Annotated in this window: 55 protein-coding genes and 1 pseudogene (1 of these 56 running past the window's edge); 37 read left to right on the top strand and 19 right to left on the bottom strand. The window is 66.2% G+C overall.

The window, feature by feature from the left end; translation table 11 throughout:
- From aceF to PV764_RS14840, 4 genes are all read left to right on the top strand, one after another.
- Positions 1-922 carry the 3' portion of a dihydrolipoyllysine-residue acetyltransferase gene (aceF, locus tag PV764_RS14855; protein ID WP_421116963.1) on the top strand. The gene continues 482 nt to the left of window position 1, outside the view, so 922 of the gene's 1,404 nt are visible here — the last part of the coding sequence; its start codon lies beyond the left edge, outside the window; its stop codon occupies positions 920-922.
- Positions 923-988: 66 nt separating this feature from the next.
- Entirely contained in the window at positions 989-1,201 is a 213-nt protein-coding gene (locus PV764_RS14850) for a hypothetical protein (protein ID WP_266083718.1), read from the top strand.
- A 17-nt stretch (positions 1,202-1,218) separates the two neighbouring features.
- The gene (gene lpdA / locus PV764_RS14845; RefSeq protein WP_019183627.1) at positions 1,219-3,030 is read left to right on the top strand and encodes a dihydrolipoyl dehydrogenase; all 1,812 of its coding nucleotides are present in this window, start codon (positions 1,219-1,221) and stop codon (positions 3,028-3,030) included.
- Positions 3,031-3,404: 374 nt separating this feature from the next.
- Positions 3,405-4,220, top strand: a complete 816-nt coding sequence (locus tag PV764_RS14840) for a DUF6585 family protein (protein WP_019183628.1) — start codon at positions 3,405-3,407, stop codon at positions 4,218-4,220.
- Between the two features lie 98 nt (positions 4,221-4,318).
- On the opposite strand, the gene PV764_RS14835 is transcribed toward PV764_RS14840, so the two are convergent.
- Positions 4,319-5,137 (bottom strand): hypothetical protein, encoded by an 819-nt coding sequence (locus PV764_RS14835; protein WP_019183629.1) that lies wholly within the window; start codon positions 5,135-5,137, stop codon positions 4,319-4,321.
- A 543-nt stretch (positions 5,138-5,680) separates the two neighbouring features.
- On the opposite strand from PV764_RS14835, the gene PV764_RS14830 reads away from it, so the two are divergent.
- From PV764_RS14830 to PV764_RS14790, 9 genes are all read left to right on the top strand, one after another.
- Complete coding sequence (locus PV764_RS14830) at positions 5,681-6,049, top strand: hypothetical protein (RefSeq protein ID WP_026069845.1); 369 nt, start codon at positions 5,681-5,683, stop codon at positions 6,047-6,049.
- Between the two features lie 33 nt (positions 6,050-6,082).
- Complete coding sequence (gene atpB, locus PV764_RS14825) at positions 6,083-6,877, top strand: F0F1 ATP synthase subunit A (RefSeq protein ID WP_046273137.1); 795 nt, start codon at positions 6,083-6,085, stop codon at positions 6,875-6,877.
- 66 nt (positions 6,878-6,943) lie between these two features.
- On the top strand, positions 6,944-7,246 hold the full coding sequence (gene atpE / locus PV764_RS14820) for a F0F1 ATP synthase subunit C (protein ID WP_017354883.1): 303 nt from the start codon (positions 6,944-6,946) through the stop codon (positions 7,244-7,246).
- Between the two features lie 111 nt (positions 7,247-7,357).
- Positions 7,358-7,828: a F0F1 ATP synthase subunit B gene (locus PV764_RS14815; RefSeq protein ID WP_019183632.1), complete on the top strand. Its 471-nt coding sequence runs from the start codon at positions 7,358-7,360 to the stop codon at positions 7,826-7,828.
- A gap of 3 nt (positions 7,829-7,831) precedes the next feature.
- Complete coding sequence (locus tag PV764_RS14810; protein ID WP_019183633.1) at positions 7,832-8,359, top strand: F0F1 ATP synthase subunit delta; 528 nt, start codon at positions 7,832-7,834, stop codon at positions 8,357-8,359.
- 44 nt (positions 8,360-8,403) lie between these two features.
- Entirely contained in the window at positions 8,404-9,951 is a 1,548-nt protein-coding gene (gene atpA / locus PV764_RS14805; protein ID WP_019183634.1) for a F0F1 ATP synthase subunit alpha, read from the top strand.
- A gap of 108 nt (positions 9,952-10,059) precedes the next feature.
- The gene (atpG, locus tag PV764_RS14800; protein ID WP_019183635.1) at positions 10,060-10,923 is read left to right on the top strand and encodes a F0F1 ATP synthase subunit gamma; all 864 of its coding nucleotides are present in this window, start codon (positions 10,060-10,062) and stop codon (positions 10,921-10,923) included.
- Between the two features lie 37 nt (positions 10,924-10,960).
- Positions 10,961-12,367 (top strand): F0F1 ATP synthase subunit beta, encoded by a 1,407-nt coding sequence (atpD, locus tag PV764_RS14795; RefSeq protein WP_019183636.1) that lies wholly within the window; start codon positions 10,961-10,963, stop codon positions 12,365-12,367.
- Between the two features lie 115 nt (positions 12,368-12,482).
- Positions 12,483-12,905, top strand: coding sequence for a F0F1 ATP synthase subunit epsilon (locus tag PV764_RS14790; RefSeq protein ID WP_019183637.1), 423 nt, complete (start codon positions 12,483-12,485; stop codon positions 12,903-12,905).
- Positions 12,906-12,989: 84 nt separating this feature from the next.
- On the opposite strand, the gene PV764_RS14785 is transcribed toward PV764_RS14790, so the two are convergent.
- Positions 12,990-13,373 (bottom strand): GtrA family protein, encoded by a 384-nt coding sequence (locus PV764_RS14785; RefSeq protein WP_070425992.1) that lies wholly within the window; start codon positions 13,371-13,373, stop codon positions 12,990-12,992.
- A gap of 85 nt (positions 13,374-13,458) precedes the next feature.
- Here PV764_RS14785 and glmU point away from each other — a divergent pair, with 85 nt between their 5' ends.
- On the top strand, positions 13,459-14,823 hold the full coding sequence (gene glmU, locus PV764_RS14780; protein WP_343312981.1) for a bifunctional UDP-N-acetylglucosamine diphosphorylase/glucosamine-1-phosphate N-acetyltransferase GlmU: 1,365 nt from the start codon (positions 13,459-13,461) through the stop codon (positions 14,821-14,823).
- A gap of 66 nt (positions 14,824-14,889) precedes the next feature.
- Here glmU and PV764_RS14775 read toward each other — a convergent pair whose 3' ends face one another.
- From PV764_RS14775 to PV764_RS14745, 7 genes are all read right to left on the bottom strand, one after another.
- Positions 14,890-16,257, bottom strand: a complete 1,368-nt coding sequence (locus tag PV764_RS14775) for a sensor histidine kinase (protein WP_019183640.1) — start codon at positions 16,255-16,257, stop codon at positions 14,890-14,892.
- Positions 16,254-17,594 (bottom strand): sigma-54-dependent transcriptional regulator, encoded by a 1,341-nt coding sequence (locus PV764_RS14770; protein ID WP_019183641.1) that lies wholly within the window; start codon positions 17,592-17,594, stop codon positions 16,254-16,256. The genes PV764_RS14775 and PV764_RS14770 overlap by 4 nt, the downstream gene beginning before the upstream one ends.
- A gap of 79 nt (positions 17,595-17,673) precedes the next feature.
- The gene (locus PV764_RS14765; protein WP_421116962.1) at positions 17,674-18,081 is read right to left on the bottom strand and encodes a PDZ domain-containing protein; all 408 of its coding nucleotides are present in this window, start codon (positions 18,079-18,081) and stop codon (positions 17,674-17,676) included.
- Between the two features lie 31 nt (positions 18,082-18,112).
- A complete protein-coding gene (locus tag PV764_RS14760) occupies positions 18,113-19,333 on the bottom strand; it encodes an ABC transporter permease (protein WP_046273141.1) in 1,221 nt (406 codons plus the stop codon).
- Between the two features lie 16 nt (positions 19,334-19,349).
- Positions 19,350-20,654 (bottom strand): ABC transporter permease, encoded by a 1,305-nt coding sequence (locus PV764_RS14755; RefSeq protein WP_421116960.1) that lies wholly within the window; start codon positions 20,652-20,654, stop codon positions 19,350-19,352.
- A gap of 8 nt (positions 20,655-20,662) precedes the next feature.
- A complete protein-coding gene (locus tag PV764_RS14750; protein ID WP_019183645.1) occupies positions 20,663-21,388 on the bottom strand; it encodes an ABC transporter ATP-binding protein in 726 nt (241 codons plus the stop codon).
- Positions 21,389-21,430: 42 nt separating this feature from the next.
- Positions 21,431-22,696: an efflux RND transporter periplasmic adaptor subunit gene (locus PV764_RS14745; RefSeq protein WP_019183646.1), complete on the bottom strand. Its 1,266-nt coding sequence runs from the start codon at positions 22,694-22,696 to the stop codon at positions 21,431-21,433.
- Positions 22,697-22,899: 203 nt separating this feature from the next.
- Between PV764_RS14745 and glmS the strand changes: the two genes are divergently transcribed.
- Positions 22,900-24,741: a glutamine--fructose-6-phosphate transaminase (isomerizing) gene (gene glmS, locus PV764_RS14740; protein WP_070425986.1), complete on the top strand. Its 1,842-nt coding sequence runs from the start codon at positions 22,900-22,902 to the stop codon at positions 24,739-24,741.
- Between the two features lie 465 nt (positions 24,742-25,206).
- Complete coding sequence (locus PV764_RS14735; protein WP_046273143.1) at positions 25,207-25,638, top strand: CBS domain-containing protein; 432 nt, start codon at positions 25,207-25,209, stop codon at positions 25,636-25,638.
- Between the two features lie 59 nt (positions 25,639-25,697).
- On the opposite strand, the gene PV764_RS14730 is transcribed toward PV764_RS14735, so the two are convergent.
- The 3 genes from PV764_RS14730 to PV764_RS14720 form a co-directional block, all read right to left on the bottom strand.
- Positions 25,698-27,149, bottom strand: a complete 1,452-nt coding sequence (locus PV764_RS14730; protein ID WP_421116959.1) for a UdgX family uracil-DNA binding protein — start codon at positions 27,147-27,149, stop codon at positions 25,698-25,700.
- A gap of 1 nt (position 27,150) precedes the next feature.
- Positions 27,151-28,455 carry a putative DNA modification/repair radical SAM protein gene (locus PV764_RS14725; protein WP_421116958.1) on the bottom strand — a complete coding sequence of 435 codons (1,305 nt, stop codon included), beginning with the start codon at positions 28,453-28,455 and terminating at the stop codon, positions 27,151-27,153.
- Between the two features lie 74 nt (positions 28,456-28,529).
- Positions 28,530-28,964, bottom strand: a complete 435-nt coding sequence (locus PV764_RS14720) for a VOC family protein (RefSeq protein ID WP_421116957.1) — start codon at positions 28,962-28,964, stop codon at positions 28,530-28,532.
- A gap of 181 nt (positions 28,965-29,145) precedes the next feature.
- Here PV764_RS14720 and PV764_RS14715 point away from each other — a divergent pair, with 181 nt between their 5' ends.
- On the top strand, positions 29,146-29,508 hold the full coding sequence (locus PV764_RS14715) for a hypothetical protein (RefSeq protein WP_399616839.1): 363 nt from the start codon (positions 29,146-29,148) through the stop codon (positions 29,506-29,508).
- Positions 29,509-29,556: 48 nt separating this feature from the next.
- Here the strand turns inward: PV764_RS14715 and gloA are convergent, their stop codons facing one another.
- Entirely contained in the window at positions 29,557-30,084 is a 528-nt protein-coding gene (gene gloA / locus PV764_RS14710) for a lactoylglutathione lyase (protein ID WP_019183653.1), read from the bottom strand.
- Between the two features lie 112 nt (positions 30,085-30,196).
- Between gloA and PV764_RS14705 the strand changes: the two genes are divergently transcribed.
- Both PV764_RS14705 and PV764_RS14700 read left to right on the top strand, forming a co-directional pair.
- Positions 30,197-31,309, top strand: coding sequence for a PLP-dependent cysteine synthase family protein (locus tag PV764_RS14705; protein WP_019183654.1), 1,113 nt, complete (start codon positions 30,197-30,199; stop codon positions 31,307-31,309).
- Between the two features lie 118 nt (positions 31,310-31,427).
- Entirely contained in the window at positions 31,428-33,461 is a 2,034-nt protein-coding gene (locus PV764_RS14700) for a M3 family metallopeptidase (protein ID WP_421116956.1), read from the top strand.
- A gap of 138 nt (positions 33,462-33,599) precedes the next feature.
- Here PV764_RS14700 and PV764_RS14695 read toward each other — a convergent pair whose 3' ends face one another.
- Entirely contained in the window at positions 33,600-34,400 is an 801-nt protein-coding gene (locus PV764_RS14695) for an SDR family oxidoreductase (protein WP_421116955.1), read from the bottom strand.
- Positions 34,391-34,969, bottom strand: coding sequence for a DUF1415 domain-containing protein (locus PV764_RS14690; RefSeq protein WP_026069847.1), 579 nt, complete (start codon positions 34,967-34,969; stop codon positions 34,391-34,393). Before PV764_RS14690 ends, PV764_RS14695 begins: the two co-directional genes overlap by 10 nt.
- A gap of 210 nt (positions 34,970-35,179) precedes the next feature.
- Here PV764_RS14690 and PV764_RS14685 point away from each other — a divergent pair, with 210 nt between their 5' ends.
- The 3 genes from PV764_RS14685 (at position 35,180) to PV764_RS14675 (ending at position 38,973) form a co-directional block, all read left to right on the top strand.
- A complete protein-coding gene (locus PV764_RS14685) occupies positions 35,180-36,643 on the top strand; it encodes a benzaldehyde dehydrogenase (RefSeq protein WP_200899507.1) in 1,464 nt (487 codons plus the stop codon).
- 13 nt (positions 36,644-36,656) lie between these two features.
- Positions 36,657-37,784, top strand: coding sequence for an NAD(P)-dependent alcohol dehydrogenase (locus PV764_RS14680; protein WP_019183659.1), 1,128 nt, complete (start codon positions 36,657-36,659; stop codon positions 37,782-37,784).
- A gap of 88 nt (positions 37,785-37,872) precedes the next feature.
- Positions 37,873-38,973 (top strand): helix-turn-helix domain-containing protein, encoded by a 1,101-nt coding sequence (locus PV764_RS14675; protein ID WP_421116954.1) that lies wholly within the window; start codon positions 37,873-37,875, stop codon positions 38,971-38,973.
- 204 nt (positions 38,974-39,177) lie between these two features.
- Here PV764_RS14675 and PV764_RS14670 read toward each other — a convergent pair whose 3' ends face one another.
- Positions 39,178-39,660 carry a YajQ family cyclic di-GMP-binding protein gene (locus PV764_RS14670; RefSeq protein WP_046273152.1) on the bottom strand — a complete coding sequence of 161 codons (483 nt, stop codon included), beginning with the start codon at positions 39,658-39,660 and terminating at the stop codon, positions 39,178-39,180.
- A 77-nt stretch (positions 39,661-39,737) separates the two neighbouring features.
- On the opposite strand from PV764_RS14670, the gene PV764_RS14665 reads away from it, so the two are divergent.
- From PV764_RS14665 to PV764_RS14645, 5 genes are all read left to right on the top strand, one after another.
- Positions 39,738-40,634 carry a DMT family transporter gene (locus PV764_RS14665; RefSeq protein ID WP_019183662.1) on the top strand — a complete coding sequence of 299 codons (897 nt, stop codon included), beginning with the start codon at positions 39,738-39,740 and terminating at the stop codon, positions 40,632-40,634.
- Positions 40,635-40,778: 144 nt separating this feature from the next.
- Positions 40,779-41,786: a methionine ABC transporter ATP-binding protein gene (locus PV764_RS14660; RefSeq protein ID WP_019183663.1), complete on the top strand. Its 1,008-nt coding sequence runs from the start codon at positions 40,779-40,781 to the stop codon at positions 41,784-41,786.
- Positions 41,783-42,472 (top strand): methionine ABC transporter permease, encoded by a 690-nt coding sequence (locus PV764_RS14655; protein ID WP_019183664.1) that lies wholly within the window; start codon positions 41,783-41,785, stop codon positions 42,470-42,472. The genes PV764_RS14660 and PV764_RS14655 overlap by 4 nt, the downstream gene beginning before the upstream one ends.
- 189 nt (positions 42,473-42,661) lie before the next feature.
- Complete coding sequence (locus PV764_RS14650) at positions 42,662-42,940, top strand: type II toxin-antitoxin system RelE/ParE family toxin (RefSeq protein ID WP_399616863.1); 279 nt, start codon at positions 42,662-42,664, stop codon at positions 42,938-42,940.
- Positions 42,941-42,950: 10 nt separating this feature from the next.
- Complete coding sequence (locus tag PV764_RS14645; protein WP_019183666.1) at positions 42,951-43,253, top strand: HigA family addiction module antitoxin; 303 nt, start codon at positions 42,951-42,953, stop codon at positions 43,251-43,253.
- Between the two features lie 9 nt (positions 43,254-43,262).
- Here the strand turns inward: PV764_RS14645 and PV764_RS14640 are convergent, their stop codons facing one another.
- Positions 43,263-43,874: a lipocalin family protein gene (locus PV764_RS14640; RefSeq protein WP_019183667.1), complete on the bottom strand. Its 612-nt coding sequence runs from the start codon at positions 43,872-43,874 to the stop codon at positions 43,263-43,265.
- Positions 43,875-44,079: 205 nt separating this feature from the next.
- Between PV764_RS14640 and PV764_RS14635 the strand changes: the two genes are divergently transcribed.
- Together PV764_RS14635 and PV764_RS14630 are read left to right on the top strand one after the other, a co-directional pair.
- On the top strand, positions 44,080-44,406 hold the full coding sequence (locus tag PV764_RS14635) for a hypothetical protein (RefSeq protein ID WP_046273170.1): 327 nt from the start codon (positions 44,080-44,082) through the stop codon (positions 44,404-44,406).
- A gap of 34 nt (positions 44,407-44,440) precedes the next feature.
- Positions 44,441-46,537 (top strand): prolyl oligopeptidase family serine peptidase, encoded by a 2,097-nt coding sequence (locus PV764_RS14630; RefSeq protein WP_284128751.1) that lies wholly within the window; start codon positions 44,441-44,443, stop codon positions 46,535-46,537.
- Between the two features lie 167 nt (positions 46,538-46,704).
- Here the strand turns inward: PV764_RS14630 and PV764_RS14625 are convergent, their stop codons facing one another.
- Positions 46,705-47,901, bottom strand: coding sequence for a pyridoxal phosphate-dependent aminotransferase (locus tag PV764_RS14625; RefSeq protein WP_421116953.1), 1,197 nt, complete (start codon positions 47,899-47,901; stop codon positions 46,705-46,707).
- A 111-nt stretch (positions 47,902-48,012) separates the two neighbouring features.
- Here PV764_RS14625 and PV764_RS14620 point away from each other — a divergent pair, with 111 nt between their 5' ends.
- The 7 genes from PV764_RS14620 (at position 48,013) to hslU (ending at position 55,113) form a co-directional block, all read left to right on the top strand.
- On the top strand, positions 48,013-50,130 hold the full coding sequence (locus PV764_RS14620; RefSeq protein ID WP_421116952.1) for a S9 family peptidase: 2,118 nt from the start codon (positions 48,013-48,015) through the stop codon (positions 50,128-50,130).
- A gap of 226 nt (positions 50,131-50,356) precedes the next feature.
- Positions 50,357-50,602, top strand: a complete 246-nt coding sequence (gene lptM / locus PV764_RS14615) for an LPS translocon maturation chaperone LptM (protein ID WP_019183672.1) — start codon at positions 50,357-50,359, stop codon at positions 50,600-50,602.
- Positions 50,595-51,449 carry a diaminopimelate epimerase gene (gene dapF, locus PV764_RS14610; protein WP_019183673.1) on the top strand — a complete coding sequence of 285 codons (855 nt, stop codon included), beginning with the start codon at positions 50,595-50,597 and terminating at the stop codon, positions 51,447-51,449. Before lptM ends, dapF begins: the two co-directional genes overlap by 8 nt.
- The gene (locus PV764_RS14605; RefSeq protein WP_019183674.1) at positions 51,446-52,123 is read left to right on the top strand and encodes a DUF484 family protein; all 678 of its coding nucleotides are present in this window, start codon (positions 51,446-51,448) and stop codon (positions 52,121-52,123) included. Before dapF ends, PV764_RS14605 begins: the two co-directional genes overlap by 4 nt.
- Positions 52,124-52,145: 22 nt before the next feature.
- On the top strand, positions 52,146-53,036 hold the full coding sequence (xerC, locus tag PV764_RS14600; RefSeq protein WP_421116951.1) for a tyrosine recombinase XerC: 891 nt from the start codon (positions 52,146-52,148) through the stop codon (positions 53,034-53,036).
- A 91-nt stretch (positions 53,037-53,127) separates the two neighbouring features.
- A complete protein-coding gene (gene hslV, locus PV764_RS14595) occupies positions 53,128-53,679 on the top strand; it encodes an ATP-dependent protease subunit HslV (RefSeq protein ID WP_019183676.1) in 552 nt (183 codons plus the stop codon).
- A gap of 60 nt (positions 53,680-53,739) precedes the next feature.
- Positions 53,740-55,113, top strand: coding sequence for an ATP-dependent protease ATPase subunit HslU (gene hslU / locus PV764_RS14590; protein WP_019183677.1), 1,374 nt, complete (start codon positions 53,740-53,742; stop codon positions 55,111-55,113).
- A gap of 63 nt (positions 55,114-55,176) precedes the next feature.
- On the opposite strand, the gene PV764_RS14585 is transcribed toward hslU, so the two are convergent.
- A complete protein-coding gene (locus PV764_RS14585; protein WP_019183678.1) occupies positions 55,177-55,845 on the bottom strand; it encodes a TetR family transcriptional regulator in 669 nt (222 codons plus the stop codon).
- A gap of 231 nt (positions 55,846-56,076) precedes the next feature.
- Here PV764_RS14585 and PV764_RS14580 point away from each other — a divergent pair.
- Positions 56,077-56,297, top strand: a pseudogene (locus PV764_RS14580) (efflux transporter periplasmic adaptor subunit); the annotation flags it as partial.

The raw sequence follows: 56,297 nt of genomic DNA, 5'->3' as shown, positions 1-56,297 counted from the left end.
GAAGGTGCCCTATGCCTCGCCGGCCGTGCGCGTGTTCGCCCGCGAGCTGGGCGTGGACCTGAACCAGCTGAGCGGCACCGAGAAGGGTGGCCGCATCACCAAGTCCGACGTGCAGAAGTTCGTCAAGTCGGCCCTGGCCGGCGGCGCCGCCGCCGCTGGCGGCACGGTGGCGGCCGGTGGCGGCCTGAACCTGCTGGCCTGGCCGAAGGTCGACTTCAGCAAGTTCGGTGAGGTCGAGGTCCAGCCGCTGTCGCGCATCAAGAAGATTTCGGGCGCGAACCTGGCCCGCAACTGGGCGATGATTCCGCACGTCACCCAGTTCGAGCAGGCTGACATCACCGAGCTGGAAGCCCTGCGCGTGGCCCTGAACAAGGAAAACGAGAAGGCCGGCATCAAGCTGACCATGCTCGCCTTCCTGGTCAAGGCCAGCGCCGCGGCACTGAAGAAGTTCCCGGAGTTCAACGCTTCGCTGGATGCCAGCGGCGAGAACCTGACCCTGAAGAAGTACTTCAACATCGGCTTCGCGGCCGATACGCCGAGCGGCCTGGTCGTGCCGGTGATCCGCGATGTCGACAAGAAGGGCGTGGTGCAGATCGCGCAGGAATCCGGCGAACTGGCCAAGAAGGCGCGTGATGGCAAGCTCGGCCCGGCGGACATGAGCGGTGGCTGCTTCTCGATCAGCTCGCTGGGCGGCATTGGTGGCACTGCGTTCACCCCGATCGTCAATGCACCGGAAGTGGCCATTCTGGGCGTGTCCAAGTCGTCGATCCAGCCGGTCTGGAACGGCAAGGAATTCGCCCCGAAGCTGATGCTGCCGCTGTCGCTGAGCTATGACCACCGCGTCATCGATGGCGCACTGGCCGCCCGCTTCACCACCTACCTCTCGCAGGTGCTGGCCGACATGCGGCGCGTCCTGCTGTGAAGCAGGGCCTGGTCCTGGCCGGGCTGCTGATGGCGCTGCCGATGGTGCAGCGAGCGCGGGGTGCCGGTGCTGGACGATAACGCGCGGTCCTCCACCGTGGAGGGCCAGCGTTACAGCGGCACCGGCCTGGCGTGTGGTGCGGGCCGGCGGATGATGAAACAGGTGGCGCTGCCGATCCAGGCCAGCGACACCAGGGAAAAGAAGCTCGACCGTCGCTGGAAAGATCTGGACGAGTCGCTCGAAGAACTGCAGCAACTGCTCGGCGGCAAGGCCGGCTGAGCACCAGGAGAACACGAATGGCCGCAATTGAAATCAAGGTTCCCGACATCGGCGATTACAGCGGTGTGCCGGTGATCGAACTGCTGGTCGCCGTGGGTGACACGGTGAAGAAGGACCAGGGCCTGGTCACGCTGGAATCGGACAAGGCAACGCTGGAAGTGCCCTCGTCGGCTGCTGGCGTGGTCAAGGAAATCAAGGTCAAGCTCGGCGACAACCTCTCCGAAGGCGATGTGGTACTGCTGCTGGAGGCTGAAGGTGAGGCGGCTGCACCGGCCGCGCCGGCCAAGGCCGAGGCACCCAAGGCCGACGCACCGGCCAGCAAGCCGCCGGTGACCCCCTCGCACCGCGCCCCGGCCGAACCGGCCGCGCCGCAGCCGGCGCTGTCCTCGGGCAAGCCGGCCGACATCGAGTGCAAGATGGTGGTGCTGGGCGCCGGCCCGGGCGGTTACACCGCTGCCTTCCGCTCGGCCGATCTGGGCGTGGACACCGTACTGGTGGAACGTTATGCCAGCCTCGGTGGCGTCTGCCTCAACGTGGGCTGCATCCCGTCCAAGGCGCTGCTGCACGCCGCCGCAGTGATCGATGAAGTTGCCCATGCCGGTGATTTCGGCGTCGAGTTCGGCAAGCCGACCATCACCCTGGACAAGCTGCGCAGCTACAAGGAAAAGGTGGTCACCCAGCTGACCAAGGGCCTGGCCGGCATGGCCAAGCAGCGCAAGGTACGCACCGTGCAGGGCCTGGCGAAGTTCGTCTCGGCCAACGAGCTGGAGATCGTCGGCGACGACGGCAAGACCCAGCTGCTGCGCTTCGAGCAGTGCATCATCGCCGCCGGTTCGCAGGCGGTGAAGCTGCCGAACTTCCCGTGGGACGACAAGCGCGTCATGGACTCCACCGATGCGCTGGAACTGGCCGACGTGCCGGGCAAGCTGCTGGTGGTCGGTGGCGGCATCATCGGCCTGGAAATGGCGACCGTGTACGGCGCGCTGGGCAGTGAAGTGACCGTGGTCGAGTTCATGGACCAGCTGATGCCGGGCGCCGACAAGGACCTGGTCAAGCCGCTGGCCGACCGCCTGAAGAAGCAGGGCATCGTGGTGCACCTGAAGACCAAGGCGACCGACGTCAAGGCCGACAAGGCCGGCATCACCGTGTCCTTCGAAGCCGCCGTGGAAGGCGAAAAGCCGGGTCTGGAGGCAACCACCTTCGACCGCGTGCTGGTCGCCGTGGGCCGCTCGCCGAACGGCAAGAAGATCGATGCCGAGAAGGCCGGCGTGCAGGTCACCGACCGTGGCTTCATCCCGGCGGACCGCCAGATGCGCACCAACGTGCCGCACATCTTTGCGATCGGCGACATCGTCGGCAACCCGATGCTGGCCCACAAGGCCACGCACGAGGGCAAGCTGGCCGCGGAAGTGGCCGCCGGCGAGAAGAAGGAATGGGTGGCGCGCGTGATTCCGTCGGTGGCCTACACCAACCCGGAAATCGCGTGGGTCGGCGTGACCGAAACCGAAGCCAAGGCCAAGGGCCTGAAGGTCGGCGTAGCCAAGTTCCCGTGGGCCGCCAGCGGCCGCGCGATCGGCATCGGCCGTACCGAGGGCTTCACCAAGCTGATCTTCGACGAAGAGACCCACCGCATCATCGGTGGCGCGATCGTCGGCGTGCACGCCGGTGACCTGCTGGCCGAGATCGGCCTGGCGATCGAGATGGGCGCGGAGGCCGAGGACATCGGCCACACCATCCACGCCCATCCGACGCTGAGCGAATCGGTGGCGATGGCTGCGGAGATCTACGACGGCACGATCACCGATCTGTACATGCCGAAGAAGAAGTAAGGTGCCCGCGTGCTGCGCACGAAAAACCCGGCGAAAGCCGGGTTTTTCGTTGAGGGCGGGGGTTGCCCGGGGGCCATGCTTTCACGGGTGTGTCGCATCAAGCATCACTGCGCAATCTCCGCTTGCTTTTCCATGCGCTGGTACCGGAAAGCATGGTGCGCGCTCGGCGCCCGTTCATATCACTGCGCGTAGCGCGTAAACGCGCTTTAAGCGACATGAACCGTCGCATACGCCGCGCAATTGACATCATTCGACGTCCTTCGTGTCGTCGATATCCAAGGTATTTCCGGTTCGGATGAAGCCGGGCGGTGGCAGTGATCGCGGCACTGTGCCTATTCTCTTCCGATCCCCCCTTCCATGGAGCCATTGTCGCAATGGAACATCCCGTTTCTTCGCCCACCGGCAATCTGATCAAGGTCTATCGCTACGGCCAAGGGGCCATCTACTTCCTGATGGCCTCTGGCGTGGGCACCCTGCTGCTCGCGGCATTTCTGTTTTCCGTCAGGAACAAGGCGCCTGCTGACGCGCAGTCCGCCATTCTCTGGGCCGTTGCACTGCTCGTGGCGATCGCCTGCGGCTTCTTCGCAGTGGTGCCATGGCAGAGGCGCCTGCGCGGGGCCCGTCATGAGGTGTATGAGCAAGGTCTGGCGACGGTCGTCGGCTCGCAGCGCGGCTATGTGGCGTTTGCCGAGATGGAGGATGTGTACCTCTTCAGTTCTGGTCAGACAGTGCTCACAGGGTTGATGAGCAACCTTGCCTATCGTCGAGACAGCACCGACACGTTCCACTGGTCGAACGACAGTCTCAAGCGGTTCTACGAATTCCAGGAGGTCGTACGCGAACTACATGTGCGCGAGCGACTGCCCGTCATGATCGCGGCCCTTGAGGCCGGTGAGACGGTTACCTTCAACTATGTTCCCACGGGTGAAGTTTGGAAGAAGCGGGTATCGGGCCGGTTCCTCGAGGTGTCCACCCGCCCCATCACTCTCAGTCGGGACTGCTTGCAGGTCGAGGGCCGCAGCGTGCCCACCTCTAACCTGCGCGACGTCGATGTCAGCACATGGACGGAGAAGGTCACCATCAAGGATGCAATGGGGAGCACCGTGTTCTCCACGATGGGGGTGGGCATCCTCAGCTTCGACCTCTTTCTTGAGACGGTCGCCTGGCTGGTGCAGGACGCGCAGCGCTAGTCTGCATCGAGGTCAGGCCGTGCTCGTCGGTTGGCCCAAAAAAAACGCGGCCCCCGATATCCCGGAGGCCGCGCTTGGAGAGAGGTGTTGCGAAGGGCTTAGAAGACGAAGCTGACGCCTGCCACCGGACCCTTGAACTCCTGCTTCAGACCGATCGTGCCATCGCTGCCGGTCTGATCGACGTCGAGCTTGAACCAGTCGTAGCCGGCGAACACGCCGAAGTTCTTGGTGAAGCGGTAATCGACGATCGCATTGGCGCGGCTCAGGTCGCCGTCGTAATCGTCGAAGTTGCCCCACTTGGTGTTCAGGTACTGGCCCTGGAAGGTGATCATCCACTTCTCGGACGGGGTGAAGCTCAGGCGTGCACCAACCACCGGGGCGACACCGTCGGCCTTCTCGTCCAGGAACTCGCCCTGGTACAGATCACCGACATCCGCGTAAGCCTTGGTGCTCACCTTGGCGTACTCGGCACCCAGCTGCAGGCCGAGGTCGAACTTGTCGGTGTCCACGACCGAGTAGTCGTACACCAGGCTGGCGACCTGATACTTCAGCTCACCCTTGATGAAGCTTCCGGCCGGCACGTTGGTATCGCCGAAGCTCACACCCTGGTCGAGTGTCTCGCGGCGATCCTTGTCGTACTTGAAGTAGTTGAACAGCAGGCGCTGGCGGTTGCTGATGCGGAACATGCCGTCCACGCGCGGCTCCCATTCCTTGCCACCGAGGCCGAAATCTTCGGAGAAGCCCACATCCTGGCCAGCGATGTTGGTGTTGCCGCGGATCGTGTTGTCCGAATCGATCTGCATCGCACCCAGGCGCAGGGCGAAGCGGTCATCGCCTTCGGCAGCGTGGGACGGAGCGGCGTAGGAAAGCGCGGCCAGTGCGACTGGCACGGCAAGCAGGGAGAGCATCGGGCGCATCGGGGGGTCCTTGCGGTGGTTCTAGTGATGTGGCGTCACATTGCCCACTGCGACGTCCACCATTCGTGAAGGTATGGTGGAGGCTGTGTGTACCGTTCATGCACTTTCGCTTACCGCAGGGCGGTTTGCTGGCCGGTTCCGGGGCCGGACCGCGTTACACGCGCTAGCCGCCAGCGTTGTTCGACCCGGCCGCCAGCGCCGCAGGCCGCAAAAAGAGGGTGGCCCCGGAGAGGGCTTCGGGGCCACCCTGTACTGGCCTGCGCGCGGGACGCCGACGAGGATTCAACGGCAGGCTGGTCGTTATGACCGGACCGTGCGACCAAAGTTCAATATGGTGCACCGCCGCATCGCGTGTCCCTTTGCGCAGTGGGATTGGCCCGGTGGTGGAACAGGTTCGCAAGAGCCGCCAACGGCGGGCTTACATCCGGGATGAACAGGCAGCGGTTGTCTCTCAAATTGTCCCATTGCTATAATTTGGCGGCTCGACGAGGCGCTAGCTTGCGACCTCGGCCTTTCCTACTCACAACCATGCAGGACATTCACGTGCTGAACTCCGTTGACGCGGGTCGGCGACTGATGCTGCGCGCAGCGGTTTACCCGCTCGTTGCAGTGGCTGTCCTGGCTCTGGCCCTGCTGCTGTGGGGAGGCCCGAAGGCAGCCCTGGGGGCGTTGCTCTCCGGCGTGGCGGTTTCGGCGGCCGGCTGGGTGGCTGCGCGGATGGCGCTGGGGGGTGGGGTGCAGGCCGCAGGCTCGGCGATGACCCGCCTGATTCTGGCGGTCGTGGCAAAGTGGGTGCTCGTATTCGGCGTCCTGATGGTGGGTTTCCTGGTCTTCAAGCTGCCTGCATTGGCGCTGCTGGCCGGTATCGCCGTCGGATTGATGTTCCAGGTCCTGGCTCTGGCCAGGCGCTGATCCAATTTTCATTTAACTCAAGGTTCCGGACACATGGCAGGCGAGGCGCTGACACCCACCTCCTACATCCAACATCACCTGCACAACCTGACGTTCCATATGCAGGAAGGTGGTTTCTGGGCGATTCACGTCGACACCATCGTGACTTCGGTCCTGATGGGCCTGTTGATGGTGTTCGGCTTCTGGATGGCAACCCGCAAGGCCACCGCCGGCGTCCCGGGCAAGTGGCAGGCGTTCGTCGAGATCTGCCTGGAGTTCGTTGACCGCCAGGCCAAGGACACCTACCACGGCACCAGCAAGCTGGTGACCCCGATCGCGATCACCCTGTTCTTCTGGATCCTCATGATGAATCTCATCAAGATGATCCCGGCCGACTTCATCGCCATGCCGCTGGAAGCCCTCGGCGTGCCGTACTGGAAGCCGGTCCCCACCGCCGACGTCAATGCCACCCTGGGCATGTCGATCAGCGTGTTCTTCCTGATGCTGTTCTTCGCGCTGCGTTCCAAGGGCCTGGGTGGTTTCACCAAGGAATTCCTGACCGCGCCGTTCGGCAAGTGGATGATGCCGTTCAACCTGATCCTCAACATCGTCGAGTGGCTGAGCAAGCCGATTTCGCTGGCGATGCGACTGTTCGGCAACATGTTCGGCGGCGAAATCGTCTTCCTGCTGATCTGGGTGCTGGGCGGTGCGGGTATCGCCGGTGCCATCGCAGGCGGTGCATTCGGCCTGGGCTGGATGCTGTTCCACCTGCTGGTGATTCCGCTGCAGGCGTTCATCTTCATGATGTTGTCCATCGTGTACCTGAGCCTGTCGGAAGACGCTCACTGAGTTTCGCTTCACCCTTCATCCGTTTGTTTCTAAACCCTTAGCTATTCAAAGTTCCAGGAGAAAACCATGTACTTCGCCGTCCTGACCAACCTCGCCCAAGTCCAGAGCTCCACCGTCCTCGCCGTCGGCATCATGATCGGCCTGGCCGCGCTGGGTGCCGGTCTCGGTCTGGCCATCATGGCCGGTAAGTTCCTGGAATCGGCTGCCCGTCAGCCGGAACTGATTCCGGTTCTGCAGGTCCGCATGTTCATCACCGCCGGCCTGATCGACGCCGCGTTCATCATCTCGGTCGCCGTCGGCCTGCTGCTGGCCTTCGCCAACCCGATGATCGGCGAGTTCGTTGCACGCCTGCCGCAGGTTGCTGGTTAATCCAGCAACAGCGAAACGATCAGGCGCCGTGTGCGCCTGATCGCGGATGAAGGATCGGATGCGCCGCCAAGGCGGCCCATCCACCCCGTCACCCCCGATTGAGCGAACCCCATGGATATCGGTTTTACCCTCGTTGCCCAGGGACTGGCGTTTGCCGGTCTGATCTGGATCATCGCGACCAAGATCTGGCCGCCGTTGATGAACGCCATCGAAGAGCGTCAGCAGAAGATCGCTGAAGGCCTCGCCGCTGCCGACCGCAGCCAGAAGGATCTGGCCCAGGCGCAGGAAAAGGTCAACGATGCACTGAAGGATGCGCGCACCAAGGCCAACGAGATCATCGATCAGGCCCACGCACGCGCCAACCAGATCGTTGATGCCGCCAAGAATGAAGCCATCGTCGAAGCCAACCGCCAGAAAGACCTGGCCCACGCCGAGATCGAAGCTGCCGCCAACCGTGCCCGTGAAGATCTGCGCAAGCAGGTGTCCGCCCTGGCCGTGAGCGGTGCCGAAAAGCTGCTCAAGCGCGAAATCGACGCCAACGCCCACAAGGCGCTGCTCGACGAGCTGGCCTCGGAGATCTGATCGATGAGCCAGGCCCTCACGCTTGCACGCCCGTATGCCCGCGCCGCGTTCGCGACCGCGCGCGACGAAGGCACGTTCGCGCCGTGGTCGGACGCGCTTGCGTTCTCCGCCCACGTAGCTGCCGACCCGCGCGTGGCGGCCTTGCTGTCGAACCCGGAACTGGACCGCGACGATGCCGTCGCGATGCTGGTGCCGGAATCGTCCAGCGAGACCTTCGGTCGCTTCCTGGCCATCCTGGCCGATGCGCACCGTCTGCCGCTGCTGCCGGAAATCGCCGGCATGTACGACCAGCTGCGCGCTGAAGCCGAACACGTGGTCAAGGCCACGGTGACCTCGGCCACCGAACTGTCCGGCGCCGAACTGGACGCCATCAAGGCCGCGCTGCGCAAGCGCTTCGGCCGCGAGGTGGACGTGACGACCGCGGTCGATGCGTCGCTGATCGGCGGTGCCGTGATCGACGCCGGCGATGTGGTCATCGATGGCTCGCTCAAGGGCAAGCTGTCGCGCCTGCAGACCGCGCTCGCTAACTGAATTCATTTAACGTCCGGCGTGATTGCCGGCACTAGGACTTGACGATGGCAACCACGCTCAACCCCTCCGAAATCAGCGAACTGATCAAGAACCGCATCGAGAAGGTCAAGCTGGCCGCGGAATCGCGCAACGAAGGCACCGTGACCAGCGTGTCCGACGGCATCGTGCGCATCTTCGGTCTGGCCGACGTGATGCAGGGCGAAATGATCGAACTGCCGAACAACACCTTCGCCCTGGCCCTGAACCTGGAGCGCGACTCGGTCGGCGCCGTGGTCCTGGGTGGTTATGAGCACCTGCGCGAAGGCGACGTCGCCAAGACCACCGGCCGCATCCTGGAAGTGCCGGTCGGTCCGGAAATGCTGGGCCGCGTCGTGAACGCGCTCGGTGAGCCGATCGACGGCAAGGGCCCGATCGCAGCGAAGGCCACCGCGCCGGTGGAGCGCGTTGCGCCGGGCGTGATCTGGCGCAAGTCGGTCGACCAGCCGGTGCAGACCGGTTACAAGTCCGTCGACTCGATGATCCCGATCGGTCGCGGCCAGCGCGAGCTGGTCATCGGTGACCGCCAGACCGGCAAGACCGCTCTGGCCATCGATGCGGTGATCAACCAGAAAGAAACCGGCATCAAGTGCGTGTACGTCGCGATCGGCCAGAAGGCCTCGACCGTGGCCAACATCGTGCGCAAGCTGGAAGAGAACGGCGCCCTGGCGCACACCGTGGTGGTCGCTGCGACCGCGTCCGAATCGGCCGCGATGCAGTACATCAGCGCCTACTCGGGCTGCACCATGGGCGAGTACTTCATGGACCGCGGCGAAGATGCGCTGATCGTGTACGACGATCTGTCCAAGCAGGCCGTCGCCTACCGCCAGATCTCGCTGCTGCTGAAGCGCCCGCCGGGCCGTGAAGCCTACCCGGGTGACGTGTTCTACCTGCACTCCCGCCTGCTCGAGCGCGCTGCCCGCGTGTCCGAAGAGTATGTGGAGAAGTTCACCGACGGTGCCGTCAAGGGCAAGACCGGCTCGCTCACCGCGCTGCCGATCATCGAAACCCAGGCCGGTGACGTCTCGGCCTTCGTGCCGACCAACGTGATCTCGATCACCGACGGCCAGATCTTCCTGGAAACCGATCTGTTCAACTCGGGCATCCGCCCGGCCGTGAACGCCGGTATCTCGGTGTCGCGCGTCGGTGGTGCGGCCCAGACCAAGATCATCAAGAAGCTGTCCGGCGGCATCCGTATCTCGCTGGCCCAGTACCGTGAACTGGCTGCCTTCGCGCAGTTCGCCTCGGACCTGGACGAAGCCACCCGCAAGCAGCTCGAGCGCGGTCAGCGCGTCACCGAGCTGATGAAGCAGAAGCAGTACGCCCCGATGTCCATCGCCAACCAGGCGCTGTCGATCTACGCCGTCAACGAGGGTTACCTCGACGACGTGCCGGTCAACAAGCTGCTGGCGCTGGAAGAAGGTCTGCATGCGCACTTCGCCAACACCCAGGGCGAGCTGATCAGCAAGATCAACGCGACCGGCGGCTGGGACAATGACATCGAAGCTGCCTTCAAGAAGGGCATCACCGAGTTCAAGACCACCGGCAGCTGGTAATACCGGTCCTGTAGAGCGGAGCGTTGCTCCGCTGGGCTGAAAGCAGCGGAGCAACGCTCCGCTCTACGTCAAACGCGGGGCCTGTGCCCCGCGCCACGGGAAGAAGAGATGGCAAGCGGACGCGAAATCAAAACCAAGATCAAGAGCGTGCAGAACACCCGCAAGGTGACGCGTGCGCTCGAAATGGTCTCGGCCTCCAAGATCCGCAAGGCGCAGGAGCGGATGAAGACGTCGCGTCCGTATGCGCAGGCGATGAAGCAGGTGATCGGTCACCTGGCCCAGGCCAGCACCGACTACCAGCATCCGTTCCTGGTCCAGCGTGACGAGGTCAAGCGCGTCGGTTACATCGTGGTCTCTTCCGACCGCGGTCTGGCGGGCGGCCTGAACAACAACCTGTTCCGCAAGATGCTGGGCGAAGTGCGCCAGTGGCAGGACAAGGGCGCCGAGATCGACGTGGTCACCGTCGGCCAGAAGGCCTCGACCTTCTTCCGTCGCGTCAAGGTCAACATGGTCGGCACCGTCACCCACATGGGCGATGTGCCGCACCTGGAACAGCTGATCGGCGTGATCAAGGTGATGCTCGATGCGTTCACCGAAGGCAAGGTCGACCGCGTGTACCTGGTCTACAACCGCTTCATCAACACGATGACGCAGAAGGCCAGCTTCGATCAGCTGCTGCCGTTGCCGGCGGCTGAGAAGCAGGTCGCGCATCACGACTGGGACTACCTGTACGAACCCGACGCCGCGACCGTGCTCGAGCACGTGATGACGCGTTACGTCGAGTCGCTGGTGTACCAGGCGGTGCTGGAAAACGTCGCGTCCGAGCATGCAGCCCGCATGGTCGCGATGAAGTCGGCCAGTGACAACGCGAACAAGCTGATCGGCACCCTGCAGCTCGTCTACAACAAGGCGCGCCAGGCAGCGATCACCCAGGAAATCTCCGAAATCGTCGGCGGCGCGGCAGCAGTCTGACGCGCACAGTCAAAGCACACATTAGAGGATTGCAGCAATGAGTCAGGGCAAGATCGTTCAGATCATCGGCGCCGTCGTCGACGTCGAATTCCCCCGCGAGTCGGTGCCGAAGGTGTACCACGCGCTGAAGGTGGACAACACCGAAATCACGCTGGAAGTGCAGCAGCAGCTCGGCGACGGCGTGGTCCGTTGCATCGCGCTGGGCTCCACCGATGGCCTGAAGCGCAACCTGGTCGCCACCAATACCGAACGCGCCATCTCGGTGCCGGTCGGCGCAGGCACCCTGGGCCGCATCATGGACGTGCTCGGTCGCCCGATCGACGAAGCCGGTCCGGTGGCTGCCAGTGATACCTGGGAAATCCATCGTTCGGCCCCGTCGTACGAAGACCAGTCCCCGGCTACCGAGCTGCTGGAAACCGGCATCAAGGTCATCGACCTGATGTGCCCGTTCGCCAAGGGCGGCAAGGTCGGCCTGTTCGGCGGCGCCGGCGTCGGCAAGACCGTCAACATGATGGAACTGATCAACAACATCGCCAAGGCGCACAGCGGTCTGTCCGTGTTCGCCGGCGTGGGTGAGCGTACCCGTGAGGGCAACGACTTCTACCACGAGATGAAGGACTCCAACGTCCTGGACAAGGTCGCGATGGTGTACGGCCAGATGAACGAGCCGCCGGGCAACCGTCTGCGCGTCGCCCTGACCGGCCTGACCATGGCCGAGTACTTCCGCGACGAGAAGGACGAGAACGGCAAGGGCAAGGACGTGCTGCTGTTCGTCGACAACATCTACCGCTACACCCTGGCCGGTACCGAAGTGTCGGCACTGCTGGGTCGTATGCCGTCGGCGGTGGGTTACCAGCCGACCCTGGCCGAGGAAATGGGCGTCCTGCAGGAGCGCATCACCTCGACCAAGAATGGCTCGATCACCTCGATCCAGGCCGTGTACGTGCCCGCCGATGACTTGACCGATCCGTCGCCGGCCACCACGTTCGCCCATCTGGATTCGACCGTGACCCTGTCGCGTTCGATCGCCTCGCTGGGCATCTACCCGGCCGTGGATCCGCTGGATTCCACCAGCCGCCAGATGGACCCGCTGGTCATCGGCAACGAGCATTACGACACCGCCCAGCGCGTCCAGCAGACCTTGCAGAAGTACAAGGAACTGAAGGACATCATCGCGATCCTGGGCATGGACGAACTGTCCGAAGAAGACAAGCAGGCCGTGACCCGCGCCCGCAAGATCGAGCGCTTCTTCAGCCAGCCGTTCCACGTGGCAGAAGTGTTCACCGGCTCGCCGGGCAAGTACGTGTCGCTGAAGGACACCATCCGTGGCTTCAAGGCCATCGTCGATGGCGAATACGACCACCTGCCGGAACAGGCGTTCTACATGGTCGGCAGCATCGAAGAAGCGGTCGAGAAGGCCAAGAAGATGGCTGAAAAGGCCTGATGCGGCGGGGACGGGCGGCATGCCCGTCCCGACCCGTCACACGGGGTGGGCGCATGCCCACCGCTGAGGACATCCTGCGGTGGGCGCGAGCCCGCCCTAAAGCGAGAAGAGTTTCATGAGCACCATCCGTTGCGACATCGTCAGCGCCGAGCAGGAAATCTTCCGTGGTGAGGCGACCCTGGTCGTGGCCACCGGTGAGCTGGGTGAGCTGGGCATCGCGCCCAAGCACGCCCCGCTGATCACCCGCCTGAAGCCGGGCAAGGTGGTGGTGACCACGCCGAGCGGCGAGCAGATCGACTTCGCCATCTCCGGCGGCATTCTCGAAGTGCAGCCGCAGGTCGTGACCGTGCTGGCCGACACCGCGATCCGTGCCCAGGACATCGACGAAGCCTCGGTCCGCAAGGCCAAGGAAGAAGCCGAGCGCATCCTGGCCAACCGTGGTGAAGCAATGGAAGTGGCCGAAGCGCAGCAGCGCCTGGCGGAAGTGTCCGCCCAGCTGCAGGCGCTGGAGCGCCTGCGCAAGAACCTCAAGCACTGAGCGGAGTGGCGCGACGGCGCCATCCGCGAAGGGAAAACGCCGGCTTGCCGGCGTTTTTTTTTGCCTGCCTCCGGGGATGCGGGCTCAGCGGAAGATCAGCGTCCGCATCAGCAGGAACGACACCGCTGCCAGGCCACCTTCGACCAGGGGTTTGGCCAGCCACGCGTAGCGAAGCCCGAGATGCTCGGCCGCCAGCGTCACCAGCAGCGTACTGATCGCGGTCAGCACGCCCCACAGCAGCAGGAAGCGCACGAACCGGGGCCAGCCCAGCCGGTGTTCGCCATCGCGGGCAAAGGTGTAACGGCCATTGAGCCAGAAGCCGAGCAGCATGCCGCTCACGCGCCCCAGCAGATTGCCGGGTGCCGCAGGCATGCCCAGCGCGGTGGCAGCCACGAACACGGCCCAGTCCAGTCCGAGCTGGATCAGGCCGATGACGAGATAGCTGCTGCCTTGGCGGAGGAGACTCACGTGCGATCCGGGTGCGGGCAATCCCACATGTTAACGAGCGGCGCACTAGAATTCCCTTCTACGATTCCCGGAACGTGATCTGCCCATGACCCAGCCCCTGCACGTGATCATCCTGGCCGCCGGCGCCGGCAAGCGCATGAAGTCGGCCCTGCCGAAAGTGCTGCAGCCCATTGCCGGCCGCCCGATGCTTGCCCACGTCATCGACACCGCGCGCCAGCTGCAGCCCGAGGCGATCCACGTGGTTTATGGCCATGGCGGTGAGGCGGTGCGGCAGGCCTTCGCGGACCAGCCGGACCTGCACTGGGCAGAGCAGAGCCGGCAGCTGGGCACCGGGCACGCCGTGCTGCAGGCCATGCCGGAAGTACCGGATGCGGCAACCGTTCTGGTGTTGTACGGCGACGTGCCGTTGATCCGCGGCGAGACGCTGCGCCACCTGCTGTCGCAGCCGGGCCGCCTGGCCGTGCTGGTGGCCGAGGTCGTCGACCCGACCGGCTACGGCCGGATCGTGCGCAACGCCGAGGGCAAGGTCGGTGCGATCGTCGAACAGAAGGATGCCAGCGACGAACAGCGCAGCATCCGCACCATCAATACCGGCATCATCACCGCCGAATCGACCGCGCTGCGCCGTTGGTTGTCCCAGCTTTCCAATGCCAACGCGCAGGGCGAGTACTACCTGACCGACATCTTTGCCGCGGCAGCGAGTGACTACACCCCGGCCGAAATGGCCTTCGTGCAGGACCCGCAGGACGCCGAAGGTGCCAACGACCCGTGGCAGCTGGCCCAGCTCGAACGCGCCTGGCAGCTGCGCGAAGTGCGTGCACTGTGCGCGCAGGGCGCGCGCGTGCTGGATCCGGCGCGGCTGGACATCCGTGGCCCGGTCACCGTCGGCAGTGACGTGCAGATCGACGTCAACGTGATCCTGGAAGGGCGCGTGGTGCTGGGCGACGGCGTCAGCATCGGCGCGTTCACCCGGCTCAAGGACGTCACCCTGGCCGCGGGCACCGTGGTCAAGCCGCACTGCGACCTGGATGGCGTGATCAGCGAAGGCGCGGCGGAGATCGGTCCGTTCGCGCGCCTGCGCCCGGGTACCGTGCTGGCCGAGGGATCGCACGTCGGCAATTTCGTGGAAACCAAGAAGGTCGTGCTCGGCGCCGGGAGCAAGGCCAACCACCTCACCTATCTGGGCGATGCGGTGATCGGCAGCAAGGTCAACATCGGCGCGGGCACCATCACCTGCAACTACGACGGCGTGAACAAGTCGCAGACCACCATCGGCGACCGAGCCTTCATCGGCTCCAACAGCTCGCTGGTCGCGCCGGTGGTGATCGGTGAAGGCGCGACTGTCGCCGCCGGCTCGGTGATCACCCGCGGCGCCCCGGCCGACAAGCTGACCGTCGCACGCGCACGCCAGGAAACCATCGACGGCTGGAAGCGCCCGACCAAAAAGTAGTGCCGGCCGCTGGCCGGCAACCAAGCGATCCCGGGCCCACGACGGTACCGGCCACAGCGGCCGGCATTACCGGGCGTCGGCCGGCAGGAACACCGCGACGCACAGGCCGCCCTCGCGGCGGTTCTGCAGCGAAATGCGGCCGCCATGTGCCTCGACGATCTCACGGGTAAGCGCCAGGCCCAGCCCGGTGCCGTTGCGCTTGGTCGAATAGAAGGGCATCAACGCATTCTGCAGCACCGCCTCGTTCATGCCCTTGCCACGATCCAGGACTTCCAGCCGCAACCACTGCGGCAGCCGGGTCAGGCGGACCTCGACATCGTCGTTTGGTGGTTCGGCTTCACTGCAGGCTTCATGCGCATTCTTGAGCAGGTTCAGCAGCGCCTGCCCCAGCTGGGCGATGTCCACGCGGCTGTGCAGGTCGTCGGGCACCTCGGCCATGCGGAACGGGATCTGGTGCTGCAGCCCGCCCAGGAACAGGTTCCACTGCACGGTCTGCAGCTGCGGCTGCGGCAGTTTGGCGAAGCGTGCGTAGCCGCGGATGAACCCTTCCAGGTGCCGCGCGCGCTCTTCGATCGTGCCGAACACTTCTTCCAGCCGCTCGGTCTTGCCGCGCCGGACCAGCTCGCCACCGGAGTGGGCGAGCGAGGCGATCGGGGCCAGCGAATTGTTCAACTCGTGGCTGATCACGCGGATCACCTTCTTCCAGGTCTGCACTTCCTGGCGGCGCAGTTCGGCGGTCAGCAGGCGGATCAGCAGCAGGTCGTGCGGGCGGCCATTGAGGTGGAAGTTGCGGCGTGACAGATGGTAGATCTGCTCATCGTCTTCGTCGCGCTCATCGTCGCTGTCCTGGCCCTCGCCGCGGACCGCGAACAGGCTGTCGCCGCCACGGGCGATGGCGTCGCGCAGCTCGATCGGCATCGCCGCCATGACATCGTGCATGCGCTGGCCTTCCAGCTTCCAGCCGCTGTGCAGCAGCTTGCGCGCGGCCAGGTTGGAGAACACCACGCGCTGCACGCCGTCTCCCCCGTGGGTGAGCAGGAGCATGGACACCGGCGTGTTCTGCACCATGGTGTCCAGCAGCAGTTCGCGCTGGACCAGGTCCTGGCGCTGTGCGCGCAGCACATCGCCGAGTTCGCGGTGGGCCTGGACCAGGTCGCCGAGTTCGTCGTTGGAGGGCCAGTAGATGCCGAAGTTGTATTCGCCATCGCGGTAGCTGCTGGTGGTGCCGGACAGCGCGCGCAGCAGCGAGCGGATCGGTGCGGTCGCGCGGCTCAGGCTCCACCACATCAGGCCCATCAGCACCACGGTCGAAATCGTGGTGACCGCCCAGCCATGGTCCAGCCAGTACGCCAGATACCACGGGAAGGCGGCCGCCAATGCCAGCACCGGCAGCAGGCGCAGGAACAGCCGGAAGGTGAACGAGCGCCGCTTCATTCGCGTGGAATGCCGTAGCGGTCCATGCGCCGGTACAGCGCCTGACGGCTGAGCCCGAGTTCGGCAGCGGTCTGGGCGATGATGCCGTGGTTGTGGGCCAGCGCGGTCTCGATCCGGCTGCGGTCCGGGTCCACCGTCGGGCTCGCCGCGCGCGGGGCGGCCGCACGCGGCAGGTTGAGGTCACCGGCCTCGATGCGGGGGCCGCTGGCCAGCAGTTCGGCGCGCTGCAGCACGTTGCGCAGTTCGCGCACGTTGCCCGGCCAGGGATGCCGCTGCAGGGCGGTGGCGGCGGCGGTGGACAGCGGCTTGCCGCTGCCCAGGAAACGTTCGGCCAGGGGCAGGATGTCACCGGGGCGTTCGGCCAGTGGCGGCAGGGCCAGCTCGACGGTATTGAGGCGGTAGAACAGATCTTCGCGGAACTGGCCGTCGCGGATCATCGCCGGCAGGTCGGCATTGGTCGCACTGATCACGCGGACTTTGACCTGGCGCTCGCGGTTGGAGCCCAGCCGCTCGAATCGCCCGGTCTCGAGCACGCGCAGCAGTTTCATCTGCCCGCTGGAGGAAAGGTTGCCGATCTCGTCCAGGAACAGGGTGCCGCCGTCGGCGGCTTCAAATTTGCCTTCGCGTGCCTTGTTGGCGCCGGTGTAGGCGCCGGCCTCGGCACCGAACAGCTCGGCCTCGATCAGCTCGGCCGGAATCGCGCCGCAGTTGAGCGCGACGAACGGGCCCTTGGCGACCAGCGAATTGGCCTGGATGATCTCGGCGATCTTCTCCTTGCCCGCGCCGTTCGGGCCGGTGATCAGCACCGGCAGTGCCGAGCGCGCCACCTGGCAGGCCAGGCTGACCACGCGCTCGCTGGCCGGGTCGGCCACCACCGCACCGCGCAGATCGTACCGGGCCTCCAGCGCCGAGCGATCGCGCTGTTCGCGGTCGCGGCGGCGGTCGAGTTCGCGGCGGGTCTCGGACAGTTCCAGCAGGTTGTTGACCGTGACCAGCAACTTGCGGTCGTCCCAGGGCTTGGCCAGGTAGTCCGCCGCGCCGGCCTTGACCAGATCCACCGCGCTGCTCAGGTGCGTCCAGGCGGTCAGCAGGATCACCGGCAGGTCCGGATGGCGTGCGCGGATCTGCTGGAACAGCGCCTCGCCTTCCTCGCCCGACGTGGTGTCTTCGGTGAAGTTCATGTCCTGGATCACCAGGTCCACCGGCTGCTGCTCCAGCAGGGCCAGCCCCTGTTCGGGGGAAAGCGCGTGCAGGGTGTCGATGTCGTGCAGCGAGAACAGCACGTTCAGTGCGGTGCCGACGCTGGCGTTGTCGTCAATGATCAGGATCGAGGGCATGCGGCAACGAAGGACCGGAAGTGGGTTCAAGAGTACCGGAGCGCCGGGCCAACGGGCAGATGGCCCGGCGCGGCTGGCCTCAGCCGCCGGTGCCGGGCGCCTGCGGAATCGGCGGGGTCGGTACCGCCAGCACCTCGCTCCAGGCGGCGGTATCGACATCGACGGTCACCTGGTTGCCCTTGCGCAGCACAGTCACCGGAACCCGGGTGGCCTTGTTGCCGACCAGCGCATGGGTGAGGTCGGCCATGCGCCGTACCGGCTGGCCATCCACGCGCAGGATCCGATCGCCGCTGCGCACGCCGAAGTAGCTGCTCGGCTCGGTGGTCGTGACGCGCACGATGCCATCCTGGGCATCCACCACCAGATGGTGGCCGGCGTCACTCCACTCCAGGCGTGCGGTATCGGTCTGGGTGGCGGCCAGCGCAGGTGCGCTGGCCAGCAGGAGGGACAACAACAGGGTCGTGATGCTGGTCTTGGTCTTGGTCATGTGTTTGCTCTGGGGATGGGTCTGGTGCATTTCAGGCACTCCGGGTGGCAACGGCAGGGGGAACGGCCGCGGCGCGACGGGCCGGGCCGAAGACAGCGATCTGGCCGAGCAGCCACAGCAGCACCGCACCGATCGGCAGGTAACTGATGGGCATGCGCGGCAGCTCGTAGTTGTTCATCAGCCACAGGTTGATCGTGTAGGCCATCAACATGCCCAGCACGATGCCGACCGTGGCCAGCAGGAAGTTCTCGGTCTGGAAGTACCGCAGGATCTGGCTGCGGGTCGCGCCCAGCGCACGGCGGATGCCGATCTGCTTGGTGCGCTGCTGCACCCAGAAGCTGGCCAGGCCGACGATGCCCAGTGCGGTCACCACCAGCAGGGCCACACACACGGTGATCAGCAGGCCGACCATGGCGCGGTCATTGGCGAAGTACTTCCTGCGCTGCTCCTCGTAGGTGTACTTGCCGTGCACCAAGCGGCTTGAATCCACCCGCTCCAATGCCGCCACCGCAGACTTGAGCACTTCGTCGCGCCGGGTCGGATCGGTGACGCGGATCAGGTAGAAGCCCTCGTCATAGGTTGTGCGCAGTGGCAGGACCATCGAGAACTGTGAATCGCCTTCGCGAGCGGTCGGGCGGGCGAGTACCTTGACGATGCCGATGATGCGCAGCGGCATGGAGCCGCTATAGATCGTCTTGCCCAGTGCATCGCCGCCGGGGAACATCTTGTCCGCAATCGCCTGGGTAACGATGACGGCCGAGCCTTCGTCCGCGGCTGCTTCGTCATTCTTGACGACTTCCAGGTCCCGGTACTCATCGGGCTGGAAATCACGACCGGCGATCAGTTCCACGCCCAACGTATCCAGTGCGCCTTCGCGGCCGAAATACTGCGAGGCGCTGAGCGTCGGGCGCTCCTGGTCGGGAACCAGGCCCACGCTCGTATTCCAGGAACTGTTGCGGAACGGGATCTGGTTCAGGGTGACCGCACTCTTGACGCCCGGCAACGCCTGCAGCGCGGCAAGATCCTCGCGGGTGCGCGCCACGGCGTTGACCTGTGGGCCGATGCCGCCCAGGCGGACTTCGATCAGTTCGGTCTCGGCGATGCCGCTGGGCTGGTTGATCTTCTCGATGCGCTGCCCGATCAGGAACAGCGCATTGCAGACGATGGCGCAGGTCAGGGCGATCTCGAGCACGATCAGCGATGCGGCGGTTTTATGCCGGCGGAGCGTGGAGAGAATGGGACGGATATCCATGGTGTGCTCCGGATCCTTACTGCGATTTGAGTTGGATGGCGGGCGCGACCTGCATGGCGCGCAGCGCCGGCAGGAAACCGGCCAGCAGGCTGGCGACCAGGGTCAACGCGAAGGTCATCAGCAGCATCTGCCCATCCAGGGTGGCGAGCTTGGCGTAGTCCACCGGTTGCTGGCGCACCGCGTACAGCCCGAGCAGTGCCAGCAGCAGGCCCAGCAGGCCGCCGGCCAGACCGACGGTGCCGGCCTCGATCAGCGACTGCAGGAAGATCTGGCCGCGGCTGGCACCCAGCGCCCGGCGCACGCCGATCTCACCGCTGCGACGCAGGAACTTGGCCAGCAGCAGACCGACCGTATTGATCAGGCAGACCAGCAGGAAGCCCATTGCCAACCACAACTGCAGACGCACGTCGCCGGGGACGACCTTTTTGAAATCCAGCCATTCCATGACGTTGCGCAGCCGTACGTTGTTGGGGCGTTCGAAACGACCGGCGGCGCGCTGCTGGTCGGAGTAGTTCTCCAGATAGCGACGGTAGTCCGCGGCCTGGCCGGGGTTTTCCAGCTCCACCCAGTACTGGATCCAGGTGCAGCTGGCGTTGGGACCGGTCGGGTCGGTCTCGTTGCGGCGCCCGAAGCAGTCGATGCTGCCGTTGCGGTCGAACTTCAGCTCGATCGCCGTGGAGAAGGGCAGGTAGACGTCTTCGCTGTCGCCGTAGCGGCCGGTATACAGGTCATAGAAGTGCGGGTTGGGATGCCAGTCACCCAGCACGCCCACGACGGTCATCGTGTTGCCGTTGAGGCGGACCGACTTGCCGACGCTGTTGGCGCCCTGGAACAGCTTCTGGTTGAGCGTGCTGGAAATCACCGCGACCCGACCGCGCCCGTCGTCATCGGTTTCCTTCCAGCCCTGGCCATAGAGGAACGGCGTGTCGAACATCGGGAAGAAATCGCTCGAGGTATACCGCGCATCGGTGTTGAACGGACGCAGCGTGCTGCCCTCGGGCTCGAGGGTCACACCGCCACCGGTCATCATCGCCTGCCGCTTGGCATGCTTCTCGCGCAGCAGTTTCTCAGCATCGAAGCGGGTCAACTGGTCGGCCGGTTCTTCGCCAGGCTGATAGCCCAGCGCTGACTGTGGATCAACCAGCACGCTGAACAGCCGGTCGCTCTTCTGCGGGATCGGATCACCGGACAGCACATGGAATACGGTCAGCGTGGTCATCGAGGCGCCGATGCCCAGCGCGATGGCGATCACCATCAGCGCGGTCAGCACCTTGTTGCGCCGGAAGCTGCGCAGGGCCAGTCGGAAGTAGTAAGCGATCATGGCCGGCCTCAGTCGTTGGCGATGGCAGCGGCAACCGCGGGGCGTGGCGTGGCGAGCACCGGGTCGCGCAGCAGGTCGGTGACCTGGCCATCGACGATGTGCACGTTGCGCTTGGCGCGGGCGGCCAGTTCCGGATCGTGGGTCACCATCACGATCGTGGTGCCCTTGGCATTGATTTCTTCCAGCAGCTCCATCACGCCGCGGGCCATCTGGCTGTCCAGGTTGCCGGTCGGTTCATCGGCCAGCAGCAGGCGCGGGCTGCCGGCCAGCGCACGCGCGATCGCGGCGCGCTGCTGCTGGCCGCCCGAGAGTTCGGCCGGGTAGTGCTTCATGCGCGAGCCCAGGCCGACCTGGGCCAGCGCGTGCTCGATGCGCTCCTTGCGCTCGGCCGCGGGCATGCCGCGGTAGCGCAGCGGCACATCGACGTTGTCGAACAGGTTGAGATCGGAGATCAGGTTGAAGCCCTGGAAGATGAAGCCGATCTTCTGGTTGCGCAGGCGGCTGCGCGCGTCATCGCCGAGCTGGCTGACATCCTGGCCGTCGAGCAGGTAGGTGCCGCTGGTGAAGGTTTCCAGCAGGCCGGCGATGTTGAGGAAGGTGGTCTTGCCCGAGCCGGACGGACCGGTCACGGCAACGAACTCGCCTTCGCGGACGTGCAGGTCCAGCGACCGCAGGGCGTGGGTTTCCACCTGTTCGGTGCGGAAGACTTTGGCGACCGAGCGCATTTCAAGCATGGCTGTTTCCTTTGAGGGTCGAGAAGATCGAAAGGGACTGAATCAGTTGATGGAGACGCGCTCGGCATCGCCGAACAGATCGCTGCCGGACACCACGACGCGGTCGCCGGGCTGCAGGCCAGAGAGGATTTCCACTTCACCCAGGCTGCTCACGCCGAGCTTGACCGGGCGCCGGACGGCATGGCTGCCATCCATGACATAGGCGTAGCCGTTGCCCTGTTCGACAAACGGGCCACGTTCGATCTTGAGTGCGTTGCGGCGGGTATCGAGCAGCACGCGCGCCTGCATCCGCTGGCTCTGGCGCAGGCCCTGCGGCTGCTTGTCGGCGAAGCGGATGCGGGCATTGACCTCGCCGGCGACCACTTCCGGGGAGACGGCGGAAATCTCGCCGGCGAACTGGCCGCTGCCACCGGTCAGCTGCGCAGGCATGCCGATCGTCAGCTCGCGGGCGAAGCTCTCCGGCACCTTGATCTCGATCTCGAAGCGCGACAGATCGACCACGCCCAGGATCGGCGCATTGGCGACCACGTTGGTGTGCTGGGTCGCCTGCACCTGGCCGACCTGGCCATCGAAGGGCGCACGCAGCGTGAGCGCGTCCACCTGGCGCTCCACTTCGGTCACCACCGCGCGCTGGCGATCGGCCAGCAGGCGCTTGTTGCGGGCATCCAGATCGGCACCCTGGGCCTTGAGCATGGCGTCCTTGCGGGCGTGCTCGAGCTGGATGTCGCTCTTCTTGACGGTGTCCTCGGCCTTGGCCACGTCCACCTGCGGCACCGCGCCGCCATCGAAGCCGCGCTTGTATCGCTCCAGGTCACGCACCGCGGCCTGGCGTTCGATCACGGCCTGGTCGGTGTCCTTCTGCGCGGTCGCGCGCGCCAGGGTCGCATCCAGAGTCGCGCGGCTTGCCTCGGCCTGCAGGCCGGCCAGCGTGGCTTGTTCCTGGGCCAGCTTGCTGCGCAGTTCGGGGCTGTCGATCACGGCCAGTTCCTGGCCCTGCTTGACCACATCACCGGCCACGACCTTCAGGTTCACGTTGCCGGCGGAGATCGCATACAGCACCGGGTTGTTGGCGGCGATCACGCGGCCGTCGGCGGCGATGTCGCGCACCATGTCGCCTCGGGTGACCTCGGCGATGCGGACACGGGCGCTGTCGTAGGAGCGGCTGGCCCCCAGCCAGGCACGGGCGGCGAAGCCGATCGCCACCAGCACGACCAGCGCGGCGACCGCCGGCCACAGCCAGCGCTTCCACGGGGCGGGCGCGGCGTGCGAAGAAAGGGTCTGGTCCTGGGCGGAAGTGTCGCGGATCATCGGGCTCGTTCGCGGTTGGGTTGTGAAGTACCAAGCAGACTCCGTGCCAACTTTTAGCCCTTTGGAAACAACAGCTTGCAAAAAGCGGCCGGTGTCCATGTGTCCGCGGACACCTGACCGGACACTTTCGTTAAGCCGACAGCGCCCAAGCCGCCGGGGCCGCCACGCTAGAATGCGAGGCTTACCAGCAGGGATCTGAATCTATGTGCGGCATTGTGGGAGCGATCGCCCATCGCGACGTGGTACCGGTACTCATCGAAGGATTGAAGCGACTGGAATACCGGGGCTACGATTCCTCCGGCATCGCCGTGATCGATACCACCGCCGCCGAACCCGATGTCCGACGCGTGCGCCGTACCGGCCGGGTGGCGGAGATGGAGAAGGCTGCCGCGAGCGAAGGCTTCCAGTCGCTGCTCGGCATCGGCCACACCCGCTGGGCGACCCACGGGGGCGTGACCGAGGCCAATGCACACCCGCACATCAGTCACGGTGTGGCGCTGGTGCACAACGGCATCATCGAGAACCATGAAGAGCAGCGCGAGAAGCTGCGCGCGCTGGGCTACACCTTCGAGTCGCAGACCGACACCGAAGTGATCGCGCACCTGATGCACCATCACCTCAAGGAAGGCGACAGCCTGCTGTCGGCGCTGCAGCGCACGGTCAAGGAACTGACCGGCGCCTATGCGCTGGCGGTGATGAGCCGTGCCGAGCCGGACCATTTCGTCTGCGCCCGCATGGGGTGTCCGCTGCTGGTGGGCGTGGGCGAGGGCGAGAACTTCGTGGCCTCCGATGTCTCGGCGATCATCCAGGCCACCCGCACGGTGATCTTCCTGGAAGAAGGCGACACGGCCGACATCCGCCGCGACAGCGTGCAGGTCTACGACGAGCACAACCAGCCGATCGTGCGCGATGTGCATCTGTCCGATGTGTCGCTGGCCTCGCTGGAACTGGGCCCGTACCGCCACTTCATGCAGAAGGAAATCCACGAGCAGCCGCGTGCGCTGGGTGACACCATCGAAGCGGCGATCGATGCCGGTGGCTTCCCGGCCACGCTGTTCGGCAAGAACGCCGAGGCCGTGCTGTCGGGCATCGAAGGCGTGCAGATCCTCGCCTGCGGTACCAGCTACTACGCCGGCCTGACCGCGCGTTACTGGATTGAATCCATTGCCGGCCTGCCGTGCAGCGTGGAGATCGCCAGCGAGTACCGTTACCGCGCTGCCTACGCAAACCCGAAGCACCTGATCGTCACCATCTCCCAGTCCGGCGAAACGCTGGATACGATGGAAGCACTCAAGTACGCCAAGTCGCTCGGCCACCTGCACACGCTCTCGATCTGCAACGTGCCCGAGAGCGCGATTCCGCGCGCCAGCGAACTGGTCTGCTACACCCGCGCCGGTGCCGAGATCGGCGTTGCCTCGACCAAGGCGTTCACCACCCAGCTGGCTGCCTTGTTCCAGCTCACCATGGTGCTGGGCAAGCTGCACGGCCGCATCGATGCCGCGCAGGAAGCGGACTACCTGGAACAGCTGCGTTTCCTGCCCGGCAGCGTGCAGCACGCGCTGAACCTGGAGCCGCAGATTGCGGCCTGGGCCGAGCGCTTCGCACGCAAGGCCAACGCCCTGTTCCTGGGCCGGGGCCTGCATTACCCGATCGCACTGGAAGGCGCGCTCAAGCTCAAGGAGATCTCGTACATCCACGCCGAGGCCTATCCGGCCGGCGAGCTGAAGCATGGCCCGCTGGCGCTGGTGGATGAGGACATGCCGGTGGTGGTGATCGCGCCGAACGACAGCCTGCTGGAGAAGGTCAAATCCAACATGCAGGAAGTGCGTGCACGCGGCGGTGAGCTGTTCGTGTTCGCCGACCAGGACAGCAACTTCGTCGCGTCCGAAGGCGTGCATGTGATCCGCACCCCGCGCCACGCCGGTGTGCTCAGCCCGATCGTGCACACCCTGCCGGTGCAGCTGCTGGCATACCACACCGCACTGGCTCGCGGGACAGACGTGGACAAGCCGCGCAACCTGGCTAAGAGCGTGACGGTGGAATAAACGCGCGCGTCGCGTTGTGGATGTGGAGAAGGGGGCCGCGCGGCCCCCTTTTTTGTGGGTGTCAGGTAACCGTGTTCGTCGGTTGCGCCGCGCGGTGCTTGGCTGTGTTTTCGATCCTGGGCCGACGCAGCCGCCCGGATTGATCGGTAGAGCCACCCCATGGGTGGCTGGCCCCTGGGTAGGTCGGACATCACGCAGCCACCCATGGGGTGGCTCAACCGGCGGCAGGGGGGCGTGGAACTTTAGTCGTGGGCCGTGGCGGCATTCAGCGACGGTTTTAGTCGCGGTGCCATTCTCGGGGTCGTCAGCTGTTTCGACGACGAACTGTCCCAGATTTGCAAACTCCTGGGCCAAGTCGCAGTCGTAGAATCGAGTGACCGAGGACCGGGCAGACGCATGGCGCCGCCTCCCTCTCTGCAACCAGGCGCACCTCTCGACTTCAGTAACCTGTAACAGGAAACAAGAATGAACGTCCGCGAACTCCTGCAATCCAAGAAAGATGCAATCGTCACCATTGATGTCGAGGACACCATCGGTGCCGCTGCGCACAAGATGAGCGCGCACAAGATCGCTGCCCTGGTTGTGATGAAAGACGATGCGCCAGTGCGGATCATTTCCGAGAAGGACATCGTGCGCAGCCTTGCGGAAGATGGTCCCCAGGCCGGCCGACGCGTCATTTCCAGCCTGCCGTCGGCAGGGCTGGAAGGCATCGGCCCGGATGCGACGCTCAAGCAGGCGATGGCGCTGATGACGTATTCCCGCCATCGTCACCTGATGGTGACCGAGGGCGCCACGCTGGTCGGCATCCTGAGCCTGGGCGACATCGTCAAGAATCTGCTCAGTGAACTCGAGCTGGAAAAAGCGGTGCTGCAGGACATCTACATGGCAGCGCACTGACGCTGCCTGGTCCGCACTGACGGGCATTGCCGGCCGCTGCCTGGCAACCCCGGACGAGGTCAGCGTATGCGTTTGACCTCGACAAGCTGCTGGAGGTCGCCCTTCAGCAGCTGATAGGCCCCATCGCGCGCTGCATCAGCGGTTTGCCGCAACACCCACGACGGATGCACCGTCGCGAAGGCGCGCGTGCCGTCATCCAGTACGTGCCAGCGTCCGTGGTTCGCCATCAGGTTGAAGCCGGCACCGAACACCGCCGTCGCCGCGGTAGCACCGAGGCAGACGATCACCTGCGGTCGCACGTTTTCGATTTCCCCCATCAGCCACGGCCGGCAGGCGTTGACGTGGGTGATCTGCGGTTTGCTGTGGATGCGCCGCTTGCCGCGCCGTTCAAAGCGGAAGTGCTTGACCGCATTGGTCATGTACAGCGCGCTGCGCTCGATCCCCAGCTCGCGCAGCGCACGGTCGAGCAACTGTCCTGCCGGGCCGACGAACGGGTGCCCGCTGAGGTCCTCGCTGTCGCCGGGTTGCTCACCCACCAGCATGATCGATGCGTCGGCCGGGCCCTCACCGAACACGGTCTGCGTGGCCGGTTCCCACAGGGGGCAGCGGCGACATGCCGACGCGGCGTCGCGCAGGGTATCGAGCGTGGCCGGTGCAGCCTTCGCGACGACCGGCAAGCCCGAGGCGGGTTGGGGGATGCGGCGACGCGGTGCCTGCGCTTCGCGGTCGTGCATCTCCTGCACGCGGTCGCCGGCGTCCCGCACCAGCTGCGGCAGCAACGCGGCCTCCGGCAGGTGCTTCCAGTATTTGGCCGGCATCTCCTGCTGCATCATCCGGGTATTCAGCCGCGCCGGATTGAAGATGTTGGCGTAATAGGTGCGCCACAGTTCTTCGCGTGCATCATCGACAGGCGCATCGCTTTGGCGGCCGCCGGGACCGAACGACAGCGCCTGTCCATCCCAGTGTGCGCTGCGCCCTGGCGTGAGGATCGCCCAGCGCATCCCGGCGAAGCGGCGTGCGAAGAAGGGTGCCACGCGGTCGACGATATGGTGCTCGGGCTCGAACCAGGCGATGAACGCATCGTCTTCGCCCGGCACCTCGCGGAAGCGTACGAACGCCTTCATCTTGTGCGTGTCGCGGCGCACCGCCTGGCTCAATGCCATGGCCCGCAGCACGTCCGCATCGGCCGGGTTGGAGAGCAGGCTGCGCTCGCCGTGGGTGATGCGCCAGAGCATGCGATACAGCAGTGGCATCCGCTGTGGATCGCGATGGCACAGGCAGGTGGTGGCCAGCTCGATGAAGGTCTTGGACACGTGGATCGGTGCCTCGGCCGAGACCACGGAATCATCATCGAGCGCCGGCAATGACGGCGCATCCAGCAGCGAAGTGTCCTCGCCCTGCAGCCAGTCCAGCTGATCCGGCGCGACGGCGTGGCGCAACGCCAACCGCGCAGCCGTGCGCCACGCCTCCAGCGACCACACCGGGTCGACCCGCACGCTCCAGCGCGCCATCTCAGTGCGCGGCCGTGTCGGGGAACAGCGAGCCTTGCTGTGGCGGAGGGGCCAGCCGGGCACGCAACGCCGCCGGGTCGTCGAGCGCGCGGTGCGGGTGATGGTCGGCCAACTGCACGAACGGCAGCAGCTTGCTCATCGGCGCGCGCAGGCGCGCCACATCGGCCACGCGCAGCCGACCATGACGGCGTGCCATCAGCACCCGCTTGACGTTGCGCACGCCCAGCCCGGGTACGCGCAGCAGCAGCTCCTTGGGGGCGAGGTTGAGATCCACCGGGAAACGTTCGGGATGGCGGATCGCCCAGGCCATCTTCGGGTCGATATCCAGATCGAGCATCCCGCCCTGGGTGGTGCTGGTGATCTCGTCCACGCCGTAACCATAGAAGCGCAGCAGCCAGTCGGCCTGGTAGAGACGGTGCTCGCGGGCCAGCGGCGGCGCCTGGAGGGGCAGGGCCTTGCTGGCATCGGGGATGGGACTGAACGCGGAGTAGTAGACCCGGCGCATCCGGTAGTTGCCATACAGATTGTCGGCCGCGCCGAGGATCTGCTGGTCGCTGGCACCGTCCGCACCGACGATCATCTGCGTGCTCTGGCCGGCCGGCGCGAAACGCGGCGCGCGCGCGCGGCGGCCGCGTGCCGCAGGCGCGGGCACGGGAGCCGATGCTGCGCCGGCCGCTGGCTGGGATTTGCCTGCTTCCTTGGCTTCTTCGATGCGCCAGCGCAGCTCACCCATCGCCCCGCGGATCGAGGGCAGTGATTTCTCCGGCGCGAAGCTGGCCAGCCCGGCCTCGGTCGGCAGCTCGATGTTGATCGAGAGCCGGTCCGCATGTCGCCCGGCGAGCGCGAGCAGTTCGGGCGAGGCTTCCGGAATCGTCTTGAGGTGGATGTAGCCGCTGAAGCGGCGTTCCTCGCGCAGTACGCGCGCGACCTCCACCATCTGCTCCATGGTGTAGTCGGCGTTGCGGATTATGCCGCTGGAGAGAAACAGCCCTTCGATGTAGTTGCGCTTGTAGAAATCCATCGTCAGCGCGACCACTTCCTCCACGCTGAAACGCGCACGCTGCACATTGCTCGAGACACGGTTGACGCAGTACGCGCAGTCGTAGATGCAGAAGTTGGTCAGCAGGATCTTCAGCAGCGACACGCACCGGCCGTCGGGCGTATAGCTGTGGCAGATCCCCATCCCCTCGGTGCTGCCGATGCCGCCCGAGGCACGCGAGTCGCGCTTGCCTGCACCGCTGGAGGCGCAGGACGCATCGTATTTCGCGGCATCGGCAAGGATGGCCAGTTTGCGGATCGTCTCCATGGAAAGACCGTACCGGGGCACGATCTCATCCCGTGAGACGCTTCAATGCATCCCTGAAGAATTCAGCTTCCTGCTCAGCCTTGGAAGCTCACCTTCACCGAATCCGCGCTGTAGTCGGCCGGCCCATGGAACACCACTTCGATGTTGTTGCCATCCGGATCCAGCACGAAGGCGGCGTAATACCCCGGATGGTAGGGGCGCTCGCCGGGCGCGCCGTTGTCCTTGCCACCGTTGGCCAGCGCCGCGTGGTGGAAGGCCTCCACCGTGGCGCGGTCGCGGGCCTGGAAGGCAAGATGGTGGCGGCCGGTCAGCTGGCCGAGGGCCGCCTCGCTGTCCGGCGTGGAAATGAACAGCTCATCGGCCCAGAAATACGTGTCGTCCTCGCCGGCGATCGGGATGCCGATCGTGTCGAACACGGCCTGGTAGAAGCGGCGGCTGGACGCCAAGTCCCTGACCACCAGTTGCAGGTGATCGATCAGGCGGCCGCGGTGCAGTTCCATCGTTTCCATACCGGCTCCACAGAGGGTGGGATGGGACGCAGGTATACCACCGGACACAGCGTTGCGCATTGCCGCGCCGTCGACCTTGCTGACCACGCCCAGGGCGGTGCCGGCGGCGGCCCTTCCGCCGGCCCGCGCAGTGACCTACGCTGCGTGCTGGCGTCATGAACGCGCAGGCGGAGGAGGCACGATGCTGTGGATGGTGATGATGGCCCAGGCGGTCGCCGGCGATGCGGACTACCCACAGGTGCATGCCTGGGCGCAACGTGATGAGGCCAGTCTCGAACCGGCGGCGTACACGGCGATGGTGGACAGCATGAGCGAGGTTGGGGGTGCCGCCTTCACGCGCTGCATGCCGACTCCCGCGCCGCAGACGCTGGCCGCGTTCACCGTGGTGTTGCAGCTGGATGCGCAGGGCAGGGTGGTGCGCACGTGGCGCGAGGGCGAGGAGGCGGTTGCACGCTGCGTGGACGCAGGCTTCGCCGGGAAAACTCTGTTCGTGCCACCGAAGGCGCCGTTCTATGCGGCGTTCGAGTTCCAGGTCGAGCCGTAGCACCGGCAACGCACCGAGCGGTGCCGGTGCGTTGCGCGGCCGCAGGGATCAGGCGATCGGCGTGTTGGAGATGATCTCCACCCAGTAGCCGTCCGGGTCCTTGATGAAGGCCAGGTGCTTCATGCGGCCGTCTTCCAGGCGCTTCTGGTAAGGCACCTGCAGCTCATCGAAGCGCTTGCAGGCGGCCTGGATGTCCGGCACGGACACGCAGATGTGGCCGAAGCCACGCGGGTCGGCATTGCCGTTGTGATAGACCGGGCCGTCCTGGTTTTCGGTGCCATGGTTGTGGGTCAGCTCGAGCACGCCGGGGATGCCGGCCATCCACACGCGGCGGGCATCGTCACCCTCGGGAATCTGCGTGCCGGCAGGCAGCAGGGCGAGGAAATACAGGCTGAATTCGGCCTCGGGGAAGTGGCGCAGGTCGATCAGGCGGAAGCCCAGCACGCGGGTGTAGAAATCCAGCGAGGCCGTAGCGTCCTTGACGCGCAGCATGGTGTGGTTGAACACGAACCCGGCGGTCTCGGCGGGCGTGGTGGCGGCAACGCCGGGAGAGTTCTGGAGGGCGGCAAGGCTCATGGGGATTCCTGGGGGGCAGGGCCGCATCAGCGCGGCGGACCCCTCATTTTACCGGTCCCGGCCGGGCCACGTGACAGGTAGAATGGTGTGTCTTCCTGACCAGCGTTCATCCATGTCCCAGCGTGAATGGGTGGCTGCGGCCATCCGCAAGATCGACGCCGATTTCAACCGTTCGGCCGATACCCACCTGATTCCGATGGACCTGCCCGGGTTCGAGGGCATCGACCTGTATTTCAAGGACGAGTCCAGCCACCCGACCGGCAGCCTCAAACATCGCCTGGCACGCTCGCTGTTCCTGTATGCACTGGCCAATGGCTGGCTGCGTGAGGGGCGCCCGGTGATCGAGGCCTCCAGCGGCTCCACGGCTGTGTCCGAGGCGTATTTCGCGCGGCTGCTGGGCCTGCCGTTCATTGCGGTGATGCCGGCCACCACCTCCCCGGAAAAAATCGCGGCGATCGAGTTCCACGGGGGCCGCTGCCATCTGGTGGAGCGCGCCTGCGACCTGAACGCCGATTCGGAAACGCTGGCCCGCGAAACCGGCGGCCATTTCATGGACCAGTTCACGTACGCCGAGCGCGCGACCGACTGGCGTGCCAACAACAACATCGCCGAATCAATCTTCAAGCAGATGGCCGAGGAGCCGCATCCGGTACCCGAGTGGATCGTGTGCAGCCCGGGCACCGGCGGCACGGCGGCCACGCTGGGCCGCTACGTGAGCTACCGCCGGCATGACACGCGCATCCTGTGCGCGGACCCGGAAATCTCCGTGTTCTATGATGGCTACTGCGCTGCGCTGGCAGGGCAGCCCTGGCGTGAGCTGACCTGCAGCGGCGGTTCGCGGGTGGAAGGCATCGGCCGGCCGCGGGTGGAATCGAGCTTCATTCCGACCAGCGTCGATGCGATGGTCAAAGTGCCCGATGCGCTGAGCCTGGCCGCGATGCGCCACGTCAGCCGCCAACTGGGGCGCCGCGTGGGCGGCTCCACCGGCACCAACTTCATCGGCGTGCTGCAGGCCGCGCAGCTGATGCGCGATGCGGGCCGCAGCGGCTCGATCGTGACCATCCTGTGTGACAGCGGTGACCGCTACGCACACAGCTATTACAACCCGGAGTGGTACCCGAAACAGGCCATCGACGTGGACGGCGCCGATGCGGTGCTTGCGGCCGCGGTGGCGGGCAAGGGGCTGCCGGTGCTGCCGTGCGTCTCGCTGGAAGCACTGTACTGAGCGGGGCGCCCGGGCGGGCGTGAACCGGGCCCATCGGCGTGCCCCGGGGCCTTGTGTGGGGTGGGGGGCAATGCCATATCGTGGGGTGATGCCGCTGCAGCGGCCCCGTTGTCTGGAGATGCCTGTGACCCCCACCAATCCTCTGCTCGATTTTTCCGGCCTGCCGCGTTTCGATGCGATCCAGCCCGAGCACATCGCCCCGGCGATCGATGCCCTGCTGGCCGACGCCGAAGCCGCGGTGAAAACCGCCGAAACGGTCTCCCCGGTGACCTGGGCGAGCTTCGCCGAGCCGCTGGACGACGCCACCGAGCGCCTGTGGCGCGCGTGGGGCCAGGTGGGCCACCTGCAGGCCGTGGTGAACACCCCGGCACTGCGCGAGGCCTACAACGCCAACCTGCCCAAGGTGACGCGCTTCGGCAGCGCGCTGGGCCAGAACCTGGCGCTCTACCAGCAGTACCGTGCCCTGGCCGACGCGCCCGAAGCGGCGCAGTACGACGCGGCACGCCGCAAAGTGCTGGAGAACGCGCTGCGCGATTTCCGTCTGGGCGGTGCTGAACTCGATGACGCCGGCAAGGCGCGGTACAGCGCGATCCGCGAGGAGCTGTCCGCGCTGTCGGCGACGTTCTCGCAGAACGTGCTCGATGCGACCGATGCCTGGTCGCTGCACGTGCAGGACCGCGCCGAGCTCGCCGGCCTGCCGGACGATGTGATCGCCGCGGCCCGCGCTGCCGCGGAGAAGGAGGGTCTGGCCGGCTGGAAGCTGACCCTGCAGATGCCGTGCTACATCCCGGTGCAGACCTACGCCGAACATCGCCCGCTGCGCGAAGCGCTGTACCGCGCCAATGCGATCCGCGCCTCTGAATTCGGCGATGCCACGCTGGACAACAGCGGCAACATCGATCGCGTACTGGCGCTGCGCGCGGAGCTGGCCACGCTGCTGGGCTTTGCCAACTACGCCGAGTACTCGATCGCCACCAAGATGGCCGAGGATGCGCCGCAGGTACTGGGCTTCCTGCGTGATCTTGCCGCGCGTGCCAAGCCGTACGCGCAGCGCGACCGTGCCGAGCTGGAGGCGTTCGCGCGCGACGAGCTGGGCATGGCCGCGCTGGAGGCGTGGGACCTGGCGTTTGCCGCGGAGAAACTGAAACAGGCGCGCTACAGCTATTCCGAGCAGGACGTGAAGCAGTACTTCACCGAGCCGAAGGTGCTGGACGGCCTGTTCAGTGTGATCCGCAGCCTGTATGGCCTGGCGGTGCAGCCGGACAGCGCGCCGGTGTGGCATCCGGATGTGCGCTTCTTCCGCGTGGTCGATGCGCAGGGCGCGCTGGTCGGCCAGTTCTATCTGGATCTGTACGCGCGCGAAGGCAAGCGCGGTGGCGCGTGGATGGACGATTGCCGCAACCGCCGCGAGACCGCCGCCGGCGTGCAGACGCCGCTGGTGTACCTGGTCTGCAACTTCGGCAAGGGTGCACAAGGGCAGCCGGCCACCTTCAGCCACAGCGATGTGACCACGCTGTTCCATGAGATGGGGCACGGCCTGCATCAGTTGTTGACCCGCATCGGTGAGCTGGGCGTGGCCGGCATCAACGGGGTGGAGTGGGACGCGGTGGAACTGCCGAGCCAGTTCATGGAGAACTTCTGCTGGGAATGGGACCGCGTGCAGGCGATGACCGCACACGTGGCCACCGGCGAGCCGCTGCCGCGTGCGCTGTTCGACCGCATGCTGGCCGCACGCAATTTCCAGAGCGGCATGTTCACCGTGCGCCAGCTGGAATTCGCGCTGTTCGACATGCAGTTGCACAGCGAGTTCGATCCGACCCAGGACAGCGTGCAGGCGCTGTTGGAACGCGTCCGCGATGAAGTGGCCGTCAACCGGCCGCCGGCGTGGAATCGCTTCCCCAACCAGTTCAGCCACATTTTTGCCGGTGGCTATGCGGCCGGCTACTACAGCTACAAATGGGCCGAGGTGCTCAGCGCCGATGCCTACGCCGCGTTCGAGGAGGCCCCGGACAAAGTGACCGAGACCGGCCAGCGCTTCCGCGATGAAGTGCTCTCACGGGGCGGCAGCCGCAGTGCCGCCGAGAACTTCGCCGCCTTCCGTGGCCGCGCGCCGACAGTGGACGCGCTGCTGCGGCATAACGGGATGGTGTGATTCCCCGATGTGGTAGTGCCGGCCGCTGGCCGGCTCTGCATCCCGCCGCCAGGGGCGGGGTGTCATGCAAGGTGAGGAGCCGGCCAGCGGCCGGCACTACCGGGCAGCGGGATCGCGTGCGCTATCGCGGCACGTTGATCACTCCGCGTAGATCATCTTCCGGCTCATGCCGCCGTCGACGATGTGGTCCTGGCCGGTGATGAAGCCAGCCAGGTCCGAGAGCAGGAAGACCGCCAGTGCGCCGATGTCCGGCGGCTGGCCAACGCGGCCGACCGGGTGCTGCGCGTGATCGCGGCGGGACAGTTTGGGCGTGCGTCGCCGTGAGGGCGCCTGCCAGGCATCGGTGGTGATCCAGCCGGGGCTGATGCTGTTGACCCGCACGGCCGGGCCTTCGCTCAACGCCAGCGCATGGGTGAAGGCGACCAGCCCGCCCTTGGCCGCGGCGTAGGCTTCACTGTCCGGCTCGGACTGCCAGGCACGCGTGGAGGCGATGTTGATGATCGCCCCGGCATGCTCGCGCAGGGCGGGCAGGGCATGCTTGCTGCACAGGAAGGCGCCATGCAGGCTGGAGAGGCGGCGTTGCCACTCGGCCAGCGGCATCTGCGCCAGGGGCGTGCCATGCGCACTGGCAATGCCGGCATTGTTGACCAGGCCATCAATGCGCCCGAAGCGCTTCAGCGTCGCCTTCATCAGCGCCTGCACGCTGCGTTCGCTGGCCACGTCCGCGCGTTGGAACGCCGCGCGCTCCGGCAATGCCCATTCCTTCAGGCAGGCCTTGCCGGCATCGGCATCCAGGTCGGCGATCATCACGCTGCCGCCCGCGCCGAGCACCGATTGCGCGATGCCACGCCCCACGCCCTGCGCACCCCCGGTGATCACCACCACGCGGTCGCGCAGCGGCTGTGCCGGCCAGTCGAGGAGGGTCGGGGTCAGTGACACGGCGGCATCTCGTTGCGGCCCAGCAGGCGCGTCCAGCCTTCGATGCCGAGTTTGTCCAGCGTCTCGATGTTGCGCTCCACGATCACGTCCGGATCCGGGAAGGCCGCGACCGCGCGCTCGACGCTGTCTTCGCGCAGCAGGTGCAGGGTCGGGTAGGGCGCGCGGTTGGTGTAATTGCTCACGTCATCCGGGGCCACGCCGGCGAACTGGTACTGCGGATGGAAGCTGGCCACCTGCAGGATGCCCTGCAGATCCAGTGCCTCGATCGCTGCATCGGCGTTGTCGAGGAAGTCGTTGTACTCCAGGAAATCGGTCAGCACGTCCGGGTGCACGATCAGGGTGGTGTCGATCTGCTCGGCGGGCGTGTCGCGCAGCAGGATCAGCTCTTCGGCCAGTTCCTCGACCAGCGCCTCCGGCGTGGTCGCATCACTGAGCACGAACCGCACCTGGTCCTTCACGTACACCGCCTTGGCGAACGGGCACAGGTTCAGGCCGATCACGATCTGCTCCAGCCATTTCCGGGTCTCGGCAATGGGGTCGCGGGTGGCAGTGAGGAAAGCATCGTTCATGGCGGGCGGGGTCGCTGGCGGGGCCGTTGATTGTACGGCGCGCCGGTGAAGTGGACGCCCGATCGGCTCCACTGTCCATTAACTGGACACCGGTCATGCTGGAAATTCCTTATCCGGCAATCACTTGCAGTGATCCATCCAGCGGCCAATAGGCAGTGGCCGGCTGCGGGTATCCAATGGCCGGGAACACGACGCAAGGAGTTCTCAGTGATGGCAACACACGCATTCCTGCCGACGGCCACGTGGTCCGGCAAGCTGTTCGATGGCCAGTGGGCCCCGGGTGCAGGCACCCAGGACGTGGTCGAGCCGGCGACCGGCGAGCGCCTGGGCGAGATCGCGATGGCCGACCCGGCACAGATCGCGCGCGCCGCCGCCACCGCCGCCAAGGCGCAGCGCGACTGGGCCAGCGCCCCGTATGACACCCGCGCGCAGGTGCTGCGCCGCGCGGCGCAGTTGGCCGAAGAACACAACGACGAGATCGTGCAGTGGCTGGTCCGCGAAAGCGGCTCCACCCAGCTCAAGGCCGGTTTCGAGGCCAAGGTGAACACCAAGGCGCTGCATGAGGCCGCGGCACTGCCCTCGCGCAGCATCGGCGAGGTGCTGCCGTCCGAACCGGGCCGTTTGAATCTGGCGCGCCGCCGCCCACTCGGCGTGGTCGGCGTGATCTCGCCGTTCAACTTCCCGCTGTACCTGGCCATGCGTGCCGTGGCCCCTGCGCTGGCGCTGGGCAACGCGGTGGTGCTCAAGCCCGATCCGCGCACCGCCGTGTGCGGTGGCTTCGTGATCGCGCGCCTGTTCGAACTGGCCGGGCTGCCGGCGGGCCTGCTGCACGTGCTGCCGGGTGATGGCGCCGCCGGTGCGGCGCTGACCAGTGACCCGAACATCGCGATGATCCAGTTCACCGGCTCCACCGGCGCGGGGCGCAAGGTCGGCGAAGCGGCCGGCAAGCACCTGAAGAAGGTATCGCTGGAACTGGGCGGCAAGAACTCGCTGATCGTGCTCGACGATGCCGACATGGACCTGGCCATCGCCAATACCGCGTGGGGCGTCTACCTGCACCAGGGCCAGATCTGCATGGCCACCGGCCGCGTGCTGGTCCAGCGCAGCATCCATGCGCGGTTCCTGGAAAAGCTGGTGGCCAAGGCCAAGTCGCTCAAGGTCGGCAATCCGGCCGATGGCGAGGTGGCGATCGGGCCGCTGATCAACGCCCAGCAGCGTGACCATGCTGCGCGCATCGTTGCCGAAGCGCAGGCGGCTGGCGCCACGCTCGCGACCGGCGGTGGGTACAAGGACCTGTTCTTCGAACCGACCGTGCTCAGCGATGTGAGCCGCGACAACCCGGCCTTCCACGAAGAGATCTTCGCACCGGTCGCGGTGGTCGTGCCCTTCGATACCGATGATGAGGCGGTGGAGCTGGCCAACGACAGCGAGTACGGCCTGTCGATGGCGATCGTGTCGAGCAATGTCGGCCGCGCACTGAAACTGGGCGAACGGCTGCGCACCGGCCTGCTCCACATCAACGACCAGACCGTGAACGATGAGGTGATCAATCCGTTCGGTGGCGTCGGCGCCTCCGGCAATGGCACCAGCATCGGTGGCCCGTCCAACATCGACGAGTTCACCCAGTGGCAGTGGATGACCGTCAAGGGCGAAGCGCCCGCTTACCCGATCTGATCAGGAGACCCTCATGACCGCAACAGCAGAACTGCGCGATATCACCGTGGCCGTGGTGCGCGAAAAAGAACAGCCTTTCACGATCGAGAAGGCGCGCATCCGTGGGCCGCAAGACGATGAAGTGCTGGTGCGCGTAGTCGCCACCGGCCTGTGCCATACCGACCTGATCGTGCGTGACCAGTACTATCCCGTGCCGCTGCCGGCGGTGCTCGGCCATGAAGGTGCAGGCATCGTCGAAGCACTCGGCCCGGGCGTGAAAGACCTCAAGGTCGGTGACCATGTCGTGCTGACCTACGGCGCCTGCGGCCACTGCAATCCCTGCAGCGGCGGCCACGGCGCGTACTGCAAGGACTTCTTCGGCCTGAACTTCGGCGGCGGTGCGCTGGACGGTTCCACCGCGATCCAGGACCCGGACGGCAAGCCGCTGCACGATCATTTCTTCGCGCAGTCTTCGTTCGCCACCTACGCACTGAGCCGCGAAAACAACGCGATCAAGGTGCCTGACGATGCGCCGATCGAACTGCTCGGCCCGCTCGGCTGCGGCATCCAGACCGGTGCCGGTGCCGTGATCAACTCGCTCAAGGTCACCGCCGGCAGCAGCTTCGCCAGCTTCGGTGCCGGGGCGGTCGGCCTGAGCGCGGTGATGGCCGCGCGCGTGGCCGGTGCGACCACGATCATCGCCATCGATGTGGTGCCGTCGCGCCTGGAACTGGCCAAGGAACTCGGCGCCACCCATGTGATCAACAGCCGCGAGGTCGACGTCGTCGACGCCGTGCGCGAGATCACCGGCGGTGGGGCCAACTTCGCCCTGGAATCCACCGGGCGCCCGGACGTGCTGGCACAGGGCATCGAGGCGCTTGGGGGGATGGGCGTGATCGGCGTGGTCGGCGCCCCGAAGCTGGGCACCAAGGCCGAGTTCGACGTCAACAACCTGCTGCTGGGCGGGCGCAGCATCCGCGGCATCGTCGAAGGCGACAGCGTGCCGAAGGTGTTCATCCCGCAGCTGGTGCAGCTGTACCAGCAGGGCCGCTTCCCGTTCGACAAACTGGTAAAGTTCTACCCGCTGGACCAGATCAACCAGGCCGCCGAGGACAGCACCCGCGGCGTCACGCTCAAGCCGATCCTGACCATCGGCGGGTGAAACGCTCCGTCGCAGGCATGCGTGCCTGCGACGACGCAGCAGTCAGCTTTGCCGGAGTAGCCTGTCGGTCCGAGGTGGAGATCGACCGATGGCCGCGATGGTTCTGGAACAGCAGCAGGTATTGGCCGCCGCCCGTCAGCGCTTTGCCGAGGGCGGCGCGCTGATGGACAGCGTGGTCAGCCCGCCGGTACTGCGCTCCTGGGAGCGTTCGCGCCAGGCCGGCGTACAGCCGCGGCAGGCGCCGTACTACGCGCCCCTTGCCGCGGGCGCCACCCGTCTGGACGACCCGGCCGACCGCCGCCTCGCGCGCTGCGTGCGCGAGGACATGGACCACCTCTGGGCGGCGTTCGGTGGCCGCCAATGGACCCTGTTCTGCGTCAACGCCGAGGGTCTGGTTGTCGCCCAGCGCGAACATGGCCTGGCCGACGTGCCGGTGCTGCGCCCGATCCAGATCGGCCGCCGCCTGCGCGAAATCGACATCGGCACCACGGCACCGGCCTGCAGCCTGGCCGAAGACGCGCCCGCGCTTGTGCGCGGCAACGAACACTACCTGGATCGCTTCGCCACCGTGTTCTGCCTGAGCGTGCCTCTGCATGGGCTGGATGGTGAAGTGCTGGGGGCCCTGGACATCACCGGCACCGGCGAGCGCGATGCCGAGCTGCTGCACGGCTACTTCCGCCAGGCCGCCCTTTCCGCCGAAAACCGGCTGATGCAGGACCACCGCCCCTGTCATCTGCTGGCCGTCCAGCACGACGCACGCTGGCTGCACTCCCCCCTGCAGGGGCTGTTGGCCATCGAAGAAGACGGACGCGTCCGCGCCGCCAACCGCGTGGCCCGCCGCCTGTTCGGACTCCCGCGCCGCGGGCCCTTGCCTCTGCTCACCCTCGAAGGCCTGTTCGCCGGCGCCAGCGTCCACCAGCGCCGCCGCCTCCTGCAGACCGGCCCGGCCCACCGCGTCCGCCTGGACGAAGACACGGCCGTGCATGTCCAGTACCTGCGCGGACCCCTCGCACCGCATGCCAGCCGCAAGCTCGACGCACAGCCCGTCAACGCCGCCAATGCCTCGCTGCGTGCGCAGAACACCCAGCACGTCCGCGACGCCGTGGCCGCCCACCAGGGGAATGTCAGCGCCGCCGCGCGCCATCTCGGCATCTCACGCACCACCCTGTACAAGCTGATTCGCGCGTAGTGACCCGCGCCCGGCGGTACACGCGCCGGAAGCCGCACCTTTTCGATCTGCGCAACGAGGTTGCCGGCCAGCGGCCGGCACTACCGATGGGATATCGCCTGGTCGCCGGCAGCGGCGGGCACGACCGCTTTGCCCGCCCATCCGCCGACGCAGCACACCAGCAAAGAATCGCCAGCGCTCTTCGCTACAGCCCTTCGGCCAAGATCAATCGCGGAAATTATCGAACTGCAGCGGAACCTCGAAGGTCTCCTTCCGCAGCAGCGCCATCGCATCCTGCAGATCATCGCGTTTCTTGCCCGTCACCCGCAGCTTGTCGCCATTGATCTGGCTGTCCACCTTCAACTTGGCCTCCTTGATCTTCGCCGCGATCTTCTTGGCCACCTTCTGCTCGATACCCTGCTTGACCGTGATCTTCTGCCGCGCACCGGCCAGATTCGTCTCGATATCACCGAACTCCAGGCACGCCGCATCGATCTTCCGCGCGATCAAGCGCTGGCGCAGGATGTCCGTCATCTGCTGCAACTGGAAATCGCTCGGCGCGGACTGGTTGATCACGCCGTCCTCCAGCACGAACTTGGCGTCCACCCCCTTGAAATCGAAGCGCGTGGACAACTCGCGGTTGGCCTGATCGACCGCGTTGGTCAGCTCGTGGGTGTCGACTTCGGAAACAACGTCAAAAGAGGGCATCGGAAAACTCCAGCGGGTGAATACCCCATTCTACCAACCCACCATGGACGGCCCGGCCAACCCGGCGATAATGGGTCATGAACACGCAACGCTCCCCCACCCGCGCCGTCGCCTGGATGCTCATGGCCGTGGCCTGCTTCTCGCTGATGGATGCCGGCATGAAGCAGCTGTCGGCCAGCTATCCCACCCTGCAGGTCACCTTCCTGCGCGGCGCGGCGTCGCTGCCGTTCGTGCTGGTCTGGGTGCTGGCCACGGCCGGCCCGCGCTCGCTGGTGCCCAGGCGCTGGGGCCTGCACCTGCTGCGCGGCGTGCTCGGCATGGCGATGATCGGCTGCTTCGTCTACGCGCTGCGCAGCCTGCCGCTGTCCACCGCCTACACCATCTACTTCGTCGCCCCGCTGCTGATCGCCGCGCTCTCGGTACCGCTGCTCGGCGAGCACGTCGGCCCGCGCCGCTGGATCGCCATCGGCATCGGCCTGATCGGCGTGCTGGTGGTGCTGCGCCCCGGCGTTGGCGGGATCATCTCCTTCCCCGGCCTGATGGTGCTGCTGGCGGCCACCGCCTATGCGCTGGCCGCGATCACGGTCAGCATGCTGACCCGGACCGATACCCCGCAGTCGATGGTGGTGTGGTTCCTGGTGATCATGGCCGTCGGCGCCGGCCTGCTCGCGATCCCGGACTGGCAGCCGCTGCAGCTGGGCCACGCGGCCCTGATCGCGGGCATGGGCCTGGCCGGGGCAGGGGGGCAGGTCGCCCTGACCCGGGCCTTCCAGCTGGGCGAAGCCTCGATGATCGCGCCGCTGGAATACACCGGGCTGGTCTGGGTGATCGGCTGGGACCTGTTGTTCTGGGGCGTGCTGCCCGACCAGGTGACCTGGCTGGGCGCAGCCATCATCGTGGCCTCGGGCCTGTACCTGCTTCACCGCGAGCGGGTCCGCCGGGTCGAGCCGCCCAGGCCGCTGGATCATCCCTGAGCCCGGCAGGCGCCCGCCAGGCCGACCGGATCACGTTCCCTTAGAACCAAACGGAATATCATTCCGCGCAACCGCACGGGCCAGGGCCGCCCCGCGCTGGTAGGCTGCACGCCCCCTCCCGTCGATGCCCCGGTTGACCGCGAAGTGATCGAGTTCCAGCGCCTGCACAAATCCTATGCCGTCGGCGGCCGCGCGATTGCCGCGCTGCAGCCGCTGGACCTGACCATCGAGGCCGGCGAAGTGTTCGGCATCATCGGCCATTCCGGCGCGGGCAAATCGACCCTGATCCGCCTGATCAACCGGCTGGAGGAGCCCACCGGTGGCCGCCTGCTGATCAATGGCGAAGACGTCACCGCACTCGACGCCGAGGGGTTGCGCGTGCTGCGCCGGAAGATCGGCATGATCTTCCAGCACTTCAACCTGCTGTCCTCGCGCACCGTGGCGGCCAATGTCGCCTTCCCGCTGGAGCTGGCCGGCACGCCGCGCGCGGAGATCGATGCGCGCGTGGACGAACTGCTGCACACGGTCGGCCTGGAAGCGCACGCCAACAAGTACCCGGCGCAGCTGTCCGGCGGCCAGAAGCAGCGCGTCGGCATCGCCCGCGCGCTGGCCACCCGCCCGCAGATCCTGCTGTGCGATGAGGCCACCAGCGCGCTGGACCCGCAGACCACCGCCTCGGTGCTCAAGCTGCTGGGCAGGATCAACCGCGAGCTGGGCCTGACCATCGTGCTGATCACCCACGAGATGGACGTGATCCGCCGTGTCTGCGACCGCGTGGCCGTGCTCGATGCCGGCCACCTGGTCGAGACCGGCCCGGTCACCGAGGTGTTCCTGCACCCGCAGCACCCGACCACCCGCCGCTTCGTCAGCGAGTCCGAGCAGGTCGACGAGGGCGAGCTGCACAAGGATTTCGAGGCGGTGGCCGGTCGCATCGTGCGCCTGACCTTCCTCGGCGCCGATACCTATGAACCGCTGCTGGGGCGCATCGCGCGCGAGACCGGCGTGGACTACAACATCCTGTCCGGTCGCATCGACCGGATCAAGGACACCCCGTATGGCCAGCTGACCGTGTCGCTGGTCGGGGGCGACGTACAGGCCGCGCAGGCGGGCTTCGTTGCCGCCGGTGTCCATCTTGAGGAGCTGCGCCGATGATCCTGGCCACCGCAGGCGGGTTCTTCCGCCACCTCGACGCCGGCAAATGGGCTGACATCGGCCAGGCCACGCTGGATACCCTGCTGATGCTCGGCGGCTCGCTGCCGCTGACGCTGTTGATCGGCCTGCCGCTGGGCGTGCTGCTGTTCCTGACCGGCTCGCCGCAGCTGCACCGCAAGCCGGTGCTGTACGGTTCGCTCGCGCTGCTGGTGAACCTGCTGCGCTCGGTGCCCTTCATCATCCTGATGATCGTGCTGATCCCGCTCACGCTGTGGATGATGGGCACCTCGCTGGGCGTCCGTGGCGCGATCGTGCCGCTGGTGATCGGCGCGGCACCGTTCTATGCACGTCTGGTCGAGACCGCGCTGCGTGAAGTGGACCGCGGGGTGATCGAGGCGACCCAGGCGATGGGCGCCACCACCTGGCAGCTGGTCACCCGGGTGCTGCTGCCCGAAGCGCGGCCGGGCCTGATTGCCGGTGCCACCGTCACGGTGATCGCGCTGATCGGCTTCACCGCGATGGGCGGTGCGATCGGCTCGGGCGGCCTGGGCGACCTGGCGTTCCGCGATGGCTACCAGCGCTCGCACACCGACGTGGCCCTGGTCACCGTGGTGTTGCTGCTGGTGCTGGTGCAGATCCTGCAGATGATCGGCGACCGGCTGGTCTCGCACTACAGCCGGAAATAACCGGTCGGTACCGACCGTTGGTCGGTACGCCATGCCCAGCGGCGACCGGGCATGGCCTCAGGTCGTGCCGCCCAAGGGAGTGCCGGGGCGGCAGCACGCGCTGATTCGATTGATCAGGTGATCGACCAACGCACCATTGCGTGACGGGGAGCTGTGTTATATTCCGTTTGGCGTAATACGCTGTGCGGAATGATTCACTCCTTCCGATGCCGCCACACGCTCGCGCTGTTTGCGGGGCGATGCCCGCGCCAATTCCGTGCGTTCCAGTCACTGGCCGAGCGCAAGCTGCAGATGCTGGATGCTGCACAGACCCTGCAGTTCCTGCGCAGCCCGCCCGGAAATCGGCTCGAAACGCTGTGCGGTGATCGACGCGGGCAACACAGCATCCGCATCAACGCGCAGTTGCGGTTGTGTTTTGTCTGGACCGACAACGGTCCGCGTGATGTCGAGATCGTCGATTACCACTGAGGTGCCATCCATGAGCCGCCCCATCAACAACCTCAGGGCCGTCCATCCGGGCGAAATCCTGCGCGAGGAGTTTCTGCTGCCGTTGCAGCTGAGCATTACTGCGCTGGCACGGGCCTTGGATGTGCCGCCGACGCGATTGCACGCCATCGTGCATGAAACCCGTGGCGTAACGGCCGATACCGCAGTGCGCCTGGCGCGTCATTTCGGCGGGGACGCCGCGTCGTGGCTGGCCCTCCAGGCCGAGTACGATCTGAAGACGCTGCCGACCCGTCAGGAAATCGAGCGCAGGGTGCAGCCGCGCGAGGCCGCCTGAGCGCCGCCCTTACCGGACGTTTGGCACTTCAAAGCCCAGCCGGTCCACCTGCTCGGGGTGCTGCGGCACGCGCTTGAGCTTGTCGGTGTTGACCCCGTAATCGTCACGCAGGCGGGTGGCGAGCTCTTTGTAGAGCTCCTTGTCCATGTCCGGCTGGCGCGCGAAGATCCAGGCCATCTCGCGGCCCGGGTAACCCAGCATCGCCCACGAATAGTCCGGCGCGACTTCCAGCACGCGGGTGTGGGTCGGCACGATCTTGTAGAACCAGGTGCGCCAGTTGTGGTTGCCGCTCTTCTCGTCCACCGAGGCGCGGACGGTCAGTTCCTGCTGCGGTTCGGAGAAGCCGTCGCGGTAGCGGTATCTGATCGACACCTTCTGGTCTCCGCGCAGGCGGAACTCATTGACGCTGGCGACGTGGCCGCGCTCGATCGGGTTCGGCACGCGGCCGATCACGTACCAGGTGCCCATGAACCGCTGCAGGTCGATCGGCGCCGCGGCGCTGTCGACCGCGACCGGCGTCGGCGCGGGGTCCGGTTTGGTCTCATGACGGAACGCACAGGCTGACAGCAACGCCAGCGAGGAGACCAACAGGACAGCGCGAAGCGGGCGGTTCGAAGACATGCGGCGGGTGGCTCCAGTGGCTGGCAGGGGCATGGTGGGTGGGACAGCAGAGAACGTCAATGGCGGCGCGGCGGTTGCGTGACCGATTCATGCAGCCTCGGCGCCGGAGGTCCTTGCTGCCGCGACCGGCCGACAAGGTCGCAGCCGGTGAGATGGCCGCGCGGCAAGGTGACGCATCACTTTCGCACGGAGCTGTGTCATGACCCTGTCGTCTTCCCCGCGTTCGTCCGACCGTCCCGATCCGCGCGTGCTGCGCTGCGTCAGGCAGGCCGCCCTGGCCGGGGTCGCCCTGGTCCTGGTCTGGCCCGCCGCACGGGGCCACAGCGAGTGGATCGGCTGGCTGCCGCTGTGGCTGGTCGGCATGCCCCTGGTGGCCTGGTGGAGCCTGCATCGCTTCCGCCTGCCGCTGCCGGGCCTGCTCACCCGGACCGCCCGCCGCCGTCGTGGGCCGCAGGCGCGGCGCCGCGGTCGCCCGCTGCCGCGACCGGCCCGGCCTGACCTTCGACACGTGAGCCGCAGCCAGACGGTGTGATAGCGTCCCAAGGCTATGAATGCTTGGAGCTGCAATGTCACGATTCGCTTCCGCCTGCCTGGTGGCAGGTCTGATCTCCGCCAGCGCGGCGGGAACCGCCATGGCCGCTGACGCCCCCGCGGACAAGTACGCCTGGCTTGAAGATGTCACCGGCGACAAGCCGCTGGCCTGGGTCAAAGCGCAGAACGCCACGTCCGAAGGCCGCCTGGCCTCGACTCCGGCGTTCAAGCAGATGGAGACCAGCATCCGCGAGGTGCTCGATTCGGACGCCAAGATTCCCGGCGTACAGAAGATCGGCGATTACTACTACAACTTCTGGAAGGACAAGCAGCACGAGCGCGGCCTGTGGCGCCGCACCACGCTGGCCGAGTACCGCAAGGCCTCGCCGCAGTGGGAAACCGTGCTGGATCTGGATGCGCTGAACAAGGCCGAGGGCGAAAACTGGGTCTGGCACGGCGCCGACTGCCTGCGCCCGGACTATTCGCGCTGCCTGATCGCGCTCTCGCGCGGCGGCGCCGATGCCGACGTCACCCGCGAGTTCGACCTGGCCAACAAGACCTGGATCAAGGACGGTTTCTTCCGCCCCGAGTCCAAAGGTGGCCTGAACTGGATCGACCGCGACACGGTCTTCGTCTACACCGATTTCGGCACCGGCACGATGACCACTTCCGGTTACCCGCGGGTGGCCAAGCTGTGGAAGCGTGGCACGCCGATGGCCTCGGCTTCGGTGGTCTATGAAGGCAAGCCCGATGACATGTACATCGCGGCCATGCACGACGATACCCCCGGTTACGAGCGCAACCTGGTCAGCCGTACGCTGGCCTTCTACAACAACGAGATCTTCCTGCGCGCCGACGACGGCACGCTGACCAGGATCGATGCGCCGAACTCGGCGGAGAAGGGCCTGCGCAAGCAGTGGCTGACCCTGGAGCTGCGCGAGCCGTGGACCGTGGGTGGCAAGACCTATGCGGCCGGTTCGCTGCTGGCCACCAGGCTGGACGATTACCTCGCCGGCAAGCGCGACTTCGACGTGCTGTTCGCCCCGACCGACACCACCTCGCTGGCCGGCACCAGCTGGACGAAGAACCACCTGGTCCTGAACGTGCTGGACGACGTCAAGAGCCGCCTGAGCGTGCTGACCCCCACCGACAGTGGCTGGAAGACGAGTGCCTTCACCGGCGCGCCGTCGTTCGGCACCGTGGCTGTCAGCGCGGTGGATGCCGACGACAGCGATGCGGTATGGATGACTGTCACCGATTACCTGACCCCGACCACTCTGGCCATCGCCGAGATCGGCAAGCAGCCTGAAGTGCTCAAGACCATGCCGGCGTTCTTCGATGCCGATGGCAAGGTGATCGAGCAGCACTTCGCCACCAGCAAGGATGGCACCCGCGTGCCGTACTTCGTGGTGCACCGCAAGGACATGAAGCTGGACGGTTCCAACCCGACCCTGCTGTACGGCTATGGCGGCTTCGAGATCTCGCTGACCCCGTCCTACTCCGGTGGCATGGGCCGCGCATGGCTGGAGAAGGGCGGCGTGTACGTGGTCGCCAACATCCGTGGCGGTGGCGAGTACGGTCCGCGCTGGCACCAGGCGGCGCTCAAGCAGAACCGGCACAAGGCCTATGAAGACATGGCCGCGGTCGCCCGCGACCTGGCCAGCCGCAAGATCACCTCGGCCAAGCACCTGGGCGTGCAGGGCGGCAGCAACGGTGGCCTGCTCACCGGCAACATGCTGACCCAGTACCCGGAACTGTTCGGTGCGGTGGTGATCCAGGTGCCGCTGCTGGACATGAAGCGCTACAGCCACCTGCTGGCCGGCGCCTCGTGGATGGCCGAATACGGCAATCCGGACACGGCCGATTGGGAGTTCATCAAGACCTTCTCGCCGTACCACCTGTTCGATGCGAAGAAGACGTACCCGCCGGTGCTGTTCACCACCTCCACGCGCGATGACCGCGTGCATCCGGCACACGCCCGCAAGATGGCGGCCATGATGATCGACGCCGGCAAGGACGTGACCTACTACGAGAACATCGAAGGTGGCCACGGCGGCGCGGCGAACAACGCGCAGGCCGCGCACATGTCGGCTTTGGCCTACAGCTTCCTGTGGGAGCAGCTCTCCAAGTAAGCTCGGGTTGCTCGACGGCCAGGGGCAGTCGAGCAGCCGGCAGGGAGTGAGCCTGCCGCAGACGTTGTAGCCCCCTGGAGCGGACTCCGGGTGGTGGGGCGTCAGGTTGGCTCCACCCCATTTTCAGCGCCACGCAGCGATGCGTGGCGTTTTTTTTCAGGGGTCGCTCAACGCACCCACGTCTCCAGCCCACGCGCGATCCGCCGCACCGCCTCTTCCAGGCGTGGCACTTCCTGCGTGTAGGCCAGCCGCACGTGCGCGTTGGCGCGGTGGTGCCCGAAGTCCAGGCCCGGGGTGAACGCGACATGCTCGGTTTCCAGGAAATGCGCACAGAAGGCCTGCGCATCCCCGGTGAACGCACTCACATCGGCGTAGAGATAGAACGCGCCTTCCGGTTCCACTTCGATCCGGAAGCCGAGCGCCCGCAGCGCCGGCAGCAGGTAATCGCGGCGCTCGCGGAATGCCGCGCGGCGCTGCTCGAAAATCGCGATCGATTCCGGCTCGAAACACGCCAGCGCCGCATGCTGGGCGATGCTGGAGGCGCTGATGTACAGATTCTGCGCCAGCTTCTCCAGCTCCTTCACCGCCTGCGGCGGCGCGACCAGCCAGCCCAGTCGCCAGCCGGTCATCCCGTAATACTTGGAGAAGCTGTTGAGCACGAAGGCGTCATCGTCGACCTGCAGCACGCTGGCCGCGTCCATCCCGTAGGTGAGGCCGTGGTAGATCTCATCCACCACCAGGTGCCCGCCACGCGACTTCAGTGACTTCGACAGCGCGTCCAGTTGCGCAGCGGAAAGCACGGTTCCGGTCGGGTTGGCCGGGGAGGCGACCAGGGCGCCGACACTCTCGGCGTTCCATTGCCGTGCCACCAGTTCCGGCGTGAGCTGGTACGCCGTTTCCGGGCCGACCGGTACCAGCTGCGCGGCTCCTTCCACCAGGCGCAGGAAGTGCCGGTTGCACGGGTAGCCCGGATCGGCCAGCAACCAGTGTTTGCCGGGATCGACCAGCAGGCTGCTGGCCAGCAGCAACGCGCCCGAGCCACCCGGGGTGACCAGGATCCGCTGGGGGTCGATCTGCACCTGGTAGCGATCCTGGTAGAACCCGGCAATCGCCTCGCGCAGCGCAGGCAGCCCGCGGGCGGCGGTATAGCGCGTGTGCCCGGCCGCCAGTGCCGCCTGGCCGGCGCGCACGATCGGGGCGGCGGTGGTGAAGTCCGGCTCGCCGATCTCCAGGTGGATCACATCGTGGCCGGCCTGCTCCAGCGCCTGCGCGCGGGCCAGCAGCGACATCACGTGGAAGGGTTCGATTTCCTGGCTGCGGCGGCTGTAGCCGGTGCCGGTCGGGGGCGTGCGGGAAGTATCCATGGCCTGATGATAGGCGCAGTGACCAACGACAGGCTTGCTGCTGGCCCACCCGGCGGCACAGACTGCACGGACACGGACGCCATTGCATTCCCCGGCCAGGAGCCTTATCTCGTGAAACCCGCCCTTTGTTTACTGGTTGCCAGCCTCATGACCTCCAACGTGCACGCCGCCCCCGCGCTGACCCCGCCCGACGCCGAGAAGCACCCGCACACGGTGAAGGCTCCCTTTGGCGCGACCCGCAGCGATGATTACTACTGGCTGCGCGACGACAAGCGCGAAGACACGAAAATGCTGGCGTACCTGAACGCGGAGAATGCCTATACCGACCAGGTCGTGGCGCCGCTCAAGCCGCTGGAAGACACGCTGTACAAGGAGATCGTCGCCCGCATCAAGCAGGACGATGCCAGCGTGCCCTCGCGTGACCGCGGCTACTGGTATTACACCCGCTTTGAAACCGGCAAGGACTACCCGATCCAGGCACGCCGCAAGGGCAGCATGGAGGCGCCGGAAGAAATCCTGCTCGACATCAACACGATGGCCGAGGGCAAGGGCTACTTCAACGTGGGCGATGCCGATGTCAGCCAGGACAACCATCTGCTGGCCTGGGCCGAAGATGATGTGGGCCGACGCCAGTACGTGATCCGTTTCAAGGACCTGCGCACCGGTGAAGTGCTGCCGGACCGTATCGAGAACGTCTCGCCCAACGTGGTCTGGGCCGATGACAACCGCGCCCTGTTCTACGTCGAGAACGATCCGGAAACGCTGCTCACCGTGCGCGTGAAAAAGCACGTTCTGGGCACCCCGGCCAGCAGTGACGTGCTGGTCTACGAAGAGAAGGACGACAGCTTCTACATGGGCGTCGGCCGCACCCGCGATGATCGTTTCCTGACCATCGAACTGCACAGCACGGTCAGCTCGGAAACGCGCTACGCCCCGGCCGCCGATCCGCAGGCGTTCAAGGTGCTGGCACCGCGTGCACGCGACGTGGAATACGACGCCGACCACTTCAACGGCCGCTGGGTGATCCGCACCAACGATGCTGATGCGAAGAACTTCAAGATCGTCACCGCGCCCAGCGATGCCACCACGCGCAGCCAGTGGAAAGACTGGGTCGCGCACGATGATGCGGTGCTGATCGAAGGCTTCGAGCTGTTCGATGGCTTCACCGCGATCGCCGAGCGCTCCAATGGCCTGGAGCGCGTGCGCCTGCTGTTCCCGGATGGCCGCCAGGACTACGTCAAGGCCGACGAGCCGGCCTATTCGATGGGGCTGGCCGCCAACAGCGAACACGATACGCCGTGGCTGCGGTACGCCTACACCTCGCTGACCACCCCGACCACCACCTACGAGCTCAACACCGTCACCGGTGAGCGTCGCCAGCTCAAGCAGCAGCCGGTGATCGGCTATGACCCGTCGCAGTACACCACCGAGCGTGTGTGGGTGACGGCCCGCGATGGCGTCAAGGTGCCGGTGTCGCTGGTCTACCGCAACGGTTTCAAGAAGGACGGCACCGGCGCGCTGTACCAGTACGCCTACGGCAGCTACGGCATGTCGATGGATCCGGGCTTCAACCAGACGGTGGTCAGCCTGCTCGACCGTGGCGTGGTGTATGCCATCGCGCACATCCGCGGCGGCCAGGAAATGGGCCGTGCGTGGTATGAGGACGGCAAGCTGCTCAAGAAGCAGAACACCTTCAACGATTTCATCGATGTCACCCGCGAACTGGTCCGCCTCGGCTATGCCGCCAAGGATCGCGTCGCCGCCTCCGGTGGCAGCGCCGGTGGCCTGCTGATGGGCGCGGTCGCCAACCAGGCACCGCAGGACTACCGCGTGATGGTCGCCCAGGTGCCGTTCGTGGATGTGGTCACCACCATGCTCGATGCCAGCATCCCGCTGACGACCAACGAGTACGACGAGTGGGGCAACCCCGAGCAGCGCGAGTACTACGACTACATGCTGAAGTACTCGCCGTACGACAACGTCGCCAAGCAGCCCTATCCGGCCCTGTATGTCGGCACCGGGCTGTGGGATTCGCAGGTGCAGTACTGGGAGCCGGCCAAGTGGGTGGCCAAGCTGCGCGATGACAACACCGGTCACTTCCCGATCGTCTTCCGTACCAACATGGAAGCCGGCCACGGTGGCAAATCCGGCCGCTTCCAGCGCTATCACGAGCTGGCCGAGTCGTATGCGTTCGTGCTCGACCAGCTGGGCGTGACCCGGACTCCGTAATGGCAGCCGCCGGAGGACGACGATCGCCGCTGCCCGGCGAAGGATCGTCAACCGCTCCGGTAGTGCCGGCCGCTGGCCGGCACCGCCTGGGCCCAGCAGGAGGAGGAGGTGCGGGGCTGCCGGCCAGCGCCGGCACTGCCGGGGGGCTTCCAAGGGCGCGATTTCTGCGCGGCCTGTTCATCCAGCCAGCACCCAAGCGCCCAAAGGGCGCGGCTATACTCAGGGCATGAAGACATCCCCCCGTACCCTCATCTCCCTGACGCTGGCCGCCTCGGCGCTGCTGGTGCTGTCGGCCTGTGGCAACAAGGGCCCGCTGGTCCTGCCGCAGAAGCCGGTCCCGGTCGAAGAACAACTGGTCGAACCGGCCGCCGACGACGCCACGCCGCCGGCCGCCGATGCCGATACCGATTCCCCGGTGGTTCCCGATCCCGTTGAAGCCCCGGCGCTGAAGGCCAATGACGGGAATGAGTAAGGCAAGCACGTCCGCGGCGCTGCGTTTCACCAAGATGCATGGCGCCGGCAATGATTTCGTGGTGTTGGACCTGCGCGATGGCAGCGCACCGCCGGACGCCGCACTGGCCGCGCGCCTGGCCGATCGCCATACCGGCGTGGGTTGCGACCAGATCCTGACCATCGAACCGCCCAAGGCCGAGGGCTCGGTGGCCTCCTACCGGATCTGGAATGCCGACGGCAGCCGTTCGGAGCAGTGTGGCAACGGCGCGCGCTGCGTCGCTGCCTGGCTGGTGCGCGATGGTGCAGCCACTGGCACCACGTTCGCGATCGACAGCCCGGTCACCACGCACGCGGTTGAGCGCCTGGGCGAAGACCAGTATGCGGTGGCGATGGGCGTACCGCGTTTCGAGCCGGAGAACGTGCCGCTGATCGGCTTCGCCCGCGCCCGCGAAGAGTATCTCTTGCCGCTGCAGGGGGACACGGTGCGTTTCGGCGCGGTGTCGATGGGCAATCCGCACGCGGTCATCGAAGTGGGCCTGGTCGATGCCGCCCCGGTCGAACGCCTGGGTCCGTTGCTGCAGCAGCACGCCTCGTTCCCGAAGTCGGTCAACGTCGGCTTCGTGCAGGTGCTCGGCCCGCAGCATGCGCGCCTGCGCGTGTACGAGCGCGGTGCCGGCGAAACCCTGGCGTGCGGCAGCGGCGCGTGCGCCGCGGCCGTGGTGATGATGCAGCGCGGTCGCCTGCAGCGCGATGCCACGATGTCGCTTCCGGGTGGCGATCTGCGCATCCGCTGGCCGGCCGATGATGCACAGATCGTGATGTCCGGACCCGCAGCCTTCGTCTTTGATGGAGAGTGGAACGCATGAGCGACACCGCCGAGAAAATCGGATCGCACGAAGTAGCCGCCTGGCTGCGTCGGCATCCGACCTTCCTGAAACAGTTCCCGGACCTGGCCCTGACCCTGGTGGTGCCGCGTGATGACGGCCCCACCGCGTCGCTGGCCAGCTACCAGCTGGAAGTGCTGCGCGACAAGAACCGTGAGCTGTCGCGGCGGCTGGCCGATCTGGCCGCCAATGCGCAGATCAACGAGCGCTTGGCGGTCCGCACGCACCAGCTCACCCTGGCGCTGATGAAACAGGACTCGGCGGCCGATACCCTGCGGGCGATGGCCGCCTCGCTGGAAGAAGATTTTGCTGGCGATCTGGTTCGGCTGATCGTGCTGCACCCGGTTGCGGGGCTGGAGCAGGCGCCGTGGCTGCAGGTGATCGAGGAGAGCAGCCCGTTGCTGGGGGTGTTCCGCGATTGCCTGAAAGACGGCGAGCCGATCTGTGGCCGCCTGCAGCCGGAAAAAAATACCGTGCTGTACGCGGGGCGTGCCGAGGAAGTGCAGTCCAGCGCGCTGCTGCCGCTGCCGGGCGTCGGCCTGATCGCAGTGGGCAGCCACGACGGCAACCGGTTCTACCCCGGCATGGGCACGTTGTTCCTGCGCATGATGGGCGAGTCGCTGGTCGTGGCCCTGCAGCGTTTCCCGTCGCCCTGACATTCCCTTGAGCGGAGCCGTCGTGAGTACCGCGCAGGACTTCCTGTCGCATCTGCAGGTGGAGCGCCGCATGTCGGCGCACACGCTGGATGCCTATCGTCGCGACCTGGACGCCCTGGCGGCGTGGTCGGACGGGCAGGGCGCCATCACCGACACGCTCGACAGCGCGCAGCTGCGCCAGTTCATCGCGGCCGAACACCGGCGCGGCCTGTCGCCCACCTCGCTGCAGCGCCGGCTCTCGGCGTGCCGCAGCTTCTACGCGTGGCTGCTCAAGCACCATCGCATCGCGGCCAACCCGGCCACCGGCCTGAAAGCCCCCAAGGCGCCGCGCAAGCTGCCGCAGGTGCTCGATGCCGATGAAGCCGTGCAACTGGTCGAACTGCCCACCGATGCACCGCTCGGCTTGCGCGATCGCGCGCTGCTGGAGCTGTTCTATTCCTCCGGGCTGCGCCTGAGCGAGCTGTGCGCGCTGATCTGGCGCGACCTGGATTTCGATACCGGCCTGGTCAACGTGCTGGGCAAGGGCAACCGCGAGCGCCGGGTGCCGTTCGGCTCGCATGCACGCACCGCGCTGCAGGGCTGGCGGGCCGAGAGCGGCGGCGCGGCGACCGCGCCGGTGTTCCCCGGGCGCAAGGGCGGGCCGATCACCCAGCGCGCCGTGCAGATCCGCATCCGCCAACTGGCCCAGCGCCAGGGCCTGTTCAAGCACGTGCACCCGCACATGCTGCGGCACAGCTTCGCCAGCCACATCCTGGAATCCTCCGGTGATCTGCGCGGCGTGCAGGAGCTGCTCGGTCACGCCGACATCGCCACCACGCAGATCTACACCCACCTGGATTTCCAGCACCTGGCCAAGGTCTACGATGCGGCCCACCCGCGCGCCAAGCGGCGCAAGAGCGGCAACGAAAGCTGAATCGATCCGCTGCGGCATCCGGGCGCAGGGCAGGGCGGGTTGAAGCGTCGGGCACAGACCCCACCTCAGTCTTTGTCACCCCGGAGGCTCCATGGACCCCAGTCAGAACCCCAACGTATTTCATGCCACCACCATCATCTCGGTGCGCCGCAATGGGCATGTCGCCGTCGCCGGCGATGGCCAGGTCACGCTTGGCCACACGGTGATGAAGGGCAACGCCCGCAAGGTGCGCCGCCTGGGTCGCGAGGGCCAGGTGCTGGCCGGTTTCGCCGGTGCCGCCGCCGATGCCTTCACCCTGTTCGAGCTGTTCGAGGCCAAGCTGGAAAAGCATGGCCAGCTGCAGCGCGCTGCGGTGGAACTGGCCAAGGATTGGCGCACCGAGCGCCGCCTGGGCAAGCTTGAGGCATTGCTCGCCGTCGCCGACAAGGACACCTCGCTGATCATCAGCGGCACCGGTGATGTGATCGAGCCCGAAGACGGCATCATCGCGATCGGTTCCGGTGGTTCCTACGCCCTGTCGGCCGCCCGCGCGCTGATGGCGCACACCGAACTGGATGCCCGCACGATCGCCACCGAGTCGATCAACATCGCCGGCGACATCTGCATCTACACCAATCGCAACGTGGTGGTCGAGGAACTGTAAGCGTAGTGCCGGCCGCTGGCCGGCAACCTCGAAAAACCCAATTCATCCGTGAGCACACTCATGCCGCACAAGATTGAAGTTTCTTCCGCCACCATGACCCCGCGCGAAATCGTGCAGGAACTGGACCGGCACATCGTCGGCCAGCACGACGCCAAGCGCGCGGTCGCCATCGCGCTGCGCAACCGCTGGCGCCGCATGCAGCTGCCGACCGAGCTGCGCAACGAAGTGATGCCCAAGAACATTCTGATGATCGGCCCGACCGGCGTCGGCAAGACCGAGATCGCGCGTCGCCTGGCCACGCTGGCCAACGCACCGTTCGTCAAGGTCGAAGCGACCCGTTTCACCGAGGTCGGCTATGTCGGCAAGGATGTGGAGCAGATCATCCGCGACCTGGCCGACACCGCGGTCAAGCTGTACCGCGAGCAGGCCAAGGTGCGCGTGCGCACGCAGGCCGAAGAACGCGCCGAAGACCGCATCCTGGATGCGCTGCTGCCGCGCCGCAGCACCGGTATCGGCTTCGATGCCGAAGCCGCGCGCAATGAGCCGTCCGCGCAGGACAACGAGACCCGCATCAAGTTCCGCCGCATGCTGCGCAACGGTGAGCTGGACGAGCGCGAGATCGAGCTGGAAGTGTCGGCCAACGTGAGCATGGACATCATGACCCCGCCGGGCATGGAGGAAATGGGCCAGCAGCTGCGCCAGATGTTCTCCAGCATGGGCGGCGCGAAGGCGCAGAAGCGCACGCTGTCGATCAAGGCGGCGCGCCCGCTGCTGGTCGAGGAGGAGGCCGGCAAGCTGGTCAACGAAGACGATATCCGCAGCGCGGCGATCGAGGCCTGCGAGCAGCACGGCATCGTGTTCATCGACGAGATCGACAAGGTCGCCAAGCGCGGTGACAACGTCGGTGGGGGCGATGTGTCGCGCGAGGGTGTGCAGCGCGATCTGCTGCCGCTGGTGGAAGGCTCCAACGTCTCCACCAAGTACGGCACGATCAAGACCGACCACATCCTGTTCATCGCCTCCGGTGCGTTCCACCTGGCCAAGCCCAGCGATCTGATCCCGGAGCTGCAGGGTCGTTTCCCGATCCGCGTGGAGCTGGGTGCGCTGAGCAAGCAGGACTTCGTGCGCATCCTCACCGAGCCCAAGGCTGCGCTGACCAAGCAGTACGAAGCGCTGCTGCAGACCGAGGGCGTGTCGATGAAGTTCACCGTCGATGCGGTGGACCGCCTGGCCGAGATCGCGTTCCAGGTCAACGAGCGCCAGGAAAACATCGGCGCGCGCCGCCTGCACACCGTGCTGGAGCGTCTGCTGGATACGCTGAGCTATGAAGCGCCGGATCGCGATGGCGAGACCATCAGCATCGACCAGGCCTACGTCGATGCGCATCTGGGCGAGCTGGTGCAGGATCCGGACCTGAGCCGCTACATCCTGTAACGGCACGCAACGATCGGGTGGTAGGAAGAACGGCGGCACTTCGGTGTCGCCGTTTTTTTTGCCTCACACCTCGTCGTCGGTCGGCAATGGCGTTGGCGGTGCGCCCGGGGTGAACACCCCCGGTTTGACGAAGGCACTGAAGATCGCATCCAGCGTCTGCATGCCGTCGCGCTGGATCTCGAACAGATCCGGTTCCAGCATCGCGCTGTACAGCACGCCGGTCAGGCTGGTGCTGACGATGCGCGCCACGGTTTCGGCATCGGCGTGGTCGTGCAGCTGGCCCAGCTCGCGCGCGCGCTCGAGTGCGGCGGCGATGATCGCCAGTTCCTCACGTGACGCTTCGCGCTGCAGCTCCTGCATCGCCTGGCTTTCCACTGACAGATCGTTGCGTAGCATGATTTCCATCATGTTGCGCAGGCGCTCGTCTTCGGCTAGTTCGCGGAAGGAGACCAGCAGCGCCGAGCGCAGGTCCAGGATCGGCGTGTTGCGCTTGGCCGAGGTGGTGCGGCGCATGCGCTCGATGAACGGCACGCGCTCGCGGTCGATCATCGCGGTCAGCACTTCGGCCTTGTTCTTGAAGTGCCAGTACACCGCGCCGCGGGTAAATCCGGCGCGCGCGCCGATCATCGCCAGGCTGGTGCCGGCGACCCCGTATTCATGGAAACAGACCTGCGCCGCATCGAGGATGCCCTCGCGGGTGGCCTGCGCCTCTTCTTTGGTTTTTCTGGCCATTGCGCTGTGCAGTTGCTGGATGAAACCGGCCTGAATTGTACCGCTTTACAAACAAACATGCATGTATGTATATTTGCGCCCCACTGATCCTCAGCGAGGACTGCCTGCGAATGTCGGCGGGTCTCGTTTCGGATATTTGCCGTCATTTGCTGCCTGTTTGTCGTCATTCTTCGCTTTTATCGGAAGTTGGGCTGCAGGCGCGCCCTTTTCCGTCTGCGAGCCCCTACCGCCATGTCCAGAACCCCGTACCGCCTTCTCGCGCTGTCCCTCGCGATCGCCCTGACCGTGTCCGCCTGTGGCGGTGGTGAGCAGGAGGGTCCACAGGGCGGGCCTGGCCAGGTCACCGTGGCCACCCTGAAAGCCGAGCAGGTCGGCCTGACCCGTGAACTGCCGGGCCGGACCAACGCCTTCCTGGTCGCCGAAGTGCGCCCGCAGGTCAACGGCATCGTGGC

It is taken from the genome of Stenotrophomonas sp. AS1, from assembly GCF_048957655.1.
Taxonomy (GTDB): Bacteria; Pseudomonadota; Gammaproteobacteria; order Xanthomonadales; family Xanthomonadaceae; genus Stenotrophomonas; species Stenotrophomonas bentonitica_A.
Note: the sequence above shows the minus strand (reverse complement) of the source record. Positions and strands in the feature narration are given on the sequence as shown.

Bases quoted from the DNA above. Each gene is read 5' to 3' on its own strand.
- gloA (WP_019183653.1), bottom strand. From the start codon at position 30,084: ATGAGCCTTGCCGCCCTCCAGAACTCTCCCGGCGTTGCCGCCACCACG.
- atpG (WP_019183635.1), top strand. From the start codon at position 10,060: ATGGCAAGCGGACGCGAAATCAAAACCAAGATCAAGAGCGTGCAGAAC.
- PV764_RS14720 (WP_421116957.1), bottom strand. From the start codon at position 28,964: ATGGAAACGATGGAACTGCACCGCGGCCGCCTGATCGATCACCTGCAA.
- lpdA (WP_019183627.1), top strand. From the start codon at position 1,219: ATGGCCGCAATTGAAATCAAGGTTCCCGACATCGGCGATTACAGCGGT.
- PV764_RS14765 (WP_421116962.1), bottom strand. From the start codon at position 18,081: ATGACCAAGACCAAGACCAGCATCACGACCCTGTTGTTGTCCCTCCTG.
- atpB (WP_046273137.1), top strand. From the start codon at position 6,083: ATGGCAGGCGAGGCGCTGACACCCACCTCCTACATCCAACATCACCTG.
- PV764_RS14675 (WP_421116954.1), top strand. From the start codon at position 37,873: ATGGCCGCGATGGTTCTGGAACAGCAGCAGGTATTGGCCGCCGCCCGT.
- PV764_RS14810 (WP_019183633.1), top strand. From the start codon at position 7,832: ATGAGCCAGGCCCTCACGCTTGCACGCCCGTATGCCCGCGCCGCGTTC.
- PV764_RS14630 (WP_284128751.1), top strand. From the start codon at position 44,441: ATGTCACGATTCGCTTCCGCCTGCCTGGTGGCAGGTCTGATCTCCGCC.
- PV764_RS14685 (WP_200899507.1), top strand. From the start codon at position 35,180: ATGGCAACACACGCATTCCTGCCGACGGCCACGTGGTCCGGCAAGCTG.
- PV764_RS14645 (WP_019183666.1), top strand. From the start codon at position 42,951: ATGAGCCGCCCCATCAACAACCTCAGGGCCGTCCATCCGGGCGAAATC.
- lptM (WP_019183672.1), top strand. From the start codon at position 50,357: ATGAAGACATCCCCCCGTACCCTCATCTCCCTGACGCTGGCCGCCTCG.
- PV764_RS14700 (WP_421116956.1), top strand. From the start codon at position 31,428: ATGCCTGTGACCCCCACCAATCCTCTGCTCGATTTTTCCGGCCTGCCG.
- PV764_RS14650 (WP_399616863.1), top strand. From the start codon at position 42,662: ATGATTCACTCCTTCCGATGCCGCCACACGCTCGCGCTGTTTGCGGGG.
- glmU (WP_343312981.1), top strand. From the start codon at position 13,459: ATGACCCAGCCCCTGCACGTGATCATCCTGGCCGCCGGCGCCGGCAAG.
- PV764_RS14730 (WP_421116959.1), bottom strand. From the start codon at position 27,149: ATGGCGCGCTGGAGCGTGCGGGTCGACCCGGTGTGGTCGCTGGAGGCG.
- atpD (WP_019183636.1), top strand. From the start codon at position 10,961: ATGAGTCAGGGCAAGATCGTTCAGATCATCGGCGCCGTCGTCGACGTC.
- PV764_RS14770 (WP_019183641.1), bottom strand. From the start codon at position 17,594: ATGCCCTCGATCCTGATCATTGACGACAACGCCAGCGTCGGCACCGCA.
- PV764_RS14665 (WP_019183662.1), top strand. From the start codon at position 39,738: ATGAACACGCAACGCTCCCCCACCCGCGCCGTCGCCTGGATGCTCATG.
- PV764_RS14790 (WP_019183637.1), top strand. From the start codon at position 12,483: ATGAGCACCATCCGTTGCGACATCGTCAGCGCCGAGCAGGAAATCTTC.
- PV764_RS14760 (WP_046273141.1), bottom strand. From the start codon at position 19,333: ATGGATATCCGTCCCATTCTCTCCACGCTCCGCCGGCATAAAACCGCC.
- PV764_RS14605 (WP_019183674.1), top strand. From the start codon at position 51,446: ATGAGCGACACCGCCGAGAAAATCGGATCGCACGAAGTAGCCGCCTGG.
- PV764_RS14690 (WP_026069847.1), bottom strand. From the start codon at position 34,969: ATGAACGATGCTTTCCTCACTGCCACCCGCGACCCCATTGCCGAGACC.
- PV764_RS14750 (WP_019183645.1), bottom strand. From the start codon at position 21,388: ATGCTTGAAATGCGCTCGGTCGCCAAAGTCTTCCGCACCGAACAGGTG.
- PV764_RS14725 (WP_421116958.1), bottom strand. From the start codon at position 28,455: ATGGAGACGATCCGCAAACTGGCCATCCTTGCCGATGCCGCGAAATAC.
- glmS (WP_070425986.1), top strand. From the start codon at position 22,900: ATGTGCGGCATTGTGGGAGCGATCGCCCATCGCGACGTGGTACCGGTA.
- PV764_RS14585 (WP_019183678.1), bottom strand. From the start codon at position 55,845: ATGGCCAGAAAAACCAAAGAAGAGGCGCAGGCCACCCGCGAGGGCATC.
- hslU (WP_019183677.1), top strand. From the start codon at position 53,740: ATGCCGCACAAGATTGAAGTTTCTTCCGCCACCATGACCCCGCGCGAA.
- PV764_RS14745 (WP_019183646.1), bottom strand. From the start codon at position 22,696: ATGATCCGCGACACTTCCGCCCAGGACCAGACCCTTTCTTCGCACGCC.
- PV764_RS14835 (WP_019183629.1), bottom strand. From the start codon at position 5,137: ATGCGCCCGATGCTCTCCCTGCTTGCCGTGCCAGTCGCACTGGCCGCG.
- dapF (WP_019183673.1), top strand. From the start codon at position 50,595: ATGAGTAAGGCAAGCACGTCCGCGGCGCTGCGTTTCACCAAGATGCAT.
- PV764_RS14715 (WP_399616839.1), top strand. From the start codon at position 29,146: ATGCTGTGGATGGTGATGATGGCCCAGGCGGTCGCCGGCGATGCGGAC.
- PV764_RS14625 (WP_421116953.1), bottom strand. From the start codon at position 47,901: ATGGATACTTCCCGCACGCCCCCGACCGGCACCGGCTACAGCCGCCGC.
- atpA (WP_019183634.1), top strand. From the start codon at position 8,404: ATGGCAACCACGCTCAACCCCTCCGAAATCAGCGAACTGATCAAGAAC.
- PV764_RS14735 (WP_046273143.1), top strand. From the start codon at position 25,207: ATGAACGTCCGCGAACTCCTGCAATCCAAGAAAGATGCAATCGTCACC.
- atpE (WP_017354883.1), top strand. From the start codon at position 6,944: ATGTACTTCGCCGTCCTGACCAACCTCGCCCAAGTCCAGAGCTCCACC.
- PV764_RS14755 (WP_421116960.1), bottom strand. From the start codon at position 20,654: ATGATCGCTTACTACTTCCGACTGGCCCTGCGCAGCTTCCGGCGCAAC.
- hslV (WP_019183676.1), top strand. From the start codon at position 53,128: ATGGACCCCAGTCAGAACCCCAACGTATTTCATGCCACCACCATCATC.
- PV764_RS14670 (WP_046273152.1), bottom strand. From the start codon at position 39,660: ATGCCCTCTTTTGACGTTGTTTCCGAAGTCGACACCCACGAGCTGACC.
- PV764_RS14680 (WP_019183659.1), top strand. From the start codon at position 36,657: ATGACCGCAACAGCAGAACTGCGCGATATCACCGTGGCCGTGGTGCGC.
- PV764_RS14775 (WP_019183640.1), bottom strand. From the start codon at position 16,257: ATGAAGCGGCGCTCGTTCACCTTCCGGCTGTTCCTGCGCCTGCTGCCG.
- PV764_RS14840 (WP_019183628.1), top strand. From the start codon at position 3,405: ATGGAACATCCCGTTTCTTCGCCCACCGGCAATCTGATCAAGGTCTAT.
- PV764_RS14640 (WP_019183667.1), bottom strand. From the start codon at position 43,874: ATGTCTTCGAACCGCCCGCTTCGCGCTGTCCTGTTGGTCTCCTCGCTG.
- PV764_RS14815 (WP_019183632.1), top strand. From the start codon at position 7,358: ATGGATATCGGTTTTACCCTCGTTGCCCAGGGACTGGCGTTTGCCGGT.
- PV764_RS14655 (WP_019183664.1), top strand. From the start codon at position 41,783: ATGATCCTGGCCACCGCAGGCGGGTTCTTCCGCCACCTCGACGCCGGC.
- PV764_RS14705 (WP_019183654.1), top strand. From the start codon at position 30,197: ATGTCCCAGCGTGAATGGGTGGCTGCGGCCATCCGCAAGATCGACGCC.